This window comes from Streptomyces spectabilis (assembly GCF_008704795.1).
In the GTDB taxonomy this organism is placed as follows: Bacteria; Actinomycetota; Actinomycetes; order Streptomycetales; family Streptomycetaceae; genus Streptomyces; species Streptomyces spectabilis.
This window is the reverse complement of sequence record NZ_CP023690.1, coordinates 5,586,729-5,644,399: the sequence shown is the minus strand read 5'-3', so window position 1 is coordinate 5,644,399 and position 57,671 is coordinate 5,586,729. Positions and strand designations below refer to the sequence as shown.

The 57,671-nt window shown below is 71.4% G+C and carries 53 protein-coding genes and 1 pseudogene (1 of these 54 only partly in view); 17 read left to right on the top strand and 37 right to left on the bottom strand.

Annotation, left to right across the window (positions count from 1 at the left end; translation table 11 throughout):
• Positions 1–102: 102 nt before the first annotated feature.
• A complete protein-coding gene (gene recQ / locus CP982_RS24770) occupies positions 103–1,959 on the bottom strand; it encodes a DNA helicase RecQ (protein ID WP_372503407.1) in 1,857 nt (618 codons plus the stop codon).
• A gap of 258 nt (positions 1,960–2,217) precedes the next feature.
• Between recQ and CP982_RS24765 the strand changes: the two genes are divergently transcribed.
• The gene (locus CP982_RS24765; protein ID WP_150512525.1) at positions 2,218–2,766 is read left to right on the top strand and encodes a hypothetical protein; all 549 of its coding nucleotides are present in this window, start codon (positions 2,218–2,220) and stop codon (positions 2,764–2,766) included.
• A 65-nt stretch (positions 2,767–2,831) separates the two neighbouring features.
• On the opposite strand, the gene nuoN is transcribed toward CP982_RS24765, so the two are convergent.
• The 14 genes from nuoN to CP982_RS24695 form a co-directional block, all read right to left on the bottom strand.
• Positions 2,832–4,481 (bottom strand): NADH-quinone oxidoreductase subunit NuoN, encoded by a 1,650-nt coding sequence (gene nuoN, locus CP982_RS24760; protein ID WP_150512524.1) that lies wholly within the window; start codon positions 4,479–4,481, stop codon positions 2,832–2,834.
• Complete coding sequence (locus CP982_RS24755; RefSeq protein ID WP_150512523.1) at positions 4,478–6,049, bottom strand: NADH-quinone oxidoreductase subunit M; 1,572 nt, start codon at positions 6,047–6,049, stop codon at positions 4,478–4,480. The genes nuoN and CP982_RS24755 overlap by 4 nt, the downstream gene beginning before the upstream one ends.
• 5 nt (positions 6,050–6,054) lie before the next feature.
• Complete coding sequence (gene nuoL / locus CP982_RS24750) at positions 6,055–7,950, bottom strand: NADH-quinone oxidoreductase subunit L (RefSeq protein ID WP_150512522.1); 1,896 nt, start codon at positions 7,948–7,950, stop codon at positions 6,055–6,057.
• Positions 7,951–7,964: 14 nt separating this feature from the next.
• The gene (gene nuoK, locus CP982_RS24745) at positions 7,965–8,264 is read right to left on the bottom strand and encodes an NADH-quinone oxidoreductase subunit NuoK (protein ID WP_030678055.1); all 300 of its coding nucleotides are present in this window, start codon (positions 8,262–8,264) and stop codon (positions 7,965–7,967) included.
• Entirely contained in the window at positions 8,261–9,127 is an 867-nt protein-coding gene (locus CP982_RS24740; protein ID WP_150512521.1) for an NADH-quinone oxidoreductase subunit J, read from the bottom strand. The genes nuoK and CP982_RS24740 overlap by 4 nt, the downstream gene beginning before the upstream one ends.
• Positions 9,124–9,804: an NADH-quinone oxidoreductase subunit NuoI gene (gene nuoI, locus CP982_RS24735; protein ID WP_229879046.1), complete on the bottom strand. Its 681-nt coding sequence runs from the start codon at positions 9,802–9,804 to the stop codon at positions 9,124–9,126. Before nuoI ends, CP982_RS24740 begins: the two co-directional genes overlap by 4 nt.
• Entirely contained in the window at positions 9,797–11,155 is a 1,359-nt protein-coding gene (nuoH, locus tag CP982_RS24730) for an NADH-quinone oxidoreductase subunit NuoH (protein ID WP_184925777.1), read from the bottom strand. Before nuoH ends, nuoI begins: the two co-directional genes overlap by 8 nt.
• Positions 11,156–11,160: 5 nt before the next feature.
• Positions 11,161–13,677, bottom strand: a complete 2,517-nt coding sequence (locus tag CP982_RS24725; protein WP_150512519.1) for an NADH-quinone oxidoreductase subunit G — start codon at positions 13,675–13,677, stop codon at positions 11,161–11,163.
• Positions 13,674–15,035: an NADH-quinone oxidoreductase subunit NuoF gene (gene nuoF, locus CP982_RS24720; protein ID WP_184925773.1), complete on the bottom strand. Its 1,362-nt coding sequence runs from the start codon at positions 15,033–15,035 to the stop codon at positions 13,674–13,676. Before nuoF ends, CP982_RS24725 begins: the two co-directional genes overlap by 4 nt.
• A complete protein-coding gene (gene nuoE, locus CP982_RS24715; protein ID WP_150512517.1) occupies positions 15,032–15,862 on the bottom strand; it encodes an NADH-quinone oxidoreductase subunit NuoE in 831 nt (276 codons plus the stop codon). The genes nuoF and nuoE overlap by 4 nt, the downstream gene beginning before the upstream one ends.
• A gap of 26 nt (positions 15,863–15,888) precedes the next feature.
• Positions 15,889–17,226, bottom strand: coding sequence for an NADH-quinone oxidoreductase subunit D (locus CP982_RS24710; RefSeq protein ID WP_150512516.1), 1,338 nt, complete (start codon positions 17,224–17,226; stop codon positions 15,889–15,891).
• Entirely contained in the window at positions 17,226–17,975 is a 750-nt protein-coding gene (locus tag CP982_RS24705) for an NADH-quinone oxidoreductase subunit C (protein ID WP_150512515.1), read from the bottom strand. The genes CP982_RS24710 and CP982_RS24705 overlap by 1 nt, the downstream gene beginning before the upstream one ends.
• Positions 17,972–18,526: a NuoB/complex I 20 kDa subunit family protein gene (locus tag CP982_RS24700; RefSeq protein ID WP_150512514.1), complete on the bottom strand. Its 555-nt coding sequence runs from the start codon at positions 18,524–18,526 to the stop codon at positions 17,972–17,974. Before CP982_RS24700 ends, CP982_RS24705 begins: the two co-directional genes overlap by 4 nt.
• A gap of 66 nt (positions 18,527–18,592) precedes the next feature.
• Positions 18,593–18,952 carry an NADH-quinone oxidoreductase subunit A gene (locus tag CP982_RS24695; protein WP_138961244.1) on the bottom strand — a complete coding sequence of 120 codons (360 nt, stop codon included), beginning with the start codon at positions 18,950–18,952 and terminating at the stop codon, positions 18,593–18,595.
• Between the two features lie 920 nt (positions 18,953–19,872).
• Here CP982_RS24695 and CP982_RS24690 point away from each other — a divergent pair.
• On the top strand, positions 19,873–20,733 hold the full coding sequence (locus CP982_RS24690) for a C40 family peptidase (RefSeq protein WP_150512513.1): 861 nt from the start codon (positions 19,873–19,875) through the stop codon (positions 20,731–20,733).
• A 75-nt stretch (positions 20,734–20,808) separates the two neighbouring features.
• Here CP982_RS24690 and CP982_RS24685 read toward each other — a convergent pair whose 3' ends face one another.
• A complete protein-coding gene (locus tag CP982_RS24685) occupies positions 20,809–22,101 on the bottom strand; it encodes a geranylgeranyl reductase family protein (RefSeq protein ID WP_150512512.1) in 1,293 nt (430 codons plus the stop codon).
• A gap of 97 nt (positions 22,102–22,198) precedes the next feature.
• Between CP982_RS24685 and CP982_RS24680 the strand changes: the two genes are divergently transcribed.
• Both CP982_RS24680 and CP982_RS24675 read left to right on the top strand, forming a co-directional pair.
• Positions 22,199–22,744, top strand: a complete 546-nt coding sequence (locus CP982_RS24680) for a GNAT family N-acetyltransferase (RefSeq protein ID WP_372503406.1) — start codon at positions 22,199–22,201, stop codon at positions 22,742–22,744.
• An 88-nt stretch (positions 22,745–22,832) separates the two neighbouring features.
• On the top strand, positions 22,833–23,183 hold the full coding sequence (locus tag CP982_RS24675) for a PASTA domain-containing protein (RefSeq protein WP_342355631.1): 351 nt from the start codon (positions 22,833–22,835) through the stop codon (positions 23,181–23,183).
• Positions 23,184–23,230: 47 nt separating this feature from the next.
• On the opposite strand, the gene CP982_RS24670 is transcribed toward CP982_RS24675, so the two are convergent.
• The 17 genes and pseudogenes from CP982_RS24670 to CP982_RS24595 form a co-directional block, all read right to left on the bottom strand.
• Positions 23,231–25,333, bottom strand: a complete 2,103-nt coding sequence (locus CP982_RS24670) for an ICP22 family protein (RefSeq protein WP_229879061.1) — start codon at positions 25,331–25,333, stop codon at positions 23,231–23,233.
• Positions 25,334–25,672: 339 nt separating this feature from the next.
• Positions 25,673–25,741 (bottom strand): annotated as a pseudogene (locus tag CP982_RS42990) (zinc-ribbon domain-containing protein); the annotation flags it as partial.
• A gap of 173 nt (positions 25,742–25,914) precedes the next feature.
• Positions 25,915–26,610: a demethylmenaquinone methyltransferase gene (locus tag CP982_RS24665; protein WP_144320371.1), complete on the bottom strand. Its 696-nt coding sequence runs from the start codon at positions 26,608–26,610 to the stop codon at positions 25,915–25,917.
• Positions 26,611–26,717: 107 nt separating this feature from the next.
• A complete protein-coding gene (locus CP982_RS24660) occupies positions 26,718–27,254 on the bottom strand; it encodes an imidazolonepropionase-like domain-containing protein (protein WP_150512510.1) in 537 nt (178 codons plus the stop codon).
• A 17-nt stretch (positions 27,255–27,271) separates the two neighbouring features.
• On the bottom strand, positions 27,272–28,486 hold the full coding sequence (gene mqnC / locus CP982_RS24655) for a cyclic dehypoxanthinyl futalosine synthase (RefSeq protein ID WP_150512509.1): 1,215 nt from the start codon (positions 28,484–28,486) through the stop codon (positions 27,272–27,274).
• Positions 28,487–28,580: 94 nt separating this feature from the next.
• On the bottom strand, positions 28,581–29,336 hold the full coding sequence (locus CP982_RS24650; protein ID WP_229879045.1) for a prepilin peptidase: 756 nt from the start codon (positions 29,334–29,336) through the stop codon (positions 28,581–28,583).
• The gene (locus CP982_RS24645) at positions 29,306–32,383 is read right to left on the bottom strand and encodes a BTAD domain-containing putative transcriptional regulator (RefSeq protein ID WP_150512508.1); all 3,078 of its coding nucleotides are present in this window, start codon (positions 32,381–32,383) and stop codon (positions 29,306–29,308) included. Before CP982_RS24645 ends, CP982_RS24650 begins: the two co-directional genes overlap by 31 nt.
• 170 nt (positions 32,384–32,553) lie before the next feature.
• On the bottom strand, positions 32,554–32,925 hold the full coding sequence (locus CP982_RS24640; RefSeq protein ID WP_150512507.1) for a hypothetical protein: 372 nt from the start codon (positions 32,923–32,925) through the stop codon (positions 32,554–32,556).
• Between the two features lie 90 nt (positions 32,926–33,015).
• On the bottom strand, positions 33,016–33,483 hold the full coding sequence (locus CP982_RS24635) for a pilus assembly protein TadG-related protein (protein WP_150512506.1): 468 nt from the start codon (positions 33,481–33,483) through the stop codon (positions 33,016–33,018).
• Positions 33,480–33,887 carry a TadE/TadG family type IV pilus assembly protein gene (locus CP982_RS24630; protein WP_150512505.1) on the bottom strand — a complete coding sequence of 136 codons (408 nt, stop codon included), beginning with the start codon at positions 33,885–33,887 and terminating at the stop codon, positions 33,480–33,482. Before CP982_RS24630 ends, CP982_RS24635 begins: the two co-directional genes overlap by 4 nt.
• Positions 33,884–34,318, bottom strand: a complete 435-nt coding sequence (locus CP982_RS24625) for a TadE/TadG family type IV pilus assembly protein (protein WP_170316486.1) — start codon at positions 34,316–34,318, stop codon at positions 33,884–33,886. Before CP982_RS24625 ends, CP982_RS24630 begins: the two co-directional genes overlap by 4 nt.
• A gap of 68 nt (positions 34,319–34,386) precedes the next feature.
• Positions 34,387–34,638 carry a hypothetical protein gene (locus tag CP982_RS24620; protein ID WP_030678117.1) on the bottom strand — a complete coding sequence of 84 codons (252 nt, stop codon included), beginning with the start codon at positions 34,636–34,638 and terminating at the stop codon, positions 34,387–34,389.
• A gap of 80 nt (positions 34,639–34,718) precedes the next feature.
• The gene (locus CP982_RS24615; RefSeq protein WP_170316485.1) at positions 34,719–35,648 is read right to left on the bottom strand and encodes a type II secretion system F family protein; all 930 of its coding nucleotides are present in this window, start codon (positions 35,646–35,648) and stop codon (positions 34,719–34,721) included.
• Positions 35,645–36,622, bottom strand: coding sequence for a type II secretion system F family protein (locus CP982_RS24610; protein WP_221515813.1), 978 nt, complete (start codon positions 36,620–36,622; stop codon positions 35,645–35,647). The genes CP982_RS24615 and CP982_RS24610 overlap by 4 nt, the downstream gene beginning before the upstream one ends.
• 22 nt (positions 36,623–36,644) lie before the next feature.
• Positions 36,645–37,952: a TadA family conjugal transfer-associated ATPase gene (locus CP982_RS24605; RefSeq protein WP_150512502.1), complete on the bottom strand. Its 1,308-nt coding sequence runs from the start codon at positions 37,950–37,952 to the stop codon at positions 36,645–36,647.
• Positions 37,949–38,785, bottom strand: a complete 837-nt coding sequence (locus tag CP982_RS24600) for a hypothetical protein (protein WP_150512501.1) — start codon at positions 38,783–38,785, stop codon at positions 37,949–37,951. Before CP982_RS24600 ends, CP982_RS24605 begins: the two co-directional genes overlap by 4 nt.
• Positions 38,786–38,803: 18 nt before the next feature.
• Positions 38,804–39,526: a hypothetical protein gene (locus CP982_RS24595; protein WP_150512500.1), complete on the bottom strand. Its 723-nt coding sequence runs from the start codon at positions 39,524–39,526 to the stop codon at positions 38,804–38,806.
• A gap of 398 nt (positions 39,527–39,924) precedes the next feature.
• Here CP982_RS24595 and CP982_RS24590 point away from each other — a divergent pair, with 398 nt between their 5' ends.
• Positions 39,925–40,815: a S1 family peptidase gene (locus CP982_RS24590; RefSeq protein WP_150512499.1), complete on the top strand. Its 891-nt coding sequence runs from the start codon at positions 39,925–39,927 to the stop codon at positions 40,813–40,815.
• A gap of 78 nt (positions 40,816–40,893) precedes the next feature.
• On the opposite strand, the gene CP982_RS24585 is transcribed toward CP982_RS24590, so the two are convergent.
• Positions 40,894–41,349, bottom strand: coding sequence for a DinB family protein (locus CP982_RS24585; RefSeq protein ID WP_229879044.1), 456 nt, complete (start codon positions 41,347–41,349; stop codon positions 40,894–40,896).
• A 135-nt stretch (positions 41,350–41,484) separates the two neighbouring features.
• Positions 41,485–42,135 carry an AAA family ATPase gene (locus CP982_RS24580; protein WP_150512497.1) on the bottom strand — a complete coding sequence of 217 codons (651 nt, stop codon included), beginning with the start codon at positions 42,133–42,135 and terminating at the stop codon, positions 41,485–41,487.
• Positions 42,136–42,285: 150 nt separating this feature from the next.
• Here CP982_RS24580 and CP982_RS24575 point away from each other — a divergent pair, with 150 nt between their 5' ends.
• The 11 genes from CP982_RS24575 to CP982_RS24525 all read left to right on the top strand — a co-directional run bounded on the left by CP982_RS24575 (position 42,286) and on the right by CP982_RS24525 (position 51,112).
• Entirely contained in the window at positions 42,286–42,948 is a 663-nt protein-coding gene (locus CP982_RS24575) for a hypothetical protein (RefSeq protein ID WP_150512496.1), read from the top strand.
• Entirely contained in the window at positions 42,945–43,988 is a 1,044-nt protein-coding gene (locus tag CP982_RS24570) for a hypothetical protein (protein ID WP_221515812.1), read from the top strand. The genes CP982_RS24575 and CP982_RS24570 overlap by 4 nt, the downstream gene beginning before the upstream one ends.
• Before the next feature lie 230 nt (positions 43,989–44,218).
• A complete protein-coding gene (locus CP982_RS24565; protein WP_150512495.1) occupies positions 44,219–44,527 on the top strand; it encodes a hypothetical protein in 309 nt (102 codons plus the stop codon).
• A 1-nt stretch (position 44,528) separates the two neighbouring features.
• Positions 44,529–45,770, top strand: coding sequence for an enoyl-CoA hydratase/isomerase family protein (locus CP982_RS24560; protein WP_150512494.1), 1,242 nt, complete (start codon positions 44,529–44,531; stop codon positions 45,768–45,770).
• Between the two features lie 14 nt (positions 45,771–45,784).
• On the top strand, positions 45,785–46,702 hold the full coding sequence (locus tag CP982_RS24555) for a hypothetical protein (RefSeq protein WP_150512493.1): 918 nt from the start codon (positions 45,785–45,787) through the stop codon (positions 46,700–46,702).
• Complete coding sequence (locus tag CP982_RS24550; protein WP_221515811.1) at positions 46,699–47,361, top strand: hypothetical protein; 663 nt, start codon at positions 46,699–46,701, stop codon at positions 47,359–47,361. The genes CP982_RS24555 and CP982_RS24550 overlap by 4 nt, the downstream gene beginning before the upstream one ends.
• A gap of 290 nt (positions 47,362–47,651) precedes the next feature.
• Positions 47,652–47,963: a hypothetical protein gene (locus CP982_RS24545; protein WP_150512492.1), complete on the top strand. Its 312-nt coding sequence runs from the start codon at positions 47,652–47,654 to the stop codon at positions 47,961–47,963.
• On the top strand, positions 47,960–49,171 hold the full coding sequence (locus CP982_RS24540; protein WP_150512491.1) for a putative T7SS-secreted protein: 1,212 nt from the start codon (positions 47,960–47,962) through the stop codon (positions 49,169–49,171). Before CP982_RS24545 ends, CP982_RS24540 begins: the two co-directional genes overlap by 4 nt.
• A gap of 2 nt (positions 49,172–49,173) precedes the next feature.
• The gene (locus CP982_RS24535; protein WP_229879043.1) at positions 49,174–49,833 is read left to right on the top strand and encodes a hypothetical protein; all 660 of its coding nucleotides are present in this window, start codon (positions 49,174–49,176) and stop codon (positions 49,831–49,833) included.
• Positions 49,833–50,534 carry a hypothetical protein gene (locus CP982_RS24530; protein ID WP_150512490.1) on the top strand — a complete coding sequence of 234 codons (702 nt, stop codon included), beginning with the start codon at positions 49,833–49,835 and terminating at the stop codon, positions 50,532–50,534. Before CP982_RS24535 ends, CP982_RS24530 begins: the two co-directional genes overlap by 1 nt.
• A complete protein-coding gene (locus CP982_RS24525; RefSeq protein ID WP_170316484.1) occupies positions 50,531–51,112 on the top strand; it encodes a hypothetical protein in 582 nt (193 codons plus the stop codon). The genes CP982_RS24530 and CP982_RS24525 overlap by 4 nt, the downstream gene beginning before the upstream one ends.
• A gap of 91 nt (positions 51,113–51,203) precedes the next feature.
• On the opposite strand, the gene CP982_RS24520 is transcribed toward CP982_RS24525, so the two are convergent.
• The gene (locus CP982_RS24520) at positions 51,204–51,503 is read right to left on the bottom strand and encodes a WXG100 family type VII secretion target (RefSeq protein WP_150512489.1); all 300 of its coding nucleotides are present in this window, start codon (positions 51,501–51,503) and stop codon (positions 51,204–51,206) included.
• A 364-nt stretch (positions 51,504–51,867) separates the two neighbouring features.
• Here CP982_RS24520 and CP982_RS24515 point away from each other — a divergent pair, with 364 nt between their 5' ends.
• Positions 51,868–56,457, top strand: coding sequence for an FtsK/SpoIIIE domain-containing protein (locus CP982_RS24515; RefSeq protein WP_150512488.1), 4,590 nt, complete (start codon positions 51,868–51,870; stop codon positions 56,455–56,457).
• Positions 56,458–56,483: 26 nt separating this feature from the next.
• On the opposite strand, the gene CP982_RS24510 is transcribed toward CP982_RS24515, so the two are convergent.
• Positions 56,484–57,671, bottom strand: the 3' portion of a protein-coding gene (locus CP982_RS24510; protein WP_150512487.1) for a protein kinase domain-containing protein. 504 nt of this gene lie beyond the right edge of the window; only the last 1,188 of its 1,692 coding nucleotides appear in the window; the start codon falls outside the window, past its right edge; it ends in the stop codon at positions 56,484–56,486.

Genomic DNA, 57,671 nt, shown 5'->3' with positions numbered 1-57,671 from the left:
GCCGCTTCCCCACCCGCCTCCGCACGGGGGCGGGTGGGATTGTCAGGGGCGGGTGGGCTCACCGGGGGCGGGTAACTCACCGGGGGCCGGTGGGCCGAGGGCCTACTCCCCCTCCTGCGCCAGCACCTCAAGCACCCCTTCCCCATAGGTCGCCAGCTTCTTCTCGCCGACCCCGCCGATCCCGCCGAGCTCCGCGACGGACCCGGGCCGGGCCACCGCGATCTCCCGCAGCGTCGCGTCGTGGAAGATCACATACGCGGGCACGCCCTGCTCCCGCGCCTGCGCCGCCCGCCACGCCCGCAGCGCCTCGAAGAGCGGCACCGCCTCCTCCGGCAGCTCGGCCACGGCCGCCGCGGCCTTGGCCTTGCGCTCGCCCCGCGGCGCGGACCTCGCCGAGCCCGCGGGCTTCTTCGGCTCCTTGCGCAGCGGCACCTCCCGCTGTCTGCCGAGGACCGAGGCGCTGTCCTCGGTCAGCACCAGCGTGCCGTACTCACCCTCGACGGCGATCAGGCTCTGGGCCAGCAACTGCCGCACCACGCCCCGCCATTCGGCCTCGCTCAGCTCCTCGCCGATGCCGAAGACGGACAGCTGGTCGTGGTCGAACTGGATGACCTTGGCGGTCTTGCGGCCGAGCAGGATGTCGACGATCTGGCCCGTGCCGAACTTCTGGCCGCGCTCCCTCTTCAGGCGGACCACCGTGGAGAGCACCTTCTGCGCGGCGACCGTGCCGTCCCAGGTCTCCGGGGGCGTCAGACACGTGTCGCAGTTCCCGCAGCCGGCGGCCGCCGGGTCCTGGCCGAAGTACTTCAGGAGCTGGGCGCGGCGGCAGGCGGCCGTCTCGCACAGCGCCAGCATCGCGTCCAGATGGGCCGCCGAGCGACGCCGGAACGCCTCGTCGCCCTCGCCGGACTGGATGAGCTTGCGCTGCTGCACGACGTCCTGGAGGCCATAGGCCATCCAGGCCGTGGAGGGGAGGCCGTCGCGGCCCGCCCGGCCCGTTTCCTGGTAGTACCCCTCCACCGACTTGGGCAGGTCGAGGTGGGCCACGAAGCGGACGTCCGGCTTGTCGATGCCCATGCCGAAGGCGATCGTGGCGACCACGACCAGGCCGTCCTCGCGCAGGAAGCGCGACTGGTGCCGGGCGCGGGTGCCGCCGTCCAGGCCCGCGTGGTACGGCACGGCCTCGACGCCGTGGGCGCTGAGGAAGTCGGCGACCTGCTCCACCGACTTGCGCGAGAGGCAGTAGACGATGCCCGCGTCGCCGTCGTGCTCCTCCTTCAGGAAGGTGAGGAGCTGCTTCTTCGGGTCGGACTTCGGCACGATCCGGTACTGGATGTTCGGCCGGTCGAAGCTGGCGACGAAGTGCTTGGCGTCCGGCATGGCCAGGCGCTGGGTGATCTCGCGGTGCGTGGCGTCCGTGGCCGTGGCCGTCAGGGCGATCCGGGGGACGTCGGGCCAGCGCTCGCCGAGGACGGAGAGGGCCAGATAGTCGGGCCGGAAGTCGTGGCCCCACTGGGCCACGCAGTGCGCCTCGTCGATCGCGAAGACGGAGATCTTCGCGCGGGAGAGCAGATTGAGCGTGGTGTCGAGGCGCAGCCGCTCCGGTGCCAGATACAGCACGTCCAGCTCGCCCGCGAGCAGCTCGGCCTCGACGACGCGGCGCTCGTCGAAGTCCTGCGTCGAATTCATGAACCCGGCGCGCACGCCGAGAGCCCGCAGCGCGTCGACCTGGTCCTGCATGAGCGCGATCAGCGGTGAGACCACCACACCGGTGCCGGGTCTGACCAGGGCCGGGATCTGATAGCAGAGCGACTTCCCGCCGCCGGTCGGCATGAGGACGACCGCGTCCCCGCCCGCCACCACGTGCTCGATGATCGACTCTTGCTCGCCCCGGAACGCGTCGTACCCGAACACCCGGTGGAGCGTCCGCAGCGCGTCGCTCTCCACCACCTCTGCCATACCGACCCCACTGCTCCCGCTCATCGCCGTGCCCCCGCCTGTCGCACCTCGACCACTGCCTCCACGATAGGCGCCCGCGCCGACACCCCGGGAAGTTATCCACAGGCCCGTCGGGCGCTTCTCGGTCAGTCCAATGGCCGAGGCGTCCTGGCCGCGCGGCCCGCGCCGGGTGATCCTGCTCCTGGCGGCGGCCCGGGGGCTCAGCCCGCCCCAGGTCATGGCGCCCGAGCGCGCCACACCCTCGCGAGGAGCCCCTCCATGTCCCTGCCCCGTACCGTCCGGGCCGCCCTCACGCTGGCGGCGGCCTCCGGTCTCGCCCTGTCCACCGCGCCCGCGGGAGCGGCCGCCCCGTCGCCCCCGCCGCCTCCGCGGCAGGCGGCCTTCGCCAAGGTCTACGCCGCGACCGCCAAGTACGCGTACGAGCCGCTGGCGATCAAGGACGGCTTCGCCCGCACGGACGAGTGCGCCGCCGACCCGGACCTCGGCGGCATGGGCTACCACTACATCAACCCCGCGAACATGGGCTCCGTCGATCCGGCGAAACCCGCCGCGCTGCTCTACGAGGCCACGCCCGACGGCAAGCGCGAGCTCATAGCCGTCGAGTGGATCGTCGTCGACGCCGACCAGGACAAGAGCACCGCCGACGACCGCCCGTCCCTGTTCGGGCAGCCCTTCGACGGGCCGATGGACGGGCACTACCCGGGCATGCCGATCCACTACGACCTGCACGCTTGGCTCTACAAGGACAACCCCAGCGGCAGGCTCTCCCCCTGGAACCCGACCGTCCACTGCCCCGCGCACCCCTGACGGCGCACGCGAAGGGCCCCGGCCCTCCCGAAGGAGAGCCGGGGCCCCAAGCCCGGACGACCCGCTCAGCGCACGAACACGCCGGCCTGGTTCGCCAGGTCCAGGAAGTACTGCGGCGCCACACCGAGGACCAGCGTCACGGCGACGCCGACCCCGATCGCCGCCGTCGTCAGCGGTGACGGCACGGCCACCGACGGGCCGTCCGCCTTGGGCTCGCTGAAGAACATCAGCACGATCACCCGGATGTAGAAGAACGCCGCGATCGCCGACGAGATCACACCGACCACCACGAGCGCGCCCGCGCCGCCCTCGGCCGCCGCCTTGAACACGGCGAACTTCCCGGAGAACCCGGAGGTCAGCGGGATGCCCGCGAAGGCGAGCAGGAACACCGCGAAGACCGCGGCGACCAGCGGCGAGCGGCGCCCGAGCCCCGCCCACTTCGACAGGTGCGTCGCCTCGCCGCCCGCGTCGCGCACGAGCGTCACGACGGCGAACGCGCCGATGGTCACGAACGAGTACGCGCCCAGGTAGAAGAGCACCGACGAGACGCCCTCCTCCGTGGTGGCGATGACACCCGCGAGGATGAAGCCCGCGTGGGCGATCGACGAGTACGCGAGGAGCCGCTTGATGTCGGTCTGCGTGATCGCGACGATCGCGCCGCCCAGCATCGTGATGATCGCGACGCCCCACATCACCGGCCGCCAGTCCCAGCGCAGGCCCGGCAGGACCACGTAGAGCAGGCGCAGGAGCGCGCCGAACGCGGCCACCTTGGTCGCCGCCGCCATGAAGCCGGTGACCGGCGTCGGCGCGCCCTGGTAGACGTCCGGCGTCCACATGTGGAACGGCACCGCGCCCACCTTGAACAGCAGACCCATCAGGATCATCGCGGCGCCGATCAGGAGCAGCGCGTCGTTGCCCATGGTGTTCGCGAGCGCCGGGTCGACCGTCTGGACCGTGCCGTCGACGACGTCGGCGATGGTGCCGTACGACACCGAGCCCGCGTAGCCGTAGATCAGCGCGATGCCGAAGAGTGTGAACGCGGACGCGAAGGCGCCGAGCAGGAAGTACTTCACGGCCGCTTCCTGCGACATGAGCCGCTTGCGGCGGGCGAGCGCGCACAGCAGGTAGAGCGGGAGCGAGAAGACCTCCAGGGCGATGAACAGCGTCAGGAGGTCGTTGGCCGCGGGGAAGACGAGCATGCCGCCGATCGCGAAGAGGGCGAGCGGGAACACCTCGGTGGTGGTGAAACCGGCCTTCACCGCGGCCTGTTCGCCCGCGCCGCCGGGCACGGCACCGGCCTGGGCCACGAAGGAGTCGACGCGGTTGCCGTGCGCCTCCGGGTCGAGGCGCCGCTCCGCGAAGGTGAAGATCGCGACCAGGCCCGCGAGCAGAATGGTGCCCTGCAGGAACAGCGCGGGCCCGTCGACGGCGATGGCGCCCATCGCGGCGATGCGTGCCTTCGTGGTGCCGTATCCGCCGGCGGCGAGCGCGACGACCGCGGCGAAGGCGGCGGCGAGCGCCACGACCGACACGAACAGCTGGGCGTAGTAACGGGACTTGCGCGGCACGAAGGCTTCGATGAGCACTCCGATGACGGCGGCACCGATGATGATGAGAGTCGGCGCGAGCTGGCCGTACTCGATCTTCGGCGCGTCGATCTTGTCCATCGGATCGGCCGCCACTGTCCACAGGCTGTGGACGGCTGTCGCACTCACTTGGCGGCCTCCACCTCGGGCTCGGGGTCTGTCTTCTGTACGTCGGACATGGTGTGCTCCACCGCCGGGTTCACCAGGTCGGCCACCGGCTTCGGATAGACGCCGAGGCCGATGAGGAGCGCGATGAGCGGGGCCACAACGACCAGCTCGCGCACCCGCAGGTCCGGCATCTTCGCCAGCTCCGGCTTCACCGGGCCCGTCATCGTCCGCTGATAGAGGACGAGGGTGTAGAGCGCGGCGAGGACGATGCCGAGCGTCGCGATGATCCCGACCGCCGGATAGCGCGCGAACGCGCCGACCAGGACCAGGAACTCACTGACGAACGGCGCGAGTCCCGGCAGCGAGAGCGTGGCGAGACCGCCGACCAGGAAGGTGCCCGCGAGCACCGGGGCGACCTTCTGCACCCCTCCGTAGTCCGCGATCAGACGCGAGCCGCGGCGCGAGATCAGGAAGCCCGCGACCAGCATCAGGGCGGCCGTCGACAGGCCGTGGTTGACCATGTAGAGCGTCGCGCCGGACTGCCCCTGGGACGTCATCGCGAAGATGCCGAGGATGATGAACCCGAAGTGCGAGATCGACGCGTACGCCACCAGGCGCTTGATGTCGCGCTGGCCGACGGCGAGCAGCGCGCCGTAGATGATGCTGATCAGGGCGAGCACCAGGATCACCGGCGTCGCCCACTTCGAGGCCTCCGGGAACAGCTGGAGGCAGAAGCGCAGCATGGCGAACGTGCCGACCTTGTCGACCACCGCCGTGATCAGCACGGCGACGGGGGCGGTGGCCTCCCCCATCGCGTTCGGCAGCCAGGTGTGCAGCGGCCACAGCGGCGCCTTCACCGCGAAGGCGAAGAAGAAGCCGAGGAAGAGCAGCCGCTCGGTGTTGGTCGCCATGTCCAGCGAGCCGTCGGCCCGCGCCGCGGCGATCTCCTGGACCGAGAAGTTCCCCGCGACCACATAGAGCCCGATCACGGCGGCCAGCATGATCAGACCGCCGACCAGGTTGTAGAGCAGGAACTTCACGGCCGCGTACGAGCGCTGCGCCGAGGCGTTCTCGTCGCTGCCCGCGTGGGCGCGGTCCCCGAAGCCGCCGATGAGGAAGTACATCGGGATGAGCATGGCTTCGAAGAAGATGTAGAACAGGAAGACGTCGGTGGCCTCGAAGGAGATGATCACCATCGCCTCGACCGCGAGGATCAGGGCGAAGAAGCCCTGAGTCGGGCGCCAGCGCGACGACTTGGTCTCCAGGGGATCGGCGTCGTGCCAGCCCGCCAGGATGATGAAGGGCAGCAGCAGGGCGGTCAGCGCGATCAGGGAGACCGCGATGCCGTCCACGCCCAGTTCGTACCGCACCCCGAAGTCCTTGATCCAGGAGTGCGACTCGGTCAGTTGGTACCGGTCGCCGTCCGGGTCGAACCGGACGACCGCCGTGATGGCGAGGGCGAGCGTGGCCAGCGAGAAGAGCAGTGCGAGCCACTTGGCGGCGGTGCGCCGCGCGGCCGGGACGGCCGCAGTGGCGATCGCGCCCACCGCGGGCACCACGGCCGTCGCTGTCAGCAGAGGAAAGGACATCGGTATCAGACCGCCCTCATCAGCAGCGTCGCGGCGATGAGGATCGCCGCGCCGCCGAACATCGAGACCGCGTAACTACGGGCGTAGCCGTTCTGGAGCTTGCGCAGGCGTCCGGAGAGCCCGCCGACCGAGGCCGCCGTGCCGTTGACCACTCCGTCGACCAGGGTGTGGTCGACGTACACCAGGGAGCGCGTGAGGTGCTCGCCGCCGCGCACCAGGACCACGTGGTTGAAGTCGTCCTGGAGCAGGTCGCGGCGGGCCGCGCGGGTGAGCAGCGAGCCGCGCGGGGCGACGACCGGGACCGGCCTGCGCCCGTACTGCGCCCAGGCCAGGGCCACGCCGACGACCAGGACGACGACGGTGGCGCCGGTGACCGTGGCGGCGCTCAGCGGGGAGTCGCCGTGCTCGTGGTGCGTGACCGGCTCCAGCCAGTTCAGGAAGCGGTCGCCGATGCTGAAGAAGCCACCGGCGAACACCGACCCGAAGGCCAGCAGGATCATCGGGATCGTCATGGTCTTCGGGGACTCGTGCGGGTGCGGCGCGTTGCCTTCCGCGTCCGGCTGCCAGCGCTTCTCTCCGAAGAAGGTCAGGAGCATCACGCGCGTCATGTAGTACGCCGTGATGGCCGCGCCGAGCAGGGCCACCGAGCCGAGGATCCAGCCCTCCGTGCCGCCCTTGGCGAAGGCCGCCTCGATGATCTTGTCCTTGGAGAAGAAGCCGGAGAGCCCGGGGAAGCCGATGATCGCGAGATAGCCGAGCCCGAAGGTCACGAACGTCACCGGCATGTACTTCCTGAGGCCGCCGTACTTCCGCATGTCCACCTCGTCGTTCATGCCGTGCATGACCGAACCGGCGCCGAGGAAGAGCCCGGCCTTGAAGAAGCCGTGCGTCACCAGGTGCATGATCGCGAAGACGTAGCCGATCGGGCCGAGGCCCGCGGCCAGGATCATGTAGCCGATCTGGGACATCGTGGACCCGGCGAGGGCCTTCTTGATGTCGTCCTTCGCGCAACCGACGATCGCACCGAAGATCAGCGTGACCGCGCCGACCACCGCGACCGCCAGTTGGGCGTCCGGCGCGGCGTTGAAGATCTCCCCGGAGCGCACGATCAGATACACGCCCGCGGTCACCATCGTCGCCGCGTGGATCAGGGCGGAGACGGGGGTCGGGCCCTCCATCGCGTCCCCGAGCCAGGACTGGAGCGGCACCTGCGCGGACTTGCCGCACGCCGCGAGCAGCAGCATCAGGCCGATCGCCGTGAGCTTGCCCTCGCCCGTCTCACCCGTGGCCTCCAGGACCGGCCCGAAGGCGAACGTCCCGAAGGTGGTGAACATCAGCATGATCGCGATCGAGAGGCCCATGTCGCCGACGCGGTTGACCAAGAAGGCCTTCTTCGCCGCGGTGGCCGCGCTCGGCTTGTGCTGCCAGAACCCGATCAGGAGGTACGAGGCGAGGCCGACGCCCTCCCAGCCGACGTACAGGAGCAGGTAGTTGTCGGCCAGGACGAGCAGGAGCATCGCCGCGAGGAACAGGTTCAGATAGCCGAAGAAGCGGCGGCGGCGCTCGTCGTGCTCCATGTACCCGACCGAGTACAGATGGATCAGCGTGCCGACGCTGGTGATCAGCAGGACGAACGTCATCGACAGCTGGTCGAGCTGGAAGGCGACGTCGGCCTTGAAGCCCTCGACCGGGATCCAGCTGAACAGGTGCTGGTGCAGGCCCCGGTCCTCGGCGCCCTTGCCGAGCATGTCGGTGAAGAGCACCGCGGCGAGGACGAAGGAGACGGCCGAGAGCAAGGTGCCGAGCCAGTGGCCGACGCGGTCGAGCAGACGCCCGCCGCACAGCAGGACGGCCGCTCCGAGCAGAGGCGCCGCGACGAGCAGCGCAATCAGTTTCTCCACGATTCAGCGACCCCTTAGAGCTTCATCAGACTGGCGTCGTCGACCGAGGCCGAGTGGCGGGAGCGGAACAGCGACACGATGATCGCGAGCCCGACCACGACCTCGGCCGCGGCGACGACCATCGTGAAGAAGGCGATGATCTGGCCGTCGAGATTGCCGTGCAGCCGGGAGAAGGCGACGAACGCCAGGTTGCAGGCGTTGAGCATCAGCTCGATGCACATGAAGACCACGATCACGTTCCGCCTGATCAGCACGCCGGTGGCGCCGATGGCGAACAACAGGGCCGCCAGGTAGAGGTAGTTGACCGGATTCACTTCGACGCCTCCTCGCTCTGCCCGGCCCGGTCGCCGTCCGCGCCGCGCCCGGCGTCCGTGCGGCGCAGGTCGGGGCGGGCCAGGCGGTCCGTGGAGCGCTGCTCCAGGGCCCGCAGGTCCTCCAGGGCCTCGGTGGACACGTCGCGGATCTGGCCGCGCTCCCGGAGGGTCTTGTTGACCGTGAGCTCCGAGGGCGTGCCGTCGGGGAGCAGGCCCGCGATGTCCACGGCGTTGTGCCGGGCGTAGACGCCAGGGGCCGGCAGCGGCGGCAGGTGCTTGCCCGCGCGCACCCGCTCCTCGGCGAGCTCGCGCTGGGTCTTGGCGCGCTCCGTGCGCTCGCGGTGGGTCAGCACCATCGCGCCGACGGTCGCCGTGATCAGCAGGGCGCCGGTGATCTCGAAGGCGAAGACGTACTTCGTGAAGATGAGGGCGGCCAGGCCCTCCACGTTGCCGCCCTCGTTCGCCTTGCCCAGGCCGTTGAAGTCCTTCACCGAGGCGTTGCCGATGCCCGCGAACAGCAGGACGGCGAAGCCGAGTCCGCACAGGGCGGCCAGCCAGCGCTGGCCCTTGATGGTCTCCTTCAGGGAGTCCGCGGCGGTGACGCCGACGAGCATCACGACGAACAGGAAGAGCATCATGATCGCGCCGGTGTAGACGACGATCTGGACGATGCCCAGGAAGTACGCGCCGTTGGCCAGGTAGAAGACCGCCAGGATGATCATGGTCCCGGCCAGACAGAGGGCGCTGTGCACCGCCCGCTTCATGAGGATCGTGCTCAGCGCGCCGATCACGGCGACCGTGCCGAGCACCCAGAACTGGAAGGCCTCGCCCGTGGAGGTGGTGTAGGCCGCGACGGAGGTCACGCTTCCACCCCCTCGGCCCTGGGCTCCGGCGCCTGCTCGCCCTTGGAGACGGCGACCTGGCGCTCCGTGCCGGGGGCCGCCCGCGTCACCAGACCGCGGTAGTAGTCCCCCTCGTCCGTGCCGGGGTAGATCGCGTGCGGGGCGTCAACCATGCCCTCGTCGAGGCCCGCGAGCAGCTGCTCCTTGGTGTAGATCAGGTTCTGGCGGCTGGTGTCGGCGAGCTCGAACTCGTTCGTCATCGTCAACGCGCGCGTGGGGCACGCCTCGATGCACAGGCCGCAGAAGATGCAGCGGGCGTAGTTGATCTGGTAGACGCGGCCGTAGCGCTCGCCCGGGGAGTAGCGCTCCTCTTCGGTGTTGTCCGCGCCTTCCACATAGATGGCGTCCGCCGGGCAGGCCCAGGCGCACAGCTCGCAGCCGACGCACTTCTCCAGGCCGTCCGGATGGCGGTTGAGCTGGTGCCTGCCGTGGAAGCGGGGAGCGGTGGTCTTCTGCTGCTCCGGATACTGCTCGGTCAGCCGCTTCTTGAACATGGCCTTGAAGGTCACGGCGAAGCCCGCGACGGGGTTCTGGAACCCCTGATCCGACTGGTTCGCCTGTGCCGCTTCCTGGCTCTGCGGTTGCTCGGGCAGCTGCCCGCTCCGCTTTCGGTCCGGCGTGTTCGACTGCTCAGCCATCGGACGCCTCCTTTCCGTCACTTTGAGTATCCGGGCCACCACTGACAATCAACTCCCGCTCGTGGCGCGGGCGTCGGCGCGGCACGGGTGGCAGGGTCTGTCCGGGCAGCGGTGGCACCGGGAAGCCGCCCGCCATCGGGTCGAAGGCGCCGGACTCGGCGGGCTCGGCGGCGACCGCCGCCTCCTTGTCCCGCTTGTCCCTGAACAGGTCATACAGGACGGAGAGCAGGAGCAGCGCGATGACTCCGCCGCCCACATAGAGCGCGATCTCGCTGAAGTCGTAGTCCTCGTTGCGCAGCGCGCGGACGGTGGCGACGAGCATCAGCCACACCACCGACACCGGGATGAGGACCTTCCAGCCGAGCTTCATCAGCTGGTCGTAGCGGACGCGGGGCAGCGTGCCGCGCAGCCAGATGAAGAAGAACAGCAGCAGCTGCACCTTGAGCACGAACCAGGCCATCGGCCACCAGCCGTGGTTGGCCCCCTCCCAGAAGCCGCTGATGGGCCAGGGAGCCCGCCAGCCGCCGAGGAAGAGCGTCGCGGACACGGCCGAGACGGTGATCATGTTGATGTACTCGGCGAGCATGAAGATCGCGAACTTGATCGACGAGTACTCGGTGTTGAAGCCGCCGACGAGGTCGCCCTCGGACTCCGGCATGTCGAACGGCGCGCGGTTGGTCTCGCCGACCATCGTCACGATGTAGATCAGGAACGACACCGGCAGGAGCACCACGTACCAGCGGTCCTGCTGTGCCTCCACGATCGCCGACGTGGACATCGACCCGGAGTACAGGAAGACCGACGCGAACGCGGCGCCCATCGCGATCTCGTACGAGATCATCTGCGCGCACGAGCGCAGACCGCCGAGGAGCGGATAGGTGGAGCCGGAGCTCCAGCCCGCGAGCACGATGCCGTAGATGCCGACCGAGGCGACCGCGAGGATGTAGAGCATCGCGATCGGCAGGTCGGTGAGCTGCATCGTGGTGCGGTGCCCGAAGATCGAGACCTCGTTGCCCGCGGGCCCGAAGGGGATCACCGCGATCGCCATGAAGGCGGGGATGGCCGCGACGACCGGCGCCAGGATGTAGACCACCTTGTCGGCGCGCTTGACGATCAGGTCTTCCTTGAGCATCAGCTTGATGCCGTCCGCGAGGGACTGGAGGAAGCCCCAGGGGCCGTTGCGGTTGGGGCCGATGCGCAGCTGCATCCAGGCCACGACCTTGCGCTCCCACACGATGGCGAAGAGCACGGACACCACGAGGAACGCGAAGCAGAAGACCGCCTTGATGCCGACCAGCCACCAGGGGTCGCGGCCGAACATGGAGAGGTCTTCGGCGGCGAGCTGGGTCATGGGGCTCACGACTGCACCTCCTGGGCGCCCTGGGCGGGCTCGACGCGGACAGCGGGGCCGATCCTGACCAGCTCGCCCGGGAGCGCACCCGTGTCGGAGGCGATACCGCCGCCCACGGAGTTCAGCGGCAGCCACACCACGCGGTCGGGCATCTCCGTGACCGCGAGCGGGATTTCGAACCGCCCCGCGGTGCCGGTGACGGCGAGCGTGTCGCCGTCCTTGACGCCCGCCTCCGCCGCGGTGGCCGCCGAGAGCCGGGCCACCGCCGCGTGCCGCGTGCCGGCGAGCGCGTCGTCGCCCTCCTGGAGGCGGCCCCGGTCCAGCAGGAGCCGGTGCCCGGCGAGCACCGCCTCACCGACGGCCGGGCGCGGCAGCTGGACCGCGGTCTCCAGGGGCTCGGTCGCGCGCGGCCCGTCCCAGCCGCCGAGCCGGTCGAGCTCGCGCCGGACGGCCAGCAGGTCGGGAAGGCCGAGGGGGACGTCGCCCGCGTCGGCCAGCATGTGCAGGACGCGCGCGTCGGTGGGTGCCAGGCGGCGCGTCATCTGGTCCGGCTTGAGCGCCGCCTCGAAGAGCCGGGCCCTGCCTTCCCAGTTGAGGAAGGTGCCCGGCTTCTCGGCGACGGCGGCCACCGGCAGGACCACGTCGGCGCGCTCGGTCACCTCGCTCGGCCGCTGTTCGAGCGACACCAGGAAGCCGACCTGGTCGAGCGCCTCACGCGCGCGCGGCGGGTCGGGCAGGTCGGCGACCTCGACGCCCCCCACCAGGAGGGCGCCCAGCTCGCCGGTCGCGGCGGCCTCGACGATCTGGCCGGTGTCCCGGCCGTAGCGGTGCGGGAGTTCGGCCACGCCCCAGGCGGCCGCGACCTCGTCCCGCGCGCGCGGGTCGGTGGCCGGGCGGCCCCCGGGAAGCAGCGAGGGCACCGCGCCGGCCTCGACGGCACCGCGCTCGCCCGCGCGGCGCGGGATCCACACCAGCGACGCGCCGGTCGCGGACGCGGCCCGCACGGCGGCGGTGAGCGCGCCCGGCACGGCCGCGAGCCGCTCCCCCGCGACGATGACCGCGCCCTCGGCGCGCAGCGCCTCGGCGGCCTTCGCGCCGTCGTCCTCGATGCCGACCCCGGCGGCGAGCGCGTCCAGCCACTCGGTCTCCGTGCCGGGCGCCGCGGCGAGGAGCGTGCCGCCCGCCTTCACCAGGCCCCGCGTGGCGTGCGTGGCGACGGCGTAGGTGCGCTGGCCGTGCTTGCGCCACGCCTTGCGGAGCCGCAGGAAGACGCCGGGCGCCTCCTCCTCGGCCTCGATGCCGACGAGCAGGACGGCGGGCGCCTTCTCCAGGGCGGCGTACGTGACACCGGTGCCGTCGAGGTCCCGGCCGCGCCCGGCGACCCGTGCCGCCAGGAAGTCGGCCTCCTCGCTGGAGTGCACCCGCGCGCGGAAGTCGATGTCGTTCGTGTCGAGCGCCACGCGCGCGTACTTGCTGTACGCGTAGGCGTCCTCCACGGTGAGGCGGCCGCCGGTCAGGACTCCGGCCCGCCCGCGCGCGGCGGCGAGGCCGCGTGCGGCCGTCTCCAACGCCTCGGGCCAGCTGGCCGGTTCGAGCTCACCCGAGGCCGCGTTCCGCACCAGGGGCGTGGTCAGGCGGTCCGGCTTCTGCGCGTACCGGAAGCCGAAGCGGCCCTTGTCGCAGATCCACTCCTCGTTGACCTCGGGTTCGTCCTGGGCCAGCCGTCGCATGACCTTGCCGCGCCGGTGGTCGGTACGGGTGGCGCAGCCGCCCGCGCAGTGCTCGCACACCGACGGCGACGACACCAGGTCGAAGGGGCGTGACCGGAAGCGGTAGGCGTGCGACGTGAGCGCTCCCACCGGGCAGATCTGGATGGTGTTCCCGGAGAAGTACGACTCGAAGGGGTCGCCCTCTCCGGTGCCCACCTGCTGGAGCGCGCCGCGCTCGACCAGCTCGATCATGGGGTCGCCGGCGATCTGGTTGGAGAAGCGGGTGCAGCGGGCGCACAGCACGCACCGCTCGCGGTCGAGCAGCACCTGTGTGGAGATCGGCACCGGCTTCTCGTAGGTGCGCTTGCTGCCCTCGAAGCGGGACTCGGCGTTGCCGTGCGACATGGCCTGGTTCTGCAGCGGGCACTCGCCGCCCTTGTCGCAGACCGGGCAGTCCAGCGGGTGGTTGATGAGCAGCAGCTCCATCACGCCGTGCTGGGCCTTCTCGGCGACCGGCGACGTCAGCTGCGACTTGACGACCATGCCGTCGGTGCAGGTGATCGTGCAGGACGCCATCGGCTTGCGCTGGCCCTCGACCTCGACGATGCACTGGCGGCAGGCGCCCGCGGGGTCGAGCAGCGGGTGGTCGCAGAAGCGCGGGATCTCGATGCCGAGGAGCTCGGCGGCGCGGATGACCAGGGTCCCCTTGGGGACGCTGATCTCGATGCCGTCGATCGTCAGCGTGACCAGGTCTTCCGGCGGAACGGCCGCCTCCCCGCCCCCGGAGGGAGCGCTGTTCGTGGTCACTGTCATGCGTTCACCTCCGTGTTCTCCAGGGGCCTGTCGGCCCAGAGCGTCGACTTGGCGGGGTCGAAGGGGCAGCCCCTGCCGGTGATGTGCTCCTCGTACTCCGCGCGGAAGTACTGGAGCGAGGAGAAGATCGGCGAGGCGGCGCCGTCGCCGAGGGCGCAGAAGGACTTGCCGTTGATGTTGTCGGCGATGTCGTTGAGCTTGTCGAGGTCGGCCATCACGCCCTTGCCCGCCTCGATGTCGCGCAGCAACTGCACGAGCCAGTACGTCCCTTCGCGGCAGGGCGTGCACTTGCCGCAGGACTCGTGGGCGTAGAACTCGGTCCAGCGCGTCACCGCGCGCACGACGCAGGTGGTCTCGTCGAAGCACTGCAGCGCCTTGGTGCCGAGCATGGATCCGGCGGCGCCGACGCCCTCGTAGTCGAGCGGGACGTCGAGGTGCTCGTCGGTGAACATCGGCGTCGAAGAGCCGCCCGGCGTCCAGAACTTGAGGCGGTGACCGGGCCGCATGCCGCCGCTCATGTCGAGCAGTTGGCGCAGCGTGATGCCGAGGGGCGCCTCGTACTGGCCGGGCGAGGCGACGTGCCCGCTGAGCGAGTACAGCGTGAAGCCGGGCGACTTCTCGCTTCCCATCGAGGTGAACCAGTCCTTGCCGCGCTGCAGGATCGCGGGAACCGATGCGATGGACTCGACGTTATTGACAACAGTGGGGCACGCGTAGAGACCCGCGACCGCAGGGAAAGGGGGACGGAGTCGCGGCTGACCACGGCGGCCTTCGAGCGAGTCGAGCAGCGCGGTCTCCTCACCGCAGATGTACGCGCCCGCGCCCGCGTGCACGGTGAGTTCGAGATCGAGTCCGCTGCCCAGGACGTTCTTGCCGAGGTAGCCCGCCGCGTACGCCTCGCGCACGGCCTCGTGCAGCCGCCGCAGTACGGGGACGACCTCACCACGCAGATAGATGAAGGCATGCGACGAACGGATCGCGTAGCAGGCGATCACGATGCCCTCGATGAGGGAATGCGGGTTCGCGAAGAGGAGCGGGATGTCCTTGCAGGTCCCGGGCTCCGACTCGTCGGCGTTGACAACTAGATAGTGCGGCTTGCCGTCGCCCTGCGGGATGAACTGCCACTTCATCCCGGTGGGGAAGCCCGCGCCGCCGCGGCCGCGGAGCCCGGATTCCTTCACATAGGCGATGAGGTCGTCCGGCTCCATCGCCAGGGCCTTGCGCAGTCCCTCGTAGCCCTCGTGGCGCCGGTAGACGTCAAGGGTCCAGGACTTCTCCTGGTCCCAGAAGGCCGAGAGGACCGGGGCGAGCAGCTTCTCGGGGCTGGTCTCGTTGATCTCGGCGGCCAAGGTCATCACTCCCCCTCCTCGCGGTCCTCGCCGACCGGGCCCGCGGAGTGCGAGGGGTCGGATGCCGAGGTCCGCTGCGGCGCGTCGTGCGAGCTCAGGTGCTCGCTGGGTGACGGATCGTGCGGCTGTGCGCCCTCCGGGCCGCCCGTGCGCGGATGCACCACGCGCGCGGGGGGCGCCTCGCCCTTGGCCAGGCGCAGTCCGATCAGCGAGGCGGGGCCCGCGCCGCCGGTGGCCTCGACGGCTCCGGGGCGCTCGTCGGGGAAGCCCGCGAGGATGCGGGCCGTCTCCTTGAAGGTGCACAGCGGGGCGCCGCGGGTCGGCTCGGCCTGGACACCCGCGCGCAGGTCGTCGACGAGGCGTTTGGCGCTGTGCGGGGTCTGGTTGTCGAAGAACTCCCAGTTGACCATCACCACGGGCGCGAAGTCGCAGGCGGCGTTGCACTCGATGTGTTCGAGCGTCACCTTGCCGTCCTCGGTGGTCCCGCCGTTGCCGACGCCCAGGTGCTCCTGGAGGGCCTCGAAGATGGCGTCGCCGCCCATCACCGCGCAGAGCGTGTTGGTGCACACGCCGACCTGGTAGTCGCCGGAGGGCCTCCGCCGGTACATGGTGTAGAAGGTCGCGACGGCCGTGACCTCCGCGGTGGTCAGGTCGAGCACCTCCGCGCAGAACCGCATCCCGGTGCGCGTGACGTACCCCTCCTCCGACTGCACCAGGTGCAGCAGCGGCAGCAGGGCTGAGCGGGAGTCCGGATAGCGGGCGATGACCTCCTTGGCGTCCGCTTCGAGCCGGGCCCGTACGTCGGCCGGGTAGTCGGGGGCGGGGAGTCGGGGCATCCCCAGGCTCGTCGGCGATGCGTCTGTCACCGGTCGACGCCTCCCATCACGGGGTCGATGGACGCGACGGCGACGATGACGTCGGCGACCTGGCCGCCCTCGCACATCGCCGCCATGGCCTGCAGGTTGGTGAAGGACGGGTCGCGGAAGTGCACCCGGTAGGGGCGGGTGCCGCCGTCGGAGACGACGTGCACGCCGAGTTCGCCCTTGGGGGACTCCACGGCGGTGTAGGCCTGGCCGGGCGGCACCCGGAAGCCCTCCGTCACCAGCTTGAAGTGGTGGATCAAGGCCTCCATGGAGGTGCCCATGATCTTCTTGATGTGGTCGAGCGAGTTGCCGAGGCCGTCCGGGCCGAGCGCGAGCTGGGCGGGCCAGGCGATCTTCTTGTCGGCGACCATGACCGGTCCCGGCCGCAGCCGGTCCAGGCACTGTTCGATGATGCGCAGCGACTGGCGCATCTCCTCCACGCGGATGAGGAAGCGTCCGTAGGAGTCGCAGGTGTCGGCGGTCGGGACCTCGAAGTCGTAGGTCTCGTAGCCGCAGTACGGCTGGCTCTTGCGCAGGTCGTGGGGGAGCCCGGCGGAGCGCAGGATCGGGCCGGTGGCGCCGAGGGCCATGCAGCCGGTCAGGTCGAGGTAGCCGACGTCCTGCATGCGGGCCTTGAAGATGGGGTTCCCGGTGGCGAGCTTGTCGTACTCGGGGAGGTTCTTCTTCATCTTCTTCACGAACTCGCGGATCTGGTCCACCGCGCCGGGCGGCAGGTCCTGGGCGAGTCCACCGGGCCGGATGTACGCGTGGTTCATGCGCAGGCCGGTGATCAGCTCGTAGATGTCGAGAATGAGTTCACGATCGCGGAAGCCGTAGATCATGATCGTGGTGGCGCCCAGCTCCATGCCGCCGGTGGCGATGCACACCAGGTGCGAGGACATCCGGTTCAGCTCCATCAGGAGCACGCGGATGAGGGTGGCGCGGTCGGGGATCTGGTCCTCGATGCCGAGGAGCTTCTCGACGCCCAGGCAGTACGCCGTCTCGTTGAAGAACGGCGTCAGATAGTCCATGCGCGTGACGAACGTGGTGCCCTGGGTCCAGGTGCGGAATTCGAGGTTCTTCTCGATGCCCGTGTGGAGGTAGCCGATGCCGCAGCGGGCCTCGGAGACCGTCTCGCCCTCGATCTCCAGGATGAGCCGGAGCACGCCGTGCGTGGAGGGGTGCTGCGGGCCCATGTTCACGACGATGCGCTCGTCGTCGGCCTCGGCCGCGGACCTGGCGACCTCGTCCCAGTCGCCACCGGTGACCGTGTAGACGGTGCCCTCGGTGGTCTCGCGCGCGGAGGCGGAGGAAGCGGATGCAGAAGGAGTGCTCATCAGCTGTACGACCTCCGCTGGTCCGGAGCCGGGATCTGGGCGCCCTTGTACTCGACGGGAATGCCGCCGAGCGGGTAGTCCTTCCGCTGTGGGAAGCCCTGCCAGTCGTCCGGCATCATGATGCGCGTGAGCGCGGGGTGGCCGTCGAAGACGAGCCCGAAGAAGTCATACGTCTCGCGCTCGTGCCAGTCGTTCGTCGGATAGACCGCGACGAGGGACGGCACGTGCGGATCGGCGTCCGGGGCGCTGACTTCCAGGCGGATCAGGCGGTTGTGGGTGAGCGAGCGCAGGTGGTAGACGGCGTGCAGCTCGCGGCCCTTGTCTCCGAGGAAGTGCACGCCGGACACGCCGGTGCACAGCTCGAAGCGCAGCGCCGGGTCGTCCCGCAGGGTCCGGGCCACGCGGACGAGATGCTCGCGCGCGATGTGGAAGGTCAGCTCGTCGCGGTCGACGACCGTCTTCTCGATGGCGTTCTCGGGGACGAGGCCCTGTTCCTCCAGGGCGCCTTCGAGCTCGTCGGCCACCTCGTCGAACCAGCCGCCGTAGGGCCGGTTGGCCGCGCCCGGGAGCCGGATGGAGCGCACCAGGCCGCCGTAACCGGAGGTGTCGCCGCCGTTGTCGGCGCCGAACATGCCGCGCTGGACGCGGACCTCCTCGCCGTGCTCACCGCGCTGGCCGGGGAGGTTGGAGGCGCTGAGGTCCCGCTCGGGGTTGGTCTCGTGGGTGGCGCTGTCGTTCGCGTCGGTCACCGCAGCAGCCCCTTCATCTCGATGGTGGGGAGCGCCTTGAGGGCCGCTTCCTCCGCCTCGCGGGCCGCTTCCTCGGCGTTCACGCCGAGCTTGGTGTTCTGGATCTTGTGGTGCAGTTTGAGGATCGCGTCCATCAGCATCTCGGGCCGGGGCGGACAGCCGGGCAGATAGATGTCGACCGGGACGACATGATCCACGCCCTGGACAATCGCGTAGTTATTGAACATTCCGCCAGAAGACGCGCAAACCCCCATGGAGATCACCCACTTGGGGTTGGGCATCTGGTCATAGACCTGCCGCAGGACGGGCGCCATCTTCTGGCTCACGCGCCCGGCCACGATCATCAGGTCCGCCTGCCGCGGTGAGCCGCGGAAGACCTCCATGCCGAAGCGCGCCAGGTCGTAGCGCCCGGCGCCGGTGGTCATCATCTCGATGGCGCAGCACGCGAGGCCGAACGTGGCGGGAAAGACGGATGCCTTGCGCACCCACCCGGCGGCCTGCTCGACGGTGGTCAGCAGGAATCCGCTCGGCAGTTTCTCTTCGAGTCCCATGCTCAGTGGCTCCTCTGTCCCCTTCCGGGGCTCAGTCCCATATCGGGGGTCAGTCCCTTGCCGGGGTCAGTCCCATTCCAGGCCGCCGCGCCGCCATACGTACGCGTACGCGACGAAGACGGTGAGCACGAAGAGCAGCATCTCCACGAGCCCGAAAATCCCCAGGGCGTCGAAGCTGACGGCCCAGGGATAGAGAAAGACGATCTCGATGTCGAAGACGATGAAGAGCATCGCCGTCAGGTAGTACTTGATGGGGAAACGCCCGCCGCCGGCCGGCGTGGGGGTCGGCTCGATTCCGCACTCGTAGGCCTCGAGCTTCGCGCGGTTGTAGCGCTTGGGGCCGACAAGCGTGGCCATGACCACGGAGAAAATCGCAAAGCCTGCCCCGAGGGCTCCCAGTACGAGGATGGGCGCATACGCGTTCACCGCTCCTCGCTCCTCTCAGTCGGCACTGACTGCTGGCGGTTGCGTCGGACCCGCTCGCCGCCCCGCCCGTATGCGATCCCCGGGCCTTCGGAGTTCCCCGAAGATCGCTTACATGTGAAGCAGGTCACAAGCCCAACTGCCCCGCATCTTATGCCCGCCGGTCTGTGATCTGCGACACGGGGTACGACAACGGCTTTGTGATCTCCACCACCTGACGAAGGATCATGAAGTCGGATGAGCAGTGATCTTCGTACGCGAAGCACCTGAGTGATCACCAGAGGTGACATCTTGACGCGTCGGGGCAGGTCGGGGCGGTGTTGCATTATCAAGAGGTGGCTACTACAGGCAAATTGGTGCTGGACGTGATCACTTGATAGAGGGGCGCGTTCACACTTTGGCGGCAGGGGTGTGGACGGCGGTGGACGCGGCTTCGCGCGGACGCCGCGGAGGGGTGGACAGTCCGATCGTGTGCACGCGTTCACGAGTCGGACCCGCGCGTCGCGCGCGAGGGGGCGCGAGAAAGCACAGGGAGAGGGGGAGGGGATACGAGGAGGCGCCAGGAGGGCGGAGAGGAGTGACTGGCGAACCGGAGGGCACCCGTCAGATACCCGGGAGATATCAGCCAGATCTCAGCCAGGTCTCAGGCGGCGCTCACCGGGCCCGGAAGGTGACCTGCGCCACACCCGAACCTTGGCTCGAACAAGCGGGCTTGGCCAACGGCATCAACGCGTGTTAGACCACGGGCAATTCGGACGTAACTCGGAAAACCCATGATCACAGGCGTGATCAGGACTGTCCGCATTGCCCGTTACGGCGTCAATAAGAAGCGACACGCCCGGGATTCAAGGTCACGGCGGGCAACTGTGGCGCAGCACACGTTTCTTGAAGGGAACCCCTACTCCTTGATAGCGGTTGTTCCCATGTCCCACACCGCTCACATACCCAGCCACCGGAAGCCCCGTCGCAGCGCGTCGAAGATGGCTCTGCGCGCCGGAGTTGCCGGTGGCGTCCTCAGCACCCTGGCAGTGGCCGGCGCCGCTGGTACGGCGAACGCCGCCGAGCCGGTGACCGAGACGATCGAGCTGCCCACCCTCACCGCCGATCTGACCGCTCAGATCGCGCAGTCCGCGGACGCCACGCAGCAGACCGCCGACGGCTACGAGGCGCGCGCCCAGCAGGAGGCCGCCGCCGTCAAGGCCGCCAAGCAGGCCACCAAGGACCAGAAGGCCGCTGAGAAGAAGGCCGAGGCCGAGAAGAAGGCCAAGGCCGAGGCCGAGGCCAAGCGCAAGAAGGAGGCCCAGGAGCGCGCCGCGCGGGCCACCGAGCGCACGCAGCTCAGCACCAACTCCGCCCCCTCCGGCGGTTCCGGTGGCTCCGGTGGCAGCTCCTCCGCCTCCGACACCTCGAACGTCTCCGCGCCCTCCGGCGGCAGCGTGTCCACCGTCATCAGCTTCCTGAAGGCCCAGCTGGGCGACGCGTATGTGATGGGTGCCTCGGGCCCCAACGCGTGGGACTGCTCCAGCCTCGTCCAGGCCGCCTTCAAGCAGGTCAACGTGGACCTGCCGCGCGTCTCGCAGGCCCAGTCGACGGCCGGAACGCCGGTTTCGCTCTCCAACATCCAGCCGGGCGACATCCTGTACTGGGGCGGCGCGGGCTCCGCGTACCACGTGGGCGTCTACATCGGGGGCGGCCAGTACCTGGACGCCGCGAACCCGAGCAAGGGCGTCGTGATCCAGGACCTGTCGGGCTACCCGGCCTCCGGGGCCGTGCGCGTCCTCTGACGGTCTTTCGCACCTACGCCTAAGGGCCGGAACCCTCCAGAGGGGTTCCGGCCCTTAGGCGTGCGCTTGAGGGGGTCAGGCCTTGGGGGCCACCTTGCTCAGGCCGTTGATGATGCGGTCCATCGCGTCGCCGCCCGTCGGGTCCGTCAGGTTGGCGAGCATCTTCAGGGTGAACTTCATCAGGAGCGGGTGCGTGAGGCCGCGCTGGGCCGCGATCTGCATGACCTTCGGGTTGCCGATGAGCTTCACGAAGGCGCGGCCGAGGGTGTAGTAGCCGCCGTAGGTGTCCTTGAGGACCTTCGGGTAGCGCTGGAGGGCCAGTTCGCGCTGGGCGGGCGTGGCGCGGGCGACGGCCTGCACGATGACGTCCGCGGCGATCTGCCCGGACTCCATGGCGTAGGCGATGCCCTCGCCGTTGAACGGGTTGACCAGGCCGCCCGCGTCGCCGACGAGCAGCAGGCCGCGCGTGTAGTGCGGCTGGCGGTTGAAGGCCATCGGCAGGGCGGCGCCGCGGATCGGCCCCGTCATGTTCTCCGGGGTGTAGCCCCAGTCCTCGGGCATGGAGGCGCACCAGGCCTTGAGGACCTCGCGCCAGTCCAGCTCCTTGAAGGCGGCGGTCGTGTTCAGGACGCCGAGGCCGACGTTCGACGTACCGTCGCCCATGCCGAAGATCCAGCCGTAGCCGGGCAGCAGGCGGTCCTGGGCGCCGCGGCGGTCCCACAGCTCCAGCCAGGACTCCAGGTAGTCGTCGTCGTGGCGCGGCGAGGTGAAGTACGTGCGCACCGCGACGCCCATCGGGCGGTCCTCGCGGCGGTGCAGGCCCATGGCGAGCGACAGGCGCGTGGAGTTGCCGTCGGCGGCGACCACCAGCGGCGCGTGGAAGGTGACCGGCGTCTTGTCCTCGCCGAGCTTGGCCTCCACGCCGGTGATGCGGCCGGTGCGGTCGTCGACGATCGGGGCGCCCACGTTGCACCGCTCGTACAGTCGCGCGCCCGCCTTCTGGGCCTGGCGGGCGAGCTGCTCGTCGAAGTCGTCGCGCTTGCGGACGAGTCCGTAGTCGGGGAAAGAGGCGAGATCCGGCCAATCCAGCTGGAGCCGTACGCCGCCCCCGATGATGCGGAGGCCCTTGTTCCGCAGCCAGCCGGCCTCTTCGGAGATGTCGATGCCCATGGACACCAACTGCTTCGTGGCACGCGGCGTCAGGCCGTCGCCGCAGACCTTCTCCCTGGGGAACGCGGTCTTCTCCAGGAGGAGCACGTCGAGCCCGGCCTTCGCCAGGTAGTACGCGGTGGTCGAACCGGCCGGACCTGCGCCGACGACGATGACGTCCGCGGAGTTGGCGGTGGTGTCGGAGAGCGGCTCGGTCACGGCGGGTTCTCCCGAAGGCTCGAAATCAGTGTGCCGACCGGCACGGGATAGAGGCAGTCTATGAGGCGGTACTGATCAATCACCCGAAGGGCCACTTGTGAGCGACGTGAGCGAGCTGGACGACGCGCCCCACCGGACCCCCGCCGCGCCTGCCGTCGGCCTGCGCGTGCCGACCCACGAGGACGCCTTCGTCTGGCACCGGCTCTTCGACGACCCGGAGGTCATGAAGTACGTGGGCGCGGGCCTGCCCAGCGAGCTCTCCGTGTACGAGGAGCTGACCGCGCGGCAGCGCCGCCACGACGCGGAACTGGGCTACTGCCTGTGGACGTTGCTGAGCCCGGACGGCGAGCCCGTCGGCCTGGCCGGCGCCCAGCCGTGGCCGCGGGAGTGGGGGCCCACGGGGGAGATCGAGATCGGCTGGCGGCTCGCCCGCCGGGCGTGGGGGCGCGGCTACGCGTCCGTCGCGGCCCGCGCGACCCTGGACCGGCTGCGGGCGGCGGGCGTGCCGTCGGCGGTCGCCGTGATCGACGTGCGCAACGAACGGTCCCAGGCGGTGGCCGCGCGCCTCGGCATGGAGCGCGCCGAGACGCACACCGTGCCCGGCCAGGACCGGCGCGCGTACTGCTACCGCATGGGGTTGTAGTCCGGCCCGGCCGGGCTACCCTTCCCCTACCGCCGGGGCCTCCCCTACCGCTGGGGGCTCGCGCCCCTGCCGCTGAGGGGTGACGCCTGTGCCGAGGACGCCGGGGGACGCCGGTCCGCTGGAAGTGCGCGTGCCGCGCTTCGTGGGCCTGATGGGGATGGACGCGCGCGAGAGGGCCCACGAGCGCGGCGTGCGCCTGGTGGCGGGCGACCGCTCCGAACTCCACGACGTGATCCTGGAGTACGTCGTACGCCAGTACCCGCTGCCGGACGTCGAGGTTCCGCGCGGCGCCGTCGTGACCGTGTGGTTCGACCTCGGCTCCGGCGAGGGCGAGGGCGGCGCGGGCGTGCGCGAGCCGCTGCTGCCCGGGCCTTCGGGCGGCGGCCTCCAGCGGGAGCTGGCCGAGCCGGGGCAGCCGGAGGTCGGCGTCGGGGGCTGAGGCCCTCCCCGGAGGGGGAGCCTCAGCCCGTGGCCGGCCGGGCGCCGTCAGTCCGTGGTCTGCCAGGTGTCGAGGGCCGCCTGGTGCGTCCGCGTGCCGTGCGCCGTCGACCACACCGTCGCGCGCCAGGAGAGCTGGATCGCGTACTCGGTGCCGTCGGCGGTGACGTAGCTCTGGTTGATCGCGTGGATCCTGCGGTCCGACTTGTCGGTGTACGTGTACTCCCACACCGCGCCCGCGCGCCCCTGGAAGGTGTTGTCCTCCAGGCGGATCCGCCGGTAGTCGGACTTGTCGGGGTCCTTCTCGGCGAACTCCTCCATCTTCGTGAGGTTCTCGTACGAGGTGTAGCCGGCGTCCGGGATCACGCCGACCTGGAAGTGCTCCGCCTCGCTCGCGCCCGCGAACATGGACTGCGTGGGGTTGTCGCTGACGCTGCTCCCCCAGCCCTCGGGGGCCGCGAACGAGAACCCCTTGGGGTCGGTGACGCGCTCGGAGCCCGGCGGCACGGCGGCGTCCCCCGCGGTCTCACCGCCGCCGCTCTCCTCTTCGGAGGGCTGCGCGGTGCCGGTCGGCAGGTCCTGGGTGGGCTCGTCGGTGCGGCTGGCGGCCGGGCCGTTCTCGCCGTCGCCCTCGGAACCGGTCGCGCCCTTGTCGGCGCCGGTGGAGCTGTCGCCCTTGTCCGCCTCGTCCGACGTGCTCCGGTTGTCCTGCCAGACGACGATGCCCGCCGTCGTACCGCCGCCGACGAGGAGGGCGACGGCCAGCGTGACCGCCCAGACCCCGGTGCGGCCGCCGCGCGGCCGCGCGGGAACGGGCGGCGCGGCCAGGACGCCCTGGGTGGGGGCAGCGCTGGGGTCGTACGGACCGGGGACGGCGTACGCCGCGGGCGCGCCGGGCCCCGCCGCGCCGGGCGGAACCGGCGGCGTCTGCCCCGCCGGCGGGCCGGGCGGCACCGGCGGCGCCCCGCTCCCGCGCGCGGTGAACACCGCCGCCACGAGCACCGCTCCGGCCACCCACAGCAGCCCGAACAGCAGGAGGTCCGGCATGCTCACGCCCGCGTCGAACGAGCCGCTCGACGTCTCGCCGCCGAGTCCGCGCCGCTCGGTGGACGTGTCGACGCCGAGGCCGCTGAAGGCGGCGAGCAACAGGATGAAGCCGAACGAGAGCCCCGCGGCCAGGATCTGCTCGCCACGCCGTGCGCAGCGGCGCGCGCCGACGAGCGCGATCACGAGGGCGCACACCAGGCCGAGCGCCAACGCGCCGACGACCGCACCGGAGTTCACCAGGTCGCCGAGTTTCGACAGGCCGAACGACTCGGTCTCGTAGTTGTCGCCGTACCGCGAGCCCCGGCCCGCCTCGGATTCGAGCGGCGCGCCCCAGCCGAGGCCGAGCGCGTGCAGGCCGAAGTTCGGCAGGAGCAGCAGCGCGACGAGGTAGGGCGAGACCCGGTCGTCCGACACGTCCGAGCCGGGCACGTCGTTCTCGCCGCTGAAGGCGTCGATCTGCGTGACGCTGAGGTACGCGGTGACGGAGCTGAGGACGAGCACGATGCCGAGGGCGCGCAGGGATGCGCCCAGGGCGCGGGTGAAGAACTGCGCGCCGGGGCGCCCGGCCAGCCAGGGCGCCGCGCCGTCGCGCTGAAGGACCGCTCCGCAGATCCCGAGGCTGAGCGCGAGCGCGCCGAGCAGCGCGAGGAGCGGACCGGACGAGATCTCCACGCGCTGGATCTCGGGCTGCCCGAAGAGGGCGAGCACCAGTACGCCGAGCGCGGTGAGCAGCGCGACGCGGACGGCCGCCTCCAGACCGGCCGTGCTGCCCGGCAGGCTCTGCCCGCGCAGCCGAAGGCGGTTCCTGAGGATGCGCGCGCCGACGACGAGCCCCCCGATGAACAGGGCCGTCACCGTGAGCGGTACGAGGTGCACGGCGAAGGTGCCGTCGGTCACCGCCTCCGTCGACGAGCCGTCGAAGCCGCTCTCCTCGCTGCCCGAGAACTCGAGCCTGCCGCCCACCGCCTGGACGACGACCGCGAGCGCGATCCGCAGCCGGTCGGCGAAGCCGACGAAGTCCTCGTCGTCCTGCCCGTACTTCGGGACGGCGCAAGCCAGCGCGGAGAGCAGCAGCGCCGCGAGCGGCCACAGCGCGGCCTGCACGGAACCGGCCCAGTCACCGCGCGCGGTCCGCCCGAGGAAGGCGCCGACGGGCGAGGGCGCGGCGGGGACGGGGGCGTACGCCGGCGGGGCGGCGACTGCCGGGGCGGCTGGAGCAACTGGAGCGGCCGGAGCGGCTGGGGGCGGTGGTGCCAAGGGTGTCGGCGGGGCCGAGGGGGCCGTCGGTGGCGGCGCGGCCGTCGGAGTGGCGGACGGGGCGGCCGTCGGGGCGGGAGGAACCACCAGTGTCTTGGGGTGACTTGGTTCTTCGGAGGGGGCGGCGGGGGCGTCCTGAGGCGCGGCGTCCGAGACCTCCCCCGTCGGCTCCGGAAGGCATTCCCGCCCGCACTTCATGCAGAAACGGGCCTCGTCCGGGGATGGCGCCCCGCAGTGCGGGCAGTACGACGACATCGGAACGCTCCGTCTTGAGGAGATCGTCAGGGGACGGGTCGGTGAGCGCCGACCGTTATGCTCCGGCCACATGGAGTGGTCGGTACATATCAACTGACACATCTTCCCCGGCGCACGGTTCCCGTCAACCGCCGCGTCCTGAACGACCGTTCGACCGTTGTCGAAACGACCGTTCAGTCCTTCTTGAACCCCCGGTGGAGCGCCACCACGCCGCCCGTCAGATTGCGGTACGCCACCTTGGACCAGCCCGCGTCGGACAGGCGCGCCGCCAGCTGTGGCTGGTTCGGCCAGGAGCGGATGGACTCGGCGAGATAGACGTACGCGTCCGGGTTCGAGCACACCGTGCGGGCGACCGGCGGCAGCGCGCGCATCAGGTACTCGATGTAGACCTTGCGGAACGGGCCCCACGTCGGCTCGGAGAACTCGCAGATCACCACGCGCCCGCCGGGGCGGGTCACACGGAACAGCTCGCGCAGCGCGGCGTCGGTGTCCTGGACGTTGCGCAGGCCGAAGGAGATCGTGACGGCGTCGAAGGTGTCGTCCTTGAACGGCAGCTTCGTGGCGTCCCCCGCGGTGAACGGCATCCACGGGTGGCGCTGCTTGCCGACGCGCAGCATGCCGAGCGAGAAGTCGCACGGCACGACGTACGCGCCCGCCTGCGCGAAGGGCTGCGAGGACGTGGCCGTCCCCGCGGCGAGGTCGAGGATCTTCTGCGCGGGCCGCGCGTCGACGGCCCTGGCGACCTCCTTGCGCCACAGCCGGGCCTGGCCGAGCGAGATCACGTCGTTCGTGAGGTCGTACCGTTCCGCGACGTCGTCGAACATCGAGGCGACTTCGTGCGGCTGCTTGTCCAGGGATGCGCGGGTCACCCGGCCTATTGTGTCAGGCCGGTCTTCTCCCTCGGCCGGGGGCCGTGGGTGCGGGGCTGTGCTGGTTGCTCGCGCAGTTCCCCGCGCCCCTTACGGGGCGCTTCGCGCTAGCGGCGGCGGAAGAGGAGGCGGCCCTCGATGGCCGTCGCCACGCAGGTTCCGTCCTCGGTGAAGATCGCGAAGTCCGCGGGGGCCGCGGGGACCAAGGGGGTCGGGGCGGCGGTGGTGACCCTGATGCCCGAACGGGTGACGGCCGTGCGGACCGAAGGGTGGGTGAAGGGGCCCGCGAGGGACGTGGTGCCGGCGGCGAGGAGGCGCTGCAGGCCGCGGCGGGCGCTGTGGCCCCAGCGGGTGTCCGTCATGCCGAGCCGGTCCAGGTCCGCGCCGGTCAGCGGGTCCGTGCCGAGTTCGTCGGCCTCACGCGGGTCGGGCCAGTAGGCGGACTCCAGGAGGGCCACGGCGTCGGGCTCGTGGCGGCCGGGGGTCAGGAAGCCGTCCCAGCGCCGGACCCGGGCGCGCTCGCCGTACGCCGCGAACAGCTCCTCGTACGGGCCGACGGCCGCGATCCGGGCGCCGTCGACGACGACGGCGTCCGCCCCCGCGGGGGCGGACCGGACCGCGCGCACGTGGTGCAGTGTCAGCAACTGGCCCTCGTCGGGGACTAGTTGGCGGTCAGGAGCTTCAGCTCCGGGTGGGCCGTGCCGCCCTCGATGGCGGTGGAGGAGATGTGCGAGGCCACGCGCTCGTCGACCGGGTCGTCCGCCGGGTCGTCGTGCACGACCAGGTGCTCGTACGTCGTGGCGCGCTGGGCGGGGACGCGGTCGGCGGTGCGGATCATGTCGATCATCTCGCGCAGGTTCGAGCGGTGCTTGGCGCCCGCCGAGGAGACCACGTTCTCCTCCAGCATCACCGAGCCGAGGTCGTCAGCGCCGTAGTGCAGCGTCATCTGGCCCGCCTCCTTGCCGGTGGTCAGCCAGGAGCCCTGGATGTGCGCCACGTTGTCGAGGAAGACCCGCGCGATCGCGATCATGCGCAGATACTCGAAGACCGAGGCCTGGGTGCGCCCCTTGAGGTGGTTGTTCTCCGGCTGGTACGTGTACGGGATGAAGGCGCGGAAGCCGCCCGTCCGGTCCTGCACGTCGCGGATCATCCGCAGGTGCTCGATGCGCTCGGCGTTCGTCTCGCCCGTGCCCATGAGCATCGTGGAGGTGGACTCCACGCCCAGCCCGTGCGCGGTCTCCATGATCTCGAGCCAGCGCTCGCCGGACTCCTTCAGCGGGGCGATGGCCTTGCGCGGCCGCTCCGGGAGCAGCTCGGCGCCCGCGCCCGCGAAGGAGTCGAGCCCGGCGGCGTTGATCCGCTGGATGGCCTCCTCGACGGACACCTTGGAGATGCGGGCCATGTGCTCGACCTCGCTCGCCCCCAGGCTGTGGATGACGAGCTGCGGGAACTCCTTCTTGATGGCCGCGAAGTGCTTCTCGTAGTACTCCACGCCGAAGTCCGGGTGGTGGCCGCCCTGGAACATGATCTGCGTGCCGCCCAGCTCCACGGTCTCCGCGCAGCGGCGCAGGATGTCGTCGAGGTCCCGGGTCCAGCCCTTCTTGGTGTCCTTCGGGGCGGCGTAGAAGGCGCAGAACTTGCACGCCGTCACACAGACGTTCGTGTAGTTGATGTTCCGCTCGATGATGTACGTCGCGATGTGCTCGGTGCCCGCGTACCGGCGGCGGCGCACGGCGTCGGCGGCCGAGCCGAGCGCGTGCAGCGGGGCGTCCCGGTACAGGGCGAGTGCCTCTTCGGCGCTGATCCGTCCGCCTGCCGCGGCACGGTCGAGGACGGCTGTGACATCAGAGGACGTGAGGTCGGCCTTCTCGGTCACCGGGGCGTCCCTTCCGTAAGGGGGTTGGACAGATCGCTCTTCAGCGTACGCCAGGCCCTCGGGCCTCCGGCGGCCGGTGCTCCGCGCCCCGGCGTCAGGTCGCGTACGCGCCGAGCAGGACGCCGGTGAGGCCGCCAGCCAGCAGGAACGGGCCGAAGGCTATGGCCGTCCTGCGGCCCGCCCCGCGGACCACGACCAGCCAGCCGCCGTACAGCGCGGCGCACACGAACCCGGCGAACGTGCCGAGCAGCAGCATGCCCCAGCCGTACCAGCCCAGGACCGCGCCGAGCGCGAGCGCGAGCTTGACGTCGCCGAACGCCATGCCGTTCGGGTTGATCAGGAACAGCACGAAGCAGCCGCCGCTGAGCACGAGCGCGCCGAGGGCCGCCTTCGCCCAGTCGCCGCCGTGCTCGGGCAGTGCCGCCGCCACGCCGAGGAGCGCGAGCGCCGCCGCCGCGAGCGGCAGGGTCAGCACGTCCGGCAGGCGCATCACGGCGCGGTCGACGCAGGCCAGGACGAGGGCGGGCGGCACGCACAGCAGCCACACCACGAGCTCCGGGCGCGGGCCCGTCGCCAGGCCGAGCAGCGCGCAGACCGCCGCCGCGACGGCGGCGAGGGCGGGGCCCCAGGGTCCGTACCGCTCCCCGTCCGGGCAGTGGCCGCGGCCCAGCCAGCCCCGCACCTCGTGCGCGCCGCTCGGGCAGCGGTCGTGCCAGGGCTCACCGGCCGGGGCCGAGAAGCGGTAGACGGCGCGCGGCAGCGCGAGCCCGGCCAGGGCTCCCCACAGCGCGCCGCCGAGCGCGAGCACCAGCTCCACGGTCACCCCACCGCCGTGAGTCCGTCGCGCCACGCCGGGAGCAACTCGTCGAGCAGCGCCTCCGTGCGCGGCGGAAGGCCACGCGATCCGCTGTGGGCGACCAGGTCGGCGGCCAGGGCCCGGAGCCGGTCCTGGTCGTCGGTGGCGTGCGTGGCCCGCAGCAGTTCGTTCCACAGCCGTTCGTCGGCGGGCGCCGAGGCGCGGGCGGAGGTCAGCGCCTCGATGGCCTGCTCGGCACGGCCCCTCTCCAGGTGGAACTCGCTGAGCGCGAGCCCGATGTCCGCCACCAGCAGCGGCAGCTGCGCGTCGACGATCTCGTGCGTCAGCCAGCCGTAGCGTCCCTGGGGGCGGTCGGCGAGCAGCGGGCCGCGGACGAGGACGAGGGCGTCCGTGAGCATGCGGCCGCGCACCGCGCGGTTTCCTGCGCCGCGCCCCTGGGTCGCCTCGTGGTACAGCGAGCGCAGCACGTCCAGGTCGGAGACCACGGACGGGGCGAGCGTGAGCCGGCCCGACGCGTCGGCGCGCAGCCGGGGCGCGCCGTCCGGGTCGCTGCCGAGCCACTGCCCGACCCGGTCGACGAGCGCGTCCCGCACGTCCTCGGTCACACCGCGCGGCCACAGCGCGGAGGCGAGCACGCGCGGGTGCACTCCTTCGCGGTGGAGCAACAGCAGCGCGAGCGCCTCGTGCATCAGCGGGCTGCGCTCGCCGTCGGGCGTCTCCAGGCCGATGATCTCGTACGACCCGACCAGGCGCGCGTACACCGCGGGGCGGCCCTGCTCGCTGACGTCGACGAGGAAGGGGGGTGCGGCCGCGCCGCCGGTGGAGTCGTCGTCCCCGTCGCCGCCGTCGGGGTCCGCCGCGGTGAACAGCTCGACCACCGCCCGCTGGAGCGCGTCCGGGAGCCGCTGCGCCGCGAGCTCCAGGCCGAGCAGCGGGGCCAGCAGCCTGCCGTCGCCGGTGATCTCCATCTCCCAGGCGGCGCCGGGCAGTTCACCGGAGTCCGTGCCGACGAGATAGCCGATGCCGAGGCGGCCCGCGTCCGCGGCGAGCTCGGCGAGCTTGACGGCTTCGTCCGCGGCGGGCCGGTCCGCGAGCAGCACCAGGTGCGGCGCCCAGCGGGTGTGCTGGGCGGGCCCTGTGCGGCCGGTGAGGACCGAGTCGTGCCCGGCGGCGCCGAGCGCGCCGCGCCGCTGGCGCGTCTCGGCCTCCATGGCCTCGATGAGCGCCTCGACTTCCTCCAGGTGCCGCAGTCGGTTCGGCGCGAGCGGGGTGAGGTCGCGGCCGAAGCCGACGAGCGTGATCGTCATGCGGTCCGACCAGCCGTTGGTGGCCAGCTCGGCGGCGACGGACGCGAACACGGCGGCCCGGTCGGCGGCGGCACCGCTCAGCGAGACGATGCCCGGCACCGCTTCGAGGTTGAGCAGCAGGCGCGAGTCGTCCATGGTGCCGAGGCAGACCAGGCCGGGGTAGGGCGCCGCCGCGTCCACGTCCTCGTACGCCTCGGCGTCGGCGCGCGAGAGCATCCAGAACGTCTGGTCCTGGCCCAACCGCCAGGGGGCGGGCGGCCGTCCGGCGGGCTGGGCGAGCTGGAGGTGCAGATCGCCGTTGCTCAGCCAGGCCGCGTACACCGTCGGCAGCGGGCGGGACTCGGTGGTGAGCGCGGCGGCGAGGCCGCGCAGGGCGCGGTCCAGGAGCCGGACGCCCTCGGGGTCCGCGCCCACGAGCAGCGCGTCCTGCGCGTCGGCCGCGGTGCCCGTCGGTGTGGGCGGCTCCATGCCGCGGCGCCCGCCGACGGCGCCCATCGCCGACTGCCACAGCGCGTGGCGGCGGCGCCTGCCGAGGGCGCCGAGCAGCCCGGCCGCGAGCAGCGGCGCCCCGACGAGCGCCTCGGGGAGCCCGAAGGAGAAGCCGTCGGACTCGGCCGCCGCGGCCCTGTCGCGCGCGGAGGGCGCGGAGGGCGCGGTGGGCGCGGTGGGGTCGCCGGTGCCCCGGCCGCCGTCCCGCTCCTGGCCCCGCTCGTCGCCGGGGCGCTGCTCGGGGATCGTGATCTGAGTCGTGTCCCGGTCGACGGATCCGCCGCCCTTGCGGTCGCCGCCCTGCTGGGCGCCGCCGCCCTTGCGCTCGTCCCCGGTCGCTCCGGTCTCCCCGGTCCCCCCGGCCTCCCCCGTCTTCGCGTAGTCGGAGATCTGCTCGCGGACCTCCTTCGACACCTTGGGCGCCTCGTCGGGCATCTCGACGAGCTCGCCGCCGTGGGCATCGGCGGGCATCTCCATGATCCAGCCGGGCCGGATCAGGCTGGCCTCGGAGAGGCGGGAGCCGTCGGGCTGCTCGCGGTCCTTGTTGAGCTGGTAGATCTCCTTGTACCTGCGGCCGTCGCCCAGGTGCCGCTCCGCTATCTCCCACAGGGAGTCGTGGTGGCGGCCCTCGGGGGGCTGGATGCGGTAGAACTTCGTGTCGCCGTCCTTGCCGGTGCCCGCGCGGTCGGCGGCCCGCTCCGCCTGGTCCGCGAGCGCGTTCGCCGCGGCCGCCGCGCCCTGGTGCTCCTGCGCGAAGAGGCCCGGCGTCCGCTGGGCGGCCGCCGCCGCGGGCTTCTGGTTCCCCTCGGGGGACTGCCCGAACTGGGAGAGCCCCGGCGCGAAACTGGCCGCCGTGGCGCCGATGAGCAGCATCGCGGCGACCAGTTGCCGCGCGAGCACCTGGCTCGGCCCCGCGCCCGGCACCCGCCCCGGCATCCCGACCCCGGACAGGGCGGCCTTCACCTCGACGAGCACGCAGGCGGTGAACTGGGCCCAGGCCAGCCACACGACCACCGTCAGCACATTGACGAACGTGCCGACCGTGATCTCCTGCTGGAGCCAGTCGAGGGACGGCGTCCCGCCCGGCAGCGGCCAGCCCACGAAGTACGCGAGCGCAGCGGGCACGCCGACGAGCAGCGCGGCGAGGGCGACGAAGGCGAAGAACGCCTTGACGAAGTCCCCGGCCGAACGCTGTCGCGTCGGCAGCGGCTGCGGCGTCCTGTTCCGCGGCGTCACCGGAGTGCCCGACGAGCCGTTCGAGGAGCGGGTGTTGCGTCGCGCCATGGCGGGTGTCCTGGTCCTGGTCGTGTGGGTGCCTGTGATGTCGGATGAACGTACTGCCGGACGTATGAAAGCGATCGTACGGACGGCGCGCCCGGCCGGGAGCAGCCTGTGGACAACCCTCGGGTTGTGGACAACCCACGGCTTGTGCGCAGTCCCGGCCGGACCGCGGCTCAGGTGCGGGTCTGGAACCTGTCGACGACCCAGTGGTTGCCGCCGCGCTTCGTGTAGACCTCGAAGTTCACCCGGCCGCTGCCGAAGTTGAAGTCGCAGGTGCGCGTCTTGCCCTTGCCGCCGACGAGGCAGTGTCCGCCCCTGCCCTCCGTGGCCGGGCCGAAGACCACCACGCCGAAGGAACGGCCGTCCTTCTTGCGGTCCTTGACCTTCACCACGTCATTGGCCGGGTCGTACGAGACCGAGCCCGCGGCGTAGCCCTCGTAGAGGTTGGCGTGGACCGCTGCCGAACTGGGGCTCGCGCCCAGGGCGAGCACCGCGGCCGCCGACGCGGACACCACGGCCAGGGAACGGCGTATGTGCTGACGCACTCTTTCTCTCCTCATGTCGAGCTGTTGAACTGTGGAACTGTTGAGCTGTGGAACTGCTGCGCTGTTGAGCGGACACCGGGAACCGCCGGGTCACCCGACCTGGTTCTCCGCCGTCGCCCGGCCGTGGACCACGACGTCGCCGCCGTAGAACATGCCGGTGAAGACCGGGCTGTACGTCATCTGCACCTCGACCTCCACCTGCTCGGCGTCGGCGCTGACGCAGTGCGTGGCCGCCACATCCGCGCCGCGCAGGCCCATCTCGCGGGCGAACTTCTGCACCCGGGCCCCGCAGTTCTCGTAGCGGATGGGTGCTTCCTCGCCCGCGTAGAGGCCCTCGCGGTCGATGTCCTGTGCGGCGTAGCGCGCGGCCTGTTCCGCGATGTCCGCGGCGCGTTCGCGCTTGGAGATGGACATGCCGCCGTCGATCACGAACGCGGCGAGGGTCAGGAAGACGATCGCGAAGACGATGACCGCGCCCGCGCCCGAACCCCGGTCGTCCAGGCGGGCGCGGCGGGCATCCAGCCAGGCCCGTGCCCGCACCACGAGGGCACCGCTCATGTCTCGGCCCTCCGCAGCGGATCGAGCGGCGAGCTGAACGTGGACTTCAGCGTGGTCGGCACGTCGAGGCCGAGCATCCCGAGTCCCCGTACCTCACAGCTCACTTCGACCGTGAAGAGGGAGTCGGGCCGGAAGCCCGCGCTCTTCTGCACGACGCTCACCGGGCCCGAGCAGACGTCCGCCAGGTTCGCCGTCGCGGCCCTGCGCGCCTCGGTCATGGCCGTGCCCCGGTCCTTCTGGATGGACCCGGCGCGGGCCGCGTCACGGGCCGCGCCGTCGAGGGCGCCGCGCCCGTCGACGAGCTGGCCGAAGGCCACCAGGACGAGGATGAACAGGATCATCACGGGCGCGAGGATGACGACTTCGACCGTGGACAGGCCGCTGTCCGGCGCGGGCCGTCTCATCCGCCCTCCTCCACGAACCGCTCCACGGGACCCGCCGACCGCGCGTGCACGGTCAGATCGAGGCCGGGGAAGACCGACGGCACATGGGCGGTGATCTCCACGCCGACCGTGTTCTGCTCGGGTTGGACCATCTTGACGTCGGGGCCGAGCACCAGCTCCGGGCCCAGTTGACTGATGTAGTCCTCGACGACGTCGTTCGCCTCGCCGCGCCAGCCGCCCGGGTTCTCGTCGGCCGTGGCCCGGGCCGTGCGCGCGCCCGCCTGGGCCGCGGCCTGGGCGACGTGGTCGGCGAAGAAGTAGAGCGCGAACTGCACCGTCGCGAAGATCATGAAGAACAGCACCGGGGTGAGCAGCACGAACTCGATCGCGGTCATGCCGGACTCGCCCCGGGCGGAGGCGGCCTCCACCCGACGGCGTACGCATCCGGGCATCCTGTCGCGGTGCGGCGCGGCTGCGCCCCGGCCCCCGTGGCCCCACATGGTCGTCGGTGACCCGTCGCTCAGCAGGTCTTGCCCGCGTCGGCGCCCTCGATGCAGTCGCCGACCTTGTCGGCGCCGCCCTTGAGGGCGTTGTTGATGATCGCGGCGACCACGCCGACGATCGCCACGACGACCGCCGAGATGATCACCCACTCGACCGCGGACGCGCCCCGGTCGAGCTCGCCGGAGCGGGCCCGCCGCACGCGGGTCTGGAGGAAGGTGACGAGGAAGTCGACGGCCGGGATCCCGGTGCTGACGTTCCGTCCGTTCATGGTGGGTTGTCCTCTCAGGAAGCAGGATGGCGGCGGGCTCGGAAGGGCCCGCCCGTGGAGTGGGGCCGAAGGTCGGCGGATCAGACCTGGAACACGCGCATCGCCGCCGGGAAGATGAGGAAGACCAGGAACCCCGCGCACAGCAGCAGCTGGGCCACGAGCATCGACTGGGACTTCTCGCCCGCGCTGCCCTCGATCTCGGCGAGTTCGCGGTGGCGCATCGTCTCGGCGCGCGAGGCGAGCGACTCGCGCACCTTCGCGCCGTCGTCGGCCACGAGCGCGAGCGACGCGGAGAGGTCCTTGAGCTCTTCGACGCCCAGCTCCTCGCCGAGCGAACCGAGCGCCTGCCACTGGCTGATGCCGGTGATGCGGGCGTCCGCGAGCGCGTTCCTGATGCGCTGCGTCGCCCAGCCGTCGGAGACCTCGGCGGCGGCCATGAGCGCCTCGGGCAGACCGCGGCCGCCCGCCAGGCTCATGGACACCAGGTCCAGATAGGCGCCGATCACCCGGCGCAGGTCGCGCCGCTTCTCCTGCGCGTCCCGCCGCACCTCCAGGTCCGGCAGGAAGAAGAAGAGCACCCCGAACATCAGGGCCAGCCAGACCGGGATGATCGGGCTGCGGCCGAAGCCGAGCGTGAAGACGACGGCGAACAGGAACGGGCCGAAGAACACGCCCGCCGCCGCGAGCAGCACCTTCGTCGCGAGGAACTTCTCCCAGCCGCGGTCGAGCACCGCCAGGTCGGCCCGCAGGGACCGCAGTTCCCAGCCCTGCTGGACGTAGAACTCGGCGACCCGGGCGCCCACCCGCGCGCGCAGCGTGCCGAGGCGCCCCGTGTCGTCCGCGTCCGCCGTGCGGTGCGTGGACTCGTACGCGGCACCGCGCGCCCGCATCGCGTCGATCCGGGCGACGGTGGCGACGGCGCTGCGCTTGCTCGGCATCAGCGCCCGGACCAGGGCGAAGACGCCGAGGCCGAGCGTGGCGCCGACGAGGATCGGCAGGGTCAGGCTCATCGGCGTACCTCCTCGGTGGGCGTGTTCGCGTGCGGCGGCAGCGTCTGGGCGTGGCCGGAGCCGCCCTCACCGCCCGCGGTCCTGGGGCGCACGAACTGCACGCCCCGCTCGTCACGGACGAGGAACCGGTCCGGCGTGTCGACCGTCGACAGCTTGCGCAGCCACCAGAAGCCGAGCGCGAACAGGCCGCACACACAGGCGAGGACGAGCTGGCCGACGGCCGTGCCGTACGGCGAGACGAACTCGCGGTTGAAGATCGAGAGCCCCAGGACGAAGGCGATCGAGACGGCGACGACGATCTGCACGGAGCGGCGCGTGGACGCGCGCTGCGCCATCACGCGCTGTCGCATGTCGACCTCCTCGCGCGCCGACTTGGCGAGCGCGCCGAGGACCTGGCGCAGACCCGGGCCGCGCAGGCGGGCGTTGAGGATCAGCGCGGCGACGATGATGTCGGCGGAGGCGTCGTCGATCTCGTCGGCGAGCACCTGGAGCGCGTCCGGCAGCGGCGTCCGCGCGCGCAGCCGGTCCACGAGCGCGTCCAGATGCGGCCTGAGCACCGGCGCCGCGGCCCGCGCGGAGGCCGGGATGGCCTGCTCCAGACCGACCGCGCCCGCGATGGTGTCGCGCAGCGACTCGGTCCAGGCGGCGAGCGCCTCGACCCGCTTCATCTGCGCGCGCTCCTCGGCGGCCCCGCCGAACAGCTTGTCCCAGAAGAAGACGAGGATGCCGGAGGCGATGCCCGCCACCGCCCACCGCGTGAGCAGCAGCACGACCAGGCCGACGCCGACCGCGAGCGAGCCGCGCTGCCCTGCGAACCGGATGAGTTCGCTCATCCGCTCGCTGGCCTGCCGCTTCTCGTGCTCCGGCTTGGCGGGCAGGCCGCGAAGGGCGACGACGAGCAGGGCGAGCCCACCGCCGACGGCAACGCCGCAGCCGAGGCCGTAGAGCACGGTCAGCGAGAACAGACCACCCATGGATCCCAGCGAATTCACGCGCTCACCCCCACTGTCCGGCAGGCCGGTAGCCGTATGCGACGAGGTCGTCCAGGCAGGAGACCGGGGCGTGCGCGACGACGCGCCCGTCCGGGGTCTCCGCGAACACCTCGCTGGACAGGACCCGGCCGTCGACGCCGTTGACCTCGCGGACGGAGGTCACCACGCGCTGCAACTTGCCGCCGGTCTGGTAGGTGTTGCGCCGCTGGATGAAGACGACGAAGTTCACCGCGCCCGCGACGAGCATCTGGCTCGCCTCGATCGGCAGCCGCTCGGCGGCCTGGAGCGCGTACGTGGAGATCCTGTTGAAGACCTCGCTGGAGCTGTTGGCGTGGATCGTGGACAAGGAGCCGTCGTTGCCCTGCGACATCGCGTTGAGCATGGTGACGATCTCGTCGCCGAGGACCTCGCCGACGATGACGCGCGAGGGGTTCATGCGCAGCGAGCGGCGCACCAGCTCGGCCATGGCGATGGCGCCCTGGCCCTCGGAGTTGGGCAGGCGCTCCTCGAAGGCCACCACGTTCGGGTGCAGGTCGGCGAAGGTGTCGAGGCCGAGTTCCAGGGCGCGTTCGACGGTGATGAGGCGCTCGTGCGGCGGGATCTCGTTGGCGAGCGCGCGCAGGAGCGTCGTCTTCCCCGCGTTGGTGGCGCCCGCGATCATGATGTTCTTGCGCGCCCGCACGGCACAGGCCAGGAAGTGCGCGACGTCGGGCGTGAGCGTGCCGTTGCCGACGAGGTCGGACATGAACACCTTGCCCATGCGCGCGCGGCGGATCGACAGGGCGGGCCGCCGGGCCACGTCCATGACGGCCGAGAGCCGGGACCCGTCGGGAAGGCGCAGGTCGAGCTGAGGGTTGGCGGAGTCGAAGGGGCGCGACGACAGACCGGAGTAGGCGCCGAGCACCTGGATGAGCTCGATCAGCTCCTCGTCGGTCTCGGCGACGGGCTCCCCGGTGACCTCGCGTCCGTCGGCGTATCCGACGAAGACCTGGTCGCAGCCGTTGATGTCGATGTTCTCGACCTCGGGGTCGTCGAGCAGCGGCTGGAGCCTGCCGACGCCGAAGAGCGCGGCGTGCACGGCGGCCGCGTACTGCTCCTCGGTCTCCGCGTCCAGGGGCGTGCGCCCGGAGTTGATCTCCGTACGGGCGTACTCCTCCAGGATCTGCGCGATGACGGCGCGGGCGTACTGCCGCTCGTCCTCGTTCGACATCGGGGTGACGCCGGAGACCTGGTCGAGGCGGCGCTGTTCGGCGATGCGGTCGCCCGCGTCCTGCCGGAACCGCTTGACCAGCTGGTGGTCGACCGCGCTCACCGCCCGGCCCCCGCGGTGCCGGCGACGGGCCCGGACCAGGCGGCGCCGTAGCTCTGGTAGAGGTCGACGGTCACCTTCCGCGCGGAGCGGATGAGCATCGACTTGTCGAGCCGCCCGCGTCTGCGCCCGGCCAGCTGCTCCGCGCCCGCGGGGTCGTCGGCGAGCGTGCCGACGACACGGGCGCCGGTCTGCGCCGCCATCAGCATGTCGTCGACCTGGTGGACGAGCTTGGCGGAGTTCGCCGGGTCGGCGACGAGGATGACGCCGATGAGCGGTGTCGCGAGCGCGGCGGCCCCGCGCGGCCCGCCGTGCAGCTTGGCGGCCAGGGCGGCGGCGCGGTCCCGCACGCGGGCCAGGGACTCCGGCTCGGCGCGCGCCACCAGGAGCACGAGCGCGGCCTGCGGGAACATCTCGACCACCGGGCTGTCCCCGCTGATCCGGCCGCAGTCCGCGATGACGTCGGCGGGCGCGTGCGGCGAGTCGGCGAGCTGGGCGAAGGCCCGGCCGAGCGTCGGCCAGATCCCGGCGAGCCCGGCGGCCTGCTCGGAGATGCCGAGCCCCACCAGCACGTCGAGGCCGCCCGAGAGCGGCTGGGTGTGGTCCCACAGCTGGTCGGGGACGAGGCCGCGGCGCGCGGTCGCGGCGATCGACAGCATGCCGGTGTTCGGGTTGAGCGGCCCGCCGTGCGCGGCGGCGCTGCGGTAGACCAGGTCGCCGCCCGCGGGGTCGGTCTCCGCGACGAGCACGCGCCGCGGCCAGACGGCCGCGAGCGCGACGGAGGCGGTGGTGACGCCGGGCGACCCCTTGTCGGCGGCGAGGGCGATGAGAGCCATGGGTGGTCTTCTCGCCCTCTAGTTGCCGGAGTTGCCGGGCACGACGACCAGGGACACCTCGCCGGCGGACGCGGCGGCGGTGAGGGACGCGGCGTCGTCGGAGTCCACGAGGAGGGTGACGCTGAGGTTGCCCGTGCTGATCGTCGAGTCGTTCTTGCTGGCGACGGTGTTCACGCGCGCGTCGGCGACGATCGGCGTGCTCCCGCCCGCGCCGCCGCGGTCCGTGCCCTTGCCGCTGGAGCCGTTGGTGGCCACGCGGTACGCGGCGACGGTGTCGCCCTGCTTCAGGGTCGAGGGGTACTGCCCCTCCTTGAGCGAGAGGCCGACGGTGGACTTGCCCGTCGGCACGCCGCCGTCCTCGGCGAACATCTGGCCCACGGCGACGGAGCCCGCCGGGATGGTGCTCTTGGCCTTGTAGTCCTCAAGTGCCCTGCGCTGGGACCACTTCACGTACTTGATGCCGGTGTCCTCGGCGACCAGCACGGACGCGATGTTCACGCCCTCCTTCGGGGACTCCCCCGCGGGGATCTCCTTGGTGACCCTCACGACCTCGATGCGGTCACCGGCGCGCAGCACGAGCACGGTGGCGCCGAGCGCGCCCACGAGAATCAGCAGGACGGCCAGCGCGGCAAGCGCCGGTTTGCGCTCGCGAGGTGCCGTGGGAAGTCGCTCACCGACGCCGCCCTGAGCCGATACGCCGGCCCGGTTTCCGCCCGCCCCCGTACGCTCTTGGATCTTCACGCAACCGCTCCCCGTACACCCAAGAAAAACACGTCATTTGGACACCATTGAGGCACTTCGGCCCCGCCTCGGCCGGGGTTCCCTTGGCCCGTCAGCCACAGGCGCAGTGTCAATTCATCGCACCGTATCAGCAGCACATAAGCCCCTCCGTTCCATCGTTATTCACGCGCAATACGAGGCGCACAGTTCACACCCGCATGGGAAGGCTCCCGCGAACCGTCAGCCACAGAGGGGACGCCGCGGGCCGGAGTGGCGGTTCCCTCCAGCAGACCGGGCGGGCGATGAACCTCCGGTGTCCGTAAGGCATCTGACACATCGGCGCGCCGCTCACACGGGGTGCGCCGCAGCTCAAACGGTTCAAAAGTTCAGAAGTTCGACGAAAGAGAAATTCGACCCCCATGAGACTTTCCTTTCCCTCCCGTACGAATCCCTCCCGTACGAAGCGCGCCGCGGCCGCCGGGTTCGCCGGCGCGGCCGCCCTCGCGGTGATCGCCACCGGCGCCCCCGCCGCCCACGCCATCGTCGGCGGCACCGAGGTCTCCAACGACGCGTACCCGTTCATGGTCGCCGTCCTGGACAAGGGCCCCGGCAGCGTCAAGGACCGCCAGTTCTGCGGCGGCAGCCTGGTGGCGCCGGACACCGTGATGACGGCCGCGCACTGCCTGGTCGACGACAACCGCAAGCCGGTCAAGCCGAAGAGCATCCAGACGGCCGTCGGCCGCACCGTCCTGTCCAACTCCAAGCAGGGCCAGATACGCAACGTCGCCAAGGACGGCATCCTCGTCCACCCCCGCTACCTCCAGGGCAAGGACGCCTACGACGTGGCGTTCATCCAGCTGAGCAAGCCGGTGCGGGGCATCAGCGCCGTCAAGCTCCCCACCCAGGGCACCGACTCCCTGCTGCGCCCCGGCCAGAAGGCCACCGTGGCGGGCTGGGGCAACACGGACACCGAGCTGACGCACCAGCCGGACCGCCTGCGCCAGGTGCGCGTGCCGATCCTGTCGCACGCCGAGTGCAAGACGAGCTACGGCGAGTACGACACCAAGCTCAACTTCTGCGCCGGGGTCGAGGGCAAGGACTCCTGCCAGGGCGACAGCGGCGGCCCCGTCTTCCGCAAGGTCCCCGGCCGCGAGGCCCCCATCCTCATCGGCGTGGTCTCGTACGGCGAGGGCTGCGGCGACCAGGGCGCCCCCGGCGTCTACGCGTCGACGAGCTCGGCGAAGCTGTGGAAGACGCTGGACGACACGGCGCAGGCCAAGCGCGTGAAGCGCGTCCTGAAGCGCGGCTGACTCCGGCGTAGCGCCTGACCCGGCGTGCCGGTGCCCTTGCGGCAGGGGGCACCGGCACGTCGCTCTCGCGGGGGCCCGCTACTCCCCCGTGACCCCGTCGATCCGCTCGCGCAGCAGATCGGCCTGGCCGTTGTGCCGGGCGTACTCCTCGATCATGTGGATGAGGATGTGCCGCAGCGAGTACGCGGTGCCGTCGCGCTCGCCTGTGACCTCCAGGGACGTCGCGGCCGCCACCGTCGCCCGGGAGCGGTCGCACTCCGTGCGCCACACGCGGAACGCCTCGTCGGGATCGGCGGCGTCGACGTCCCACTGCGCGTCGCCGTCACCCCCGGGGCCCGGCCAGTGCGGCTTGTCCGGCTCCCCCAGGAACACGCACTGGAACCAGCCGCGCTCGACCTCTGCGAGGTGCCGCACCAGGCCGAGCAGGCTCAACGAGGAGGGGGGAACGGCCCACCGCCGGAGCCGGTCCGGGGTCAGGCCCGAGCACTTGAGAACGAGGGTCTCGCGCTGGTAGTCGAGGAAGGCACTGAGCATCGCGCGTTCATCGGCGACACCGGGCGGCTCAGTCCGGGCATCTGTGTGACCGTCATCACTGGGCATCGCCCCATCATGCCGAGTCCGCACCTGACCCACCAGTGTGCGCGCACGCCCCTGTGCCACGGGTGCCGCTCAGTCGAACCGCAGGTGCTTGAGGCTGGTCAGGGCCCGCCGCGCCCGCCCGCGTACCGGCCCGTCCGTGTTCGGCAGCAAGGTCAGTCCCGCCGACCGCGCGACGTGGTCGGCGACCCCCGCCACGGGCACGGTGTCCGTCCACACCTGCTCGGCGAACTCGGGGCCGCTCAGCCGCTCCAGACACAGGTCGAGCTTCCGCACGGCGAAGGACTCGCGCCGCAGCGCGGCGTCCCTGCCCGCGACGGCCTTCAGGGCGGATCCCAGGCCGCGCTCGCTCAGCCGCTCCAGGACGGTGCGCCGGTCGGCGAGGAGCGCGAAGTGCCGTACGTCGTGGCCCCGTTCGCGGAGCCTGCCGACGGTCTCCTGGAAGTACGCGGGCTCCACGACGGTCATCGGCACGATCACCGTGCCGGGCCTGCCGCCCGGTCCCTCGTACGTCGTCAGGGCCAGATCGAGCATCTCGTACACCGCCTGCCGCCACACCGGCAGGTCCTGGAAGTCCCCGCGCAGGGACGGCGGCAGCATCCGGTGGAGGCCGAACCCGACGTGTTCGGGATCGCACACCACGCTGCCGGGAAGGCGTCGCCGGATCTCGTACGCGGTCTGCGTCTTGCCGCCGCCGAAGGGGCCGTTGAGCCAGAGAAGCATGCGGCGAGAATACGGCGGGGGACGCTTCAATTCCGCCCGCTTTCTCAGCATTGCGCCCTGCTGTAAGACAGTTCACTCTGGCGAAACCACACACCCCACCGTTAGCGTCATGGCCCTTGACCGCACGTCTGCCTCATTCGGGAGTCGACCGTGAAGCGCCGAACTCTGCCCGTTGTCGCCGCATTCGCGGCTCTCCTCCTTACGGCTTGCGGCGGCGGAGACGACAGCTCCGGCGATTCCCAGGACAGCGGCAAAATCGCGGGAGCGGACGAGGGCGGCGGGAAGAAGAAGGAATCGCCGTCGCCCACCGCGCCACGAGGCGGCACCGCCGACCACCCCGCGGTCCGGCTCCCGTCCGACGTGAAGAACGTCTACGAGAGCTGGAAGACGGGCGATCCGGTGAAGGACGCGGCACTCGCCGACGCGCGGCGCCGCATCGACGCGACCGACGCGGCGATCGCCGACGGCGAATCCGAATCCGAGACGATTCCCTTCTACTACAAGGGAGAGGCCCTCGTCGGAGCCGCCCGGTGGATCTCCGGATTCAAGAAGGACGGCCTGTCCATCACGGGCACCACGCGCTATTACGCACCCCAGGTCACCGAGCACGGCAAAACCGCCGTCTCCCTTCTTTACTGCGCCGACGAAAGCAAGGCGTACACCAAGAACCGAAAGACCGGAAAGCCCGACAAGACGCCTGTCACCGACAAGTCGTACGTGCTCTACAACACCCGTCTCGACAAGAACGAGCAAGGCGTCTGGCAGACCACGATGCTCAGCTCCCAGAGAGGGAACGCGAAGTGCACGCCATGATCACACGCAGGTCGTGGGCGCTGGCCGGAGCGACCGCCGCCGCCACGCTGCTGCTGATGCCGGGCCCCGCGCACGCGGACAAATCCCCCGGCAGCGGCTCCCAGGGGAACTCCAGCGCCGACGGCAGGCGCGAGGGCCAGGACATCGTGTCCGTCATCCGCTTCTCGGGCGCCACGCGCGGCGGCGGTGGCGACGGTGGCGGCGCCCTCAAGCCCGTCGGCAACTGGTCCCCGCCCGCCTGCTGGTACGAGCCGCGCACGGCCGAGCAGTTCCGGGACCAGGTCGAGCGGACCTACGAGAGCACCGTCAACTTCCCCGGCCAGCACAGCTACGCGAAGGCGGCCGTCGGGCAGTTCCGCGACAAGTACAAGGACGGCGAGTACAAGAACTACAACCTCAAGGAGAAGGACAAGGGCAACTGGTGGGTAGCCGTCCGCGACGAGGACCGGTGGATGGAGGAGGCGGCGCAGCAGTGCGACAAGGAGCCCTTCTGGGTCGAGAACGGCGACACGCCCCCGGTCGAGAACGCCCTCACCCCCGAGCTCCTCGCCGAGCTGGCCTACAACCGGCTGCGCCTTCCCGACACGAAGGTCAGCCTCGCGCCCGACGGCGCCACCAAGGTCAACCTGCCGACGTGGGCGTGGCTGGACGAGGCCGCGTTCAAGCCCGTGTCGGTGACGGCCTCCGTCGACGTGCCGGGGCTCGACCTCAAGGCCACCACCACGGCCCGGCCCGACGCGCTGAAGCTCGACCCCGGCACGGCCGACGCGCGCACGCACCCCGCGTCCGGCGAGTGCGCGCCGGGCGGCGACGGCTCCATCGGCGCGCCCTACAAGAAGGGCAGGGCCGACGAGACGCCGCCGTGCGGCCTCACGTATCTGCGGTCCTCCGGCAAGGGGACGTTCAAGCTCCAGGCCATGATCACCTGGAGGATCAGCTGGTCGGGCACGGGTGACGCGGGGCCCAACGAGCTGCCGAGCGGCACCTTCGGGGCCGATCAGCCGGTGACGGTGGAGGAGGTCCAGTCGGTCAACCGCTGAGGCCGGGAGCCGGCGCCCCGGGGGCACGGGGCGCGGGGGCCGCGCGCTTTCGCGTTGCGGAACCCGTGCACGCACCACCCGGACACGCCGTCTCGGTCCCCCTGCTTGACGTACGCGAGCCCCAACGCGGGTCCGTGGAGCCGATGTTCACGCCAGCGAACCCGCTGGTAACGTCGGACGCCCCGCCGTGGGAACTCCCGTACGCCGCCTGAAGGGGCCTGCACCGAAGCATGAGCGACTTACGCCTGGACGGAACGGTCTTCGAAGAGCTGAGGAAGACCTTCACCACGGTCAGCGACCGGATGGACGCGGCCCGCCGCACGCTGCGCGGCACCGACGCGACGGCCGTCGGCGCGGGCGAACTCGTGGCGGAGGTCCACGACTTCGCCGACGAGTGGGGCTACGGCATCAAGCAGCTCCGCAAGCACACCGGCGGCGCGGTCAAGCTGATCGACAAGATCGACGAGGAGTTCGGCAAGCTGGACCTGGCGCTCGCCGAGTCCCTGAAGTCCGCCCGGCCGAAGAAGCGGGGCGGCTGACGTGCCCGGCAGACGCCCCGCCTTCCCGCACATCGGCTGGGACCCGACGCCCGGGGACGTCCAGGACACCCGGGACCTCGCCAAGAAGCTGGGCGGACTCGCGGACGAACTGGGCGCGTCCGTGCGGGAGCTGGAGCGGATCTCGTGCGGGGCCTGGAAGGGCGAGGCCGCGCGCGCGTTCGTCCGCTACGTCGGTGAGGACGTGGCCCCGCTCATCCGCAAGAGCCACGAGTCCTTCGGCAAGGCCTCCCGGGCGCTGCACCGCTGGGCCGGGGAGCTCCAGGACTTCCAGGACGAGGCCGACCGCCTGGAGAAGTCCGCCGGGGAGAAGCTCGAGGCGCGGGGCGAGGCGAAGGCGGGCAGCAAGGAGATGGCCGAGGCCTCCGGCGACGTCACCCACGTCACCGGCCAGGTCCACGACCTGGAGAACCGCTACGCGCGCGCCGCCCACGCCATCACCGAGGAACTCGACAAGGCGGGCGACATAGCCCCCGACGAGCCGGGCTTCTGGGACAAGCTCACCAAGGGGATCGCGGACGCGTGGGACGCCACGGGGAAGTGGCTGAAGGACCACGCGGACACCATCAAGCTGATCGGGGACCTGCTGAGCGACCTCAGCGGGGTGCTGGGCATGCTCGCGATCATCACCGCGCCCTTCGAGCCCGTGGGTGCCATCTTCGCGACCGCCGCGGTGCTGACGAGCGGGCTCGCGCTGGTCACCCACATCACGGCCAAGGCCGCGGGCGCCGACGTGAACTGGCTGTCCATCGGGTTCGACGCCTTGGGAACGATCCCCGGAGTCAGCGCCTTCACCAAGGGCGTCAAGGTGGCGAGCCGCGCGCAGGCGACGGCGCGCGCCACACAGCTCGGCAGCGGCTTCCAGAGCGCGGGGACCATCGGGCGAAACGTCGTGGGTATGGGTGACAACGTCATCGGCGGCATGACGCGCACCGTCCGGGGCCGCCGGATCACGATCGGCGGCCACAAGCTCGGGGGCGTGATCAAGACCGAAGGCGGTCTCATGAACCGCATGAACCTGCTCACCGAGCAGACGATCCGTGGCGGGCAGCTGGTCGGCACCAAGGGAATTCCCGGCCTGCGGAACATCGACTCCATGAGCAACTTGGGCCGGGGCATCGACGCCGGGATCAAGATCGGCCTGAAGGCGGTCCCCATCTCCCTTCACACTCAAGAGCTGATGAACCCCGGGGACCGGCTCGAGGAATCAGCGAAGGCACACTGAGAGGACCCGCTGCTGTGGACTGGCAACTGCCCCACGGAGAGACCGTGCACACCCGGCACGACATCGCCTTCGCCACCGGGGTGGCCCCGAAGGTCGCGGGGCTGCGCTCTTTCCGGGACCCCGACGGGCGGGACATCGAAGCCGAGCTGACCGGCACGGGCTGGCCCCCCGGCCCCGGCTTTCAGCCCCGTGACCGGAGCGGGCAGTCGGGCGTGCGGGTCATGGACGTCGTTCTGCTCGGGATCCCGCGACTGATCAACGCGATCTCGAACGCCGCCGGCCCCGGCGGCAACCTGGCGACGGAGCCGAGGGGCCTGGGGCAGTCGCAGGAGCCCCATTTCGAAGTCGAGGACTTTCCCGTGGTGTACGCCGCGCCGGGTGCCGTGGCGCGGACCCTCCCCTGGCAACTCGACCCCGCGCGGCGGCCGAAGGGGTACCGCACCGACCTCTTGCTGACCGATCGGCGCCTGGTGATTCTCGGCCTCCCGGACGGGAGTGACCAGACGTCGGCACAGGAGCTGTGGAGCCTGCCCCGGGCCGGAGTGGCCGACGCCGAGCTGATGACCTTCTCCCAGGGGCCTTCCGATGTGCGGCTGTGCTTCACCGACGAGTCGTGGACCCGTTGGCACGTCCGTGATGCCGCCCGGTTCGTAGGGCATGTCCGTGGCGAGAGAAGCCCCGTCCTGCGTGACCGCCTCACTCCTCAGCAGCGCGCGCAGATCGGCGAATTGATGGCCCATCCGCCCCTTGAAGTGGCACGGTCACTCGGTAAAGCGCACGCCGTCGAGGAGGAACCACAGCTGGAACTCCTTGCCGATGGAGTCGTCGCCGTCCACCTTCAGGTTCCACTCTCGAACGGCAGCCGCATCCCGCTCACCGCTCACCTGGACCCGGCCGGTGCCGACGTGACTCCGGAGGGGGAAACCCTTTGACCGCCGCCCCGCATCCGACGGCCGAGGAACCCGTCCCCCTCCTTCTTCCCCCACTGTCGTTCGTCGTGCCGGACGGATTCCACCACCTGCCCGTCGATGCTTCGGCCGACGAGCTCCCGGCGTCCACCGCCGCGTTCGTGCGTAACCTCTACCCGGCTGGCGAAGCAGAACTCTGGAACTCGGCCGCCCCGTACTACGAACAAGTCGCCGCACTGCTGTCGACTGCCGGACTGCTCTACTCCGGTCTGGGAATCTTCGGCATGGGCGACGAAGGGGTAGCCCACTGCTCCTTCTCGGTGGCCGTCTGCGCGTCGCAGCACGCCGATACGGAGGCAGCCGCCCAAGGAATGCTGGCGATTCTCTCCGGCGACCCGCTGAATGACGCCCGCTGGCTCGATCTGCCGTGCGGCCCGGCAGTTTCCTGCGTATCGATGCGCGAACTCTCCGTGGACGCGGAGCAGACGACGGCATCCGAAGAGCAGGCCAGGATCATCACGGGTCAGATCCAGATATATCTGCCCTTCCCCACTGGCCCCTACATGGCGGTCTTCACTCTCAGCACCGCCTCCATGCAGTGCTGGGGAGAGTTCTGCGACATGCTGACCGCCGTACTCCAGACGGTGTCGTTCACGGATCCCGAGGAGCCCGACGACGGCTGACCGACACCAACACGGCCACCGCTCCCGCCCCCTCTCAAGCAGTGCCCGCCCGCACCGGAATTGTCCGGCCCCGTCCCCGGTGGGAAACAAATTGGCGACAGAGCTGTCCGGTTCGGGGCGGTAAGTCAGGGCATATCGCGCCCTGTTGCGACCCACGTGTCTGGCGAGATCTCGATGCTCGCGGATACCTTATTTTCTCTTGTCCGAGCCCTCGTACCACCCGCACGGGCGCTGAGCCCGGTCCGGAGGTTCGCGAGCGCGCATACGGGACGAACAGCACGGGGGAGCCGATGAGTGACAGAACGAGGGCGGATCTCGGGATGATCCGGGACTGCTCGGACGCGTTGTTCCGGATTCACCGGGAGTTCAAGAACAACAGCAATCCGGCGGACGAGTACGGCGACGCGCTCGGCAGCGAGAAGCTCCGCGACGTCTTCGACGACTTCTCCGGCACGTGGAAGAAGACGCGCAAGAAGCTGATGGAGGACATCGAGAAGCTCGCCAAGTTCACCGACACCGCGGCCGACACGTACGACAAGGTCGACCACGAGCTGGCCGAGGCCCTCCGCAACGCCCGCAAGGAAGCCAAGGGGAAGAAGTGACGCGCCCGACCGACTGGGAGCCGCTGCACGACGGCGACCCCGTTCCCGGTGACCCGTACGAGGTCGCGCGGCTCGGCAAGGAGCTGCGCACCATGGCCGACGAGATCGACAAGCAGGCCAGGAACATCAAGGCCCTGTCGTCGGTGGAGAGCTGGGACAGCGACGCGGGCCGCGCCTTCCACGAGATCGCGGACGGCACGTCGGGCCGCCTCAAGCGCTCCTTCGAGCGGTACGACGAGGCCGCCAAGGCCCTGGGCACGAAGGTCGTCGAGGGCGACACCGAGTCCAAGGAGTACGCCAGCGAGCTGTACCGCGCGCAGAAGGTGGCCGACAAGGCGCTGGAGAAGTACCGCGAGGCGCGCTCCGACCAGAAGACCGCGGTCGGCGACCTGGACAAGTACAAGGGCACCGTGCCGAGCAAGGACGACATCGGGGACCGCACGCGCCTGGAGAAGAAGCGCGACGAGGCGATGAACGTCATCCGCGACTGCCACGGCGAGATCGCGCGCGCGAAGACCATCCGCGACGACGCCGCGAGCGCGGCGGCGAAGCACATCAAGAACATCATCCACCACGACGGCGTCCGTGACCCGGGCGGCTTCATGAACTGGCTCGCCGATTGGGCCGACCGGTTCTCGAACCTGTCCGCGATCTTCGCGATCCTGGCGGTGATCTGTACGTTCGTACCGCCGCTCCAAGTGCTCGCCCCGGTCTTCGCCGCCCTGTCCGTGGTGTGCAGCGCGGCGGCGCTCGCGGGGCACGCGTACGACATGTTCAAGCGCGGCGGGAAGCTCAACCTCCTCAAGCTGGGCCTGGACGTGCTCGGCGTCATGCCGGGCCTCGGCGCCCTGAAGGGGTTCAGCGCGCTCAAGGGCCTGAAGGGCCTGTCGAAGCTGCGCGGCGTCCGCTTCAGCGGCCTCGGCGCGCTCAAGGGGGTCGGGTTCAAGTTCAACAACGGCATCGCCGTGAGCCTCACCAACATGATCCTCAACAAGGCGAAGCTGCCGGTCATCGCGGGCGAGAAGATCACCGCCGGGATCAAGGCGGGCGGCTTCGGCGGCGCCCTGTACAAGATCTTCACCGGCAAGGACGGCGCGCGCACCGGCGACCCGGGCGACCCGGTGAAGCCGGCGAACGTGCCGCGGCCCTCGCCGCGCCCCGCGCCCACGCCGTCGCCGACCCCGTTCCGCACCGCGATGGCGCAGTAGCCGTGCCCGCGCCCTTCGACGAGCCTCCGCTCGGGCCCGGTGAGTACCGGGCCCGGGGGGACATCGTCCGGTCGCTGGTCCCGGGTGCCGTGCTCGCCGCGGTGCCCGAGGCCCGCGCGGCCGCCGGGGCCGAGGGGCGCAGGCTGCGGTTCGACTTCCTCGACGACGCGGCGGTCCTGGAACTGCTGCGCCTTCGCCACCTGGACGAGGCGGCGCTGCACCGGGCCGGGACGCGCCTGGGCATCCCGACCGCGCTCGCGTCCTTCGCGCTGTTCGCGGGCTGGGGCGCCTACGTCCAGCATTGGGAGCCGGGCCGGGAGAAGTACCTGTACTACGGCCTGTGCGGCGCGGTCGGCGTCCTCGTCGTCGCGCTGTACGCCGTCACGCTGACCCGGCACTGGGGCAGCCGCCCGCGCCAGAACGTGCGCGCGCGGGCCGCCGCGTACCGCCGGATCGCGCACCTCGCCCGCGACCACGGGGCGCGGCTGCCGGACGCGTACCCGCACTACGGCCCGTATCCCTTCGCGGCCGCCTTCCGCCCCGAAGCCGAAGCCGACGCTGCCGACGCCGACGCCGACGCCGACGCCGACGCCGACGATCCAGACACGCCCGCAGACCGGCGCGGAGGACCGCCCGGCACACCCGATGGGAAAGGCCCCTGATGAGTTCCGTGGTGTCCGAGACGACCGAGGTCGCGACCGCGGCCGACGGCGAGTTGTTCCACGTCCGGTGGATCATGCCGGAAGGGTTCTTCGAACTCCCCACGGAGGCCGAGGACATCGAGGAGCTGGCCGACAAGCTCATCGACCTGGCCAAGGAGATCCAGCCCAGGTCCACCCCCGAGATGCAGTACCTGTGGGCCGCCATGGTCGGTTCCACCTACGACGAGCTGGTCGACGCCGGTGTCCAGTACGCCGGGTTCGTCGTCACCGAGGTCGACGACGCCCGCTGCACGGCCAATGTGTCCATCGCCCTCGCCGACCTGCCGGACGAGGCCCGCTTCAGCCCGGTGGAGGGCACCGTCCGGGCGCTGCGCGCGCTCGGCCGCGGCGACGTGGAAGAGCTGTCCCTGCCCTGCGGGCCCGCCGTGTCCTGGATCGGCTCGCGGCGCGCGGCCGTGGACGGGTCGCTCACGCCGTCCGGCGAGGAGGAGCCGTTCTGGTCGTCGTTCATCAACGTCCAGGTGCCGCTGTCCAACGGCACCGTCGTGGTCCTGGAGATGTCCACGCCGACGATGGAGGGCTGGGACGTCTTCTCCAGCATGTTCGCGGGCGTCTGCCGGAGCCTCCAGCTCTTCGACGCCACCGGCAGCCCGGTGGACAGCAAAGGCCGCCCCGTCGAGATAGCCGAGGCCGCGGAGTGACCAGTGCCTCCGCCCGACAGGACGGCGGCCCGGCCCGGGACGACGTACCGCCCGAGGACTACCGGCTGCTCGTCCCCCGCGACTGGTTCCGCATCGACCTCACCCTCGATCGCTGGCGGCCCCAGCTGAAGACGTTCGTCGACCGGCAGGCGGCCCGGCGCCGCATGTCCGCGCAGGCCGCGCAGGGGTTGTGGGCCACCCTGCGCAACACCGCGGAGAGCGGGGCGTCCCAGGGCGCGATCGAGCTGTTCCTGCGCGCGGAGGCCGACGGGGCGGGCGCGACACCGGCCACGCTGCTCGTGTCCCTGCTGCCCATGTCCGGCGAGCTGTACGCCGCGCCGGGCGACCTGGCGCGGAGCGTCGCCGAGCGCCGGGGCGCGGGCACGGAGGTGACCGTGACGGACCTCCCGGCGGGTGAGGCCGTGCGCGTCACGACGGCGACGACGCTGGATCTGTACGTCAACATGCCTGGAAGGGCAGGGTATTTGCTGCTCGCCTTCTCCGTGCCGCTGAGCGGCGTGCAGAGCCCTCTGGGCGGCCTGTGCGAGGCGATCGCGTCCTCGCTGCGCTGGGTCTGAGACGGGCGGTACGACGGAGAGGGGCGGGGCGAGGGGAAGCTGCCCCTCGCCCCGCCCCTGCCGCGGCCCCGGCTGACGCGAGCCCCGAGAGCTAGCCGCGCGCGGCCTTGCCCAGCTCGTCGTCGATCTGCTCGAACTTGTCCGCGGCGGTCGTCAGGTAGTCGCCCATGCCGTCGAGGCCGTCGAGCATGTCCTTGGCGCCCCGCACGAACTCGTCGAAGTTCTCGTCGAACGCCTTCGAGGAGCTCTTGGTGACATAGCCCGTCTCGACGAGGTTCGCGATGTACTTGCGAAGGCCGTCGAGCTTCTCCTTGAGCTTGTCCTTCTCCTTGACGACATGCTTGGCCGCATCCCGCATGTCCTGATATGTGACATCAAGGTCCTTGGCCATGAAGCCCACTCCCTATCCAACACGCCGCAGGGCCAACCCCCGTGGCTCCACTGATTGGTGCGAATCGCACCTGAAACGGTGCGAATCACGCTGATGGCACCGCGGAGCCGCCGCACACGGCCGGTGCGTTCGTCCGCTGGTGCGCCAGCAGCTTACGGGTGAGGCCATTGAGGCAATACCCCGGTTGAGTCACAGCTCTGCTATGAGCCGGTGCGCGGGTCAGTCGTGCGGTAAGTGCGGGGCGTTGCCCGTGGAAAGCCTGCCGCGCCCGCACGTTGCCCCTGCCCGGGAGCGAGCGGTTATGGTCGCTTCCACTGGGGGCCGTGGTCCGGAAGCGGCCACGGGGGGCCGTGGGAGGACGAGCGTGCGCCTGACACTGACCGTCGTCGATCCGATCGGCGGCGGCTCCGCCGACGTCGTGCTCGACGCCGATCCCGAATCCTCCGTCAGGGACATAGCCGCCGAACTGGCCCGCGCGGCGGGCCGGGGCGGCGCGCAGGTCATCCCGCTCGGCCAGCACCAGCCGACGCCCGACGGCGCACCGGTGATGTACGTCGACGGGTACGCCGTCGACCCGAACGCCACGGTGGTCGGCTCGCCCCTGCGCGAGGGCGCCGTCGTCAGCCTCCACGACCCCGCGGGCTGCGTGCCCGGTGAACCGACAGGCCTGGTCGAGCTGCGCGTGGTGGGCGGCCCCGCCGCGGGCGCCGTGCACCGGCTCGGCATCGGCCGCTACGACATCGGCAGCGGACCGGCCGCGTACGTCCGCGTCGAGGACCCCGAACTCGCCGCGCGCGCCCTGACGTTGTCCGTCGCCACCGACGGCACCTGCCAACTCGCCGTACACGGGGACGAGCAGCAGAAGGCCGAAGTCACCCTCGACGGCGAGAAGTTCACCGAGGTGAAGGGCGACTCCTGGCCCCTCGGCGCGCAGATCGCCGCCGGGAACACGCTGTTCGAGCTGGTGCGGTACGCGCCGCCGAACGCGGCCCTCAAGTGGTCCGACGACGGTGCGGGCCTCGACTACAACCGGCCGCCCCGGCTGCGCCCGCCGGAGCGGCAGACCACGTTCCGCCTCCCGTCGCCGCCACGGGACTTCGAGGCCCGGCCGCTGCCGTGGCTGATGGCGCTCTTCCCCCTGGTCGGCGCCGTGATCGCGGCGATGATCTTCGACCGCTGGTACTACCTCATCATCGCCGGCCTCAGCCCGATCATGCTGTTCGGCAACTACTTCCTGGACAAGAAGCACGGCCGCAAGTCCCACGCCAAGCAGGTCAAGGAGTACAAGGAGACCAAGGAGCGCATCGAGAAGGACGCGCAGGACGCCCTGGTCGCCGAGCGGCTCGACCGGCGCCACGCGGTCCCCGACCCGGCGACCGTCCTCGCCCTCGGCACCGGGCCGCGCACCCGCCTGTGGGAGCGGCGCCGCACCGACGCCGACCATCTGCTGCTGCGCTTCGGCACCGGGCGACTGCCGTCGGACGTCGTCCTCGACGACCCCGAACAGGACGAGCACAAGCGGCAGGTCACCTGGACGATCGAGGACGCGCCGGTGGCCCTTCCGCTGAAGCAGCTCGGCGTCATCGGCCTGGCCGGGCCCGGCGACTCGGCGGCGGCGCTCGGCCGCTGGGCGGTCGGCCAGACCGCCGCCCTGCACAGCCCGATGGACGTCCAGTTCTACGTCCTGACGGAGAACTCCGCCTGGGAGGGCTGGGACTGGGTGCGCTGGCTGCCGCACGCCCGCCCCTCCAGCGGCCAGGACGTCAACGTGCTGATCGGCACGGACGCCGAGACCGTCGGCGCCCGCGTCGGCGAGCTGACCCAGGTCCTCGACGCCCGCGAGAAGGTCAAGCAGGAGAGCCGGGGCCAGACCGGCGGGTTCACCGACCCGGACATCGTCGTCGTCTGGGACGGCTCGCGGCGCCTCCGCTCGCTGCCCGGCGTGGTGCGGATCCTGCGCGACGGCCCGGGCGTGGGCATGTACGCCCTGTGCCTGGACACCGAGCAGCGGTTCCTGCCCGGCGAGTGCCAGGCCTTCGTCGTGGCCGAGCCCAAGGCCCGGGAGCTCGCGGAACCGGCGGCCGGGGCCGCGCCCGCGGCGGGCGGCATCCCGCCCCGGCCCGCCACCGCACCCGCGGGCGGCGGCTTCCCCTCCTTCCACGCCTGGCACACCACGGACGAGGGCTCCGACCGGGCGGGCGCCGCCGACGAGCTGCGCCTGCGCGTGGAGCAGACCGGCGCCAAGCGCCTGCTCGACGTACGCCCCGACTTCGTGTCGCCCGCGTGGTGCCTGCGCCTGGCGCGCGCCGTGTCGCCGCTGCGCGACATCAGCGGCGAGACCGAGGACTCGGCGCTGCCCGCCGCCAGCCGCCTGCTCGACGTGCTCCAGCTGGAGCCGCCGTCCCGCGAGGCGATCACCGCGCGCTGGCGGTCGGGCGGCCAGTCCACGCTGGCCGTCATCGGCGAGTCGTACGACGGGCCTTTCGGCATCGACCTGCGCAAGGACGGGCCGCACGGGTTGATCGCGGGCACCACGGGCTCCGGCAAGTCGGAGCTGCTCCAGACCATCGTGGCCGCGCTCGCGGTGGCCAACACGCCCGAGAACATGACGTTCGTCCTCGTCGACTACAAGGGCGGCTCCGCGTTCAAGGACTGTGTGAAGCTGCCGCACACCGTCGGCATGGTCACCGACCTCGACGCGCACCTCGTCGAGCGCGCCCTGGAGTCGCTCGGCGCCGAGCTGAAGCGGCGCGAGCACATCCTCGCCGACGCCGACGCCAAGGACATCGAGGACTACCAGGACCTGGTGCGCCGCGACCCCGCGCGCACGCCGGTGCCCCGGCTGCTCATCGTCATCGACGAGTTCGCCTCCATGGTCCGCGACCTGCCCGACTTCGTCACAGGGCTTGTCAACATCGCCCAGCGCGGCCGCTCCCTCGGCATCCACCTGCTCCTCGCCACCCAGCGGCCGAGCGGTGTCGTCTCGCCCGAGATCCGCGCCAACACCAACCTGCGCATCGCCCTGCGCGTCACCGACGGCGGTGAGTCGTCGGACGTCATCGACGCGCCCGAAGCCGGGCACATCTCCAAGAGCACGCCGGGCCGCGCGTACGTCCGCCTCGGCCACGCGTCGCTCGTGCCCTTCCAGTCCGGCCGCGTCGGCGGCCGCCGCCCCGGGGCCGCCGACCCGCGGGCGCTCGCGCCCTGGGTCGACGAGCTGACCTGGCCGGGCCTCGGCCGGGCCGCGGCCACCCGGCCCAAGGCCCAGGCCCGCGAGGACGAGGAGATCACCGACCTGAAGGTCCTCGTCGACGCGATCCGCGAGGCCGACACCGCCCTCGCCATCCCCGCCCAGCACAGCCCCTGGCTGCCCGCGCTCGACGAGACCCTGCTGCTCGACGCCATCGCGGCCCCGCCCGCCCCCGCCGGGGCGCTGCCGCCCGCTCCGTACGGCGTCGAGGACCTGCCCGCCGACCAGGCGCGCCGCCCCGTCACCGTGGACTTCGCGACCTTCGGGCACCTGATGATCGGCGGCGCCCCGCGCAGCGGCCGCTCCCAGGTCCTCCGTACGATCGCGGGCTCCCTCGCGCGCACGCACTCGTGCGCCGACGTCCATCTGTACGGCATCGACTGCGGCAACGGCGCGCTCAACGCGCTGACCCGGCTTCCGCACTGCGGCGCCGTCGTCAGCCGCAACCAGACCGAGCGCGTGGTCCGTCTCGTCAACCGGCTCAAGGGCGAACTCACCCGCCGCCAGGACCTCCTGGCCGAGAAGGGGTACGCCGACATCGGCGAGCAGCGGTCCGGTGCCGCGCCCGACGAACGCCTGCCGCACCTCGTGATCCTGCTCGACCGCTGGGAGGGCTGGCTGCCCACGCTCGGCGAGATCGACCACGGCAGCCTCACCGACGAGATCACCGCGATCATGCGCGAGGGCGCGAGCGTGGGCCTCCACATGGTCCTCACCGGCGACCGCCAGCTCCTGGTCGGCCGCATCTCGTCCCTCACCGAGGACAAGTACGGCCTCCGGCTCGCCGACCGCTCCGACTTCTCCATGCTCGGCATCCCCGCCCGCAAGGTGCCCGAGGAGATCCCGCCGGGCCGCGCCTTCCGCAACGAGAGCGGCACGGAGACCCAGTTCGCGCTGCTCTCCGAGGACGCCACCGGGCAGGGCCAGGCCGCCGCGCTCGCCGCCATCGGCGAGGCCGCCACGGTCCGCGACGCCGACGTGCCGCGCCGTCTGCGCCCGTTCCGCGTCGATACGCTGCCCAGCCGGATCTCCTTCGACGAGGCCTGGGAGCTGCGCGACCCCGAGGCCTCGCGCTCGAAGCTGTGGGCCCTGGTCGGCGTCGGCGGCGACGAACTCATGGGCCACGGGCCCGACCTGGCCGAGGGCGTGCCCGCCTTCGTCATCGCGGGCCCCGCCAAGTCCGGCCGCTCCACCGTCCTGATGAACGTCGCCCGCTCCTGCCTCGCGCAGGGCGTACGTCTCGTCGTCGCCGCGCCCCGGCAGTCCCCGCTGCGCGGGCTCGACGGCACCGAGGGCGTCCTGAAGGTCTTCACCGGCGACGACATCGACGAGGACGACTTCGAGGAGGCCATCGAGTCGGCGACCCCCGAGTCGCCGATCGCCGTCCTCGTCGACGACGCCGAGATCCTGGAGGACTGCGACGCCGCGAGCCAGTTCAAGCGGATCATCCAGCGGGGCACCGACGAGGGCCTCGCCCTGGTGCTCGCCGGGGACGAGGAGGACGTGTGCAGCGGCTTCTCCGGCTGGCAGGTCGATGCGAAGAAGGGCCGGCGGGGCATCCTGCTCTCCCCGCAGGACTCCTCCAGCGGCGACCTCATCGGCGTCCGCGTCTCCCGCAGCATGGTCGGCGGCCCCGTCGCCCCCGGCAAGGGCCTCCTCCACCTGGGCACGGGCGAACCGTCAACGGTGACGACGCCCTTGTAGCACCGGGCCGACCCACCGGGCGGGCCCTAGCCCCGGACGCGGCGCAGCCTGGCCTCCGGGTCGCCCGCGTCCGGGTCGCGGGAGGTGTACTGGAGCTCCGTGCCCACGGGCCGCAGCCACACCGTGTGGGCGGACTGCGAGCACCCGCCGCCGTTGGACTTCGCCCCGACCCCCTTGAGCACCAGCTCCTTCTCCGTGGCCGACTTGAGCGTGAGCACGTCGACGCAGGTGCCGCCGATGAGGTCCGTCTGCGTCACCGTGCCGACCCGCTGCCCCTTCTTCGCGGCCTGGCGGATCGTCACGTCGAACGTGCCCAGGGCGACGAGGCCGTCCTGCGCGGCGGCCTTGCCGCGCCACTTGCCCAGGTACCGCTTGGGCACGAGGCCCTTGGCGTGCGGACTGTCGGTCTCGGAGGAGTCGCCGCTCGCGGCGGGCGGGCGCTGCTCGGCGTCGCTGGAGCCGCCCGAACCGGAACCGGGCAGCACGTCGAACAGGACCGCGGACCCCACCATGACCGCCGCGAGCGCCCCGGCCACGGCGAGCGCGACCGTGCAGCTCAGCTTCCGCCCCCGGCCGTCCGGCGTCCCGGGCGCGGACGTCGCCGCGACGGAGAGGGAGACCCTGCCGGGCGAGGTCGTGGGCGGCGCGGACGACGCCGGGGACGACGCCGGGGACAGCCGCGCGTCGACGGGACCGTTCTGCTCGGGCATCGCCGCCGCCCCCGCCCCGTACGACGCGTCCGGCGGCCCGAACACCCCCACCGCGGGCCCCGCGAACGGCACCGGCCCCGACGCCGCGACCGCGCTGCCCGCGCCGTCCTCCCGCGCCTCCAGGTCGAGCAGCCGCACCGCACCGCGGCTCACCCGCTCCACCAGCGGCCCCGGCAGCCAGCCCGCGGCCACCAGCGGGGCGGCCCCCGCGGGGGCGAGGCGGTGGGCGACCCGGGCCGGGGCGGGCCGCGCCGCCGCGTCCTTCGCGAGGCACGCCGCGGCCAGGTCCCGCAACTCGCCGTCGAGCGCGCCGAGGTCCGGCTCCTCGTGGACGACCTTGTAGAGCAGCGCGGCCGACGTGTCACCGGCGAAGGGAGGCGCCCCCGTCGCCGCGTACACGAGTGACGCGCCGAGGGAGAAGACGTCCGCCGCGCCCGTGACGCCCTTGCCGAGGATCTGCTCGGGCGCCATGTAGCCGGGCGAGCCGATGGAGACGCCGGTGGA

Bases quoted from the DNA above. Each gene is read 5' to 3' on its own strand.
- recQ (WP_372503407.1), bottom strand. From the start codon at position 1,959: ATGGCAGAGGTGGTGGAGAGCGACGCGCTGCGGACGCTCCACCGGGTG.
- CP982_RS24765 (WP_150512525.1), top strand. From the start codon at position 2,218: ATGTCCCTGCCCCGTACCGTCCGGGCCGCCCTCACGCTGGCGGCGGCC.
- CP982_RS24755 (WP_150512523.1), bottom strand. From the start codon at position 6,049: ATGTCCTTTCCTCTGCTGACAGCGACGGCCGTGGTGCCCGCGGTGGGC.
- nuoI (WP_229879046.1), bottom strand. From the start codon at position 9,804: ATGGCTGAGCAGTCGAACACGCCGGACCGAAAGCGGAGCGGGCAGCTG.
- nuoH (WP_184925777.1), bottom strand. From the start codon at position 11,155: ATGACCCAGCTCGCCGCCGAAGACCTCTCCATGTTCGGCCGCGACCCC.
- CP982_RS24725 (WP_150512519.1), bottom strand. From the start codon at position 13,677: ATGACAGTGACCACGAACAGCGCTCCCTCCGGGGGCGGGGAGGCGGCC.
- nuoE (WP_150512517.1), bottom strand. From the start codon at position 15,862: ATGCCCCGACTCCCCGCCCCCGACTACCCGGCCGACGTACGGGCCCGG.
- CP982_RS24710 (WP_150512516.1), bottom strand. From the start codon at position 17,226: ATGAGCACTCCTTCTGCATCCGCTTCCTCCGCCTCCGCGCGCGAGACC.
- CP982_RS24700 (WP_150512514.1), bottom strand. From the start codon at position 18,526: ATGGGACTCGAAGAGAAACTGCCGAGCGGATTCCTGCTGACCACCGTC.
- CP982_RS24690 (WP_150512513.1), top strand. From the start codon at position 19,873: ATGTCCCACACCGCTCACATACCCAGCCACCGGAAGCCCCGTCGCAGC.
- CP982_RS24645 (WP_150512508.1), bottom strand. From the start codon at position 32,383: ATGGCGCGACGCAACACCCGCTCCTCGAACGGCTCGTCGGGCACTCCG.
- CP982_RS24635 (WP_150512506.1), bottom strand. From the start codon at position 33,483: ATGAGCGGTGCCCTCGTGGTGCGGGCACGGGCCTGGCTGGATGCCCGC.
- CP982_RS24630 (WP_150512505.1), bottom strand. From the start codon at position 33,887: ATGAGACGGCCCGCGCCGGACAGCGGCCTGTCCACGGTCGAAGTCGTC.
- CP982_RS24625 (WP_170316486.1), bottom strand. From the start codon at position 34,318: ATGCCCGGATGCGTACGCCGTCGGGTGGAGGCCGCCTCCGCCCGGGGC.
- CP982_RS24620 (WP_030678117.1), bottom strand. From the start codon at position 34,638: ATGAACGGACGGAACGTCAGCACCGGGATCCCGGCCGTCGACTTCCTC.
- CP982_RS24615 (WP_170316485.1), bottom strand. From the start codon at position 35,648: ATGAGCCTGACCCTGCCGATCCTCGTCGGCGCCACGCTCGGCCTCGGC.
- CP982_RS24610 (WP_221515813.1), bottom strand. From the start codon at position 36,622: ATGGGTGGTCTGTTCTCGCTGACCGTGCTCTACGGCCTCGGCTGCGGC.
- CP982_RS24600 (WP_150512501.1), bottom strand. From the start codon at position 38,785: ATGGCTCTCATCGCCCTCGCCGCCGACAAGGGGTCGCCCGGCGTCACC.
- CP982_RS24590 (WP_150512499.1), top strand. From the start codon at position 39,925: ATGAGACTTTCCTTTCCCTCCCGTACGAATCCCTCCCGTACGAAGCGC.
- CP982_RS24585 (WP_229879044.1), bottom strand. From the start codon at position 41,349: ATGCTCAGTGCCTTCCTCGACTACCAGCGCGAGACCCTCGTTCTCAAG.
- CP982_RS24580 (WP_150512497.1), bottom strand. From the start codon at position 42,135: ATGCTTCTCTGGCTCAACGGCCCCTTCGGCGGCGGCAAGACGCAGACC.
- CP982_RS24570 (WP_221515812.1), top strand. From the start codon at position 42,945: ATGATCACACGCAGGTCGTGGGCGCTGGCCGGAGCGACCGCCGCCGCC.
- CP982_RS24565 (WP_150512495.1), top strand. From the start codon at position 44,219: ATGAGCGACTTACGCCTGGACGGAACGGTCTTCGAAGAGCTGAGGAAG.
- CP982_RS24545 (WP_150512492.1), top strand. From the start codon at position 47,652: ATGAGTGACAGAACGAGGGCGGATCTCGGGATGATCCGGGACTGCTCG.
- CP982_RS24530 (WP_150512490.1), top strand. From the start codon at position 49,833: ATGAGTTCCGTGGTGTCCGAGACGACCGAGGTCGCGACCGCGGCCGAC.
- CP982_RS24520 (WP_150512489.1), bottom strand. From the start codon at position 51,503: ATGGCCAAGGACCTTGATGTCACATATCAGGACATGCGGGATGCGGCC.